Annotated in this window: 46 protein-coding genes (2 of these 46 cut by a window edge); 26 read left to right on the plus strand and 20 right to left on the minus strand. The window is 67.8% G+C overall.

Annotated elements, in window-relative coordinates:
- Positions 1-621, plus strand: the end of a protein-coding gene (locus tag ACFWVD_RS04300) for a serine/threonine-protein kinase (RefSeq protein ID WP_379240971.1). It extends 792 nt beyond the left edge of the window; the window shows 621 of its 1,413 coding nt (coding positions 793-1,413); its start codon lies beyond the left edge, outside the window; its stop codon occupies positions 619-621.
- A gap of 98 nt (positions 622-719) precedes the next feature.
- Here the strand turns inward: ACFWVD_RS04300 and ACFWVD_RS04305 are convergent, their stop codons facing one another.
- The gene (locus tag ACFWVD_RS04305; protein WP_379240495.1) at positions 720-1,574 is read right to left on the minus strand and encodes a LysR family transcriptional regulator; all 855 of its coding nucleotides are present in this window, start codon (positions 1,572-1,574) and stop codon (positions 720-722) included.
- A 145-nt stretch (positions 1,575-1,719) separates the two neighbouring features.
- Between ACFWVD_RS04305 and ACFWVD_RS04310 the strand changes: the two genes are divergently transcribed.
- The 5 genes from ACFWVD_RS04310 (at position 1,720) to ACFWVD_RS04330 (ending at position 12,569) form a co-directional block, all read left to right on the plus strand.
- Positions 1,720-3,009, plus strand: coding sequence for an NAD(P)/FAD-dependent oxidoreductase (locus tag ACFWVD_RS04310; protein ID WP_379240496.1), 1,290 nt, complete (start codon positions 1,720-1,722; stop codon positions 3,007-3,009).
- Positions 3,010-3,168: 159 nt separating this feature from the next.
- Entirely contained in the window at positions 3,169-4,047 is an 879-nt protein-coding gene (locus ACFWVD_RS04315; RefSeq protein WP_379240497.1) for an LGFP repeat-containing protein, read from the plus strand.
- Between the two features lie 212 nt (positions 4,048-4,259).
- A complete protein-coding gene (locus ACFWVD_RS04320; RefSeq protein ID WP_379240498.1) occupies positions 4,260-5,078 on the plus strand; it encodes a GNAT family N-acetyltransferase in 819 nt (272 codons plus the stop codon).
- A 46-nt stretch (positions 5,079-5,124) separates the two neighbouring features.
- Entirely contained in the window at positions 5,125-6,036 is a 912-nt protein-coding gene (locus ACFWVD_RS04325) for a lysophospholipid acyltransferase family protein (protein WP_379240499.1), read from the plus strand.
- A gap of 368 nt (positions 6,037-6,404) precedes the next feature.
- A complete protein-coding gene (locus ACFWVD_RS04330; protein WP_379240501.1) occupies positions 6,405-12,569 on the plus strand; it encodes an amino acid adenylation domain-containing protein in 6,165 nt (2,054 codons plus the stop codon).
- Positions 12,570-12,618: 49 nt separating this feature from the next.
- Here ACFWVD_RS04330 and ACFWVD_RS04335 read toward each other — a convergent pair whose 3' ends face one another.
- The 8 genes from ACFWVD_RS04335 to ACFWVD_RS04370 form a co-directional block, all read right to left on the minus strand.
- Entirely contained in the window at positions 12,619-13,470 is an 852-nt protein-coding gene (locus ACFWVD_RS04335) for a 3-hydroxybutyryl-CoA dehydrogenase (protein ID WP_379240502.1), read from the minus strand.
- A 148-nt stretch (positions 13,471-13,618) separates the two neighbouring features.
- A complete protein-coding gene (locus ACFWVD_RS04340; protein ID WP_379240503.1) occupies positions 13,619-13,852 on the minus strand; it encodes a hypothetical protein in 234 nt (77 codons plus the stop codon).
- 64 nt (positions 13,853-13,916) lie between these two features.
- On the minus strand, positions 13,917-14,753 hold the full coding sequence (locus tag ACFWVD_RS04345) for a helix-turn-helix domain-containing protein (protein WP_379240504.1): 837 nt from the start codon (positions 14,751-14,753) through the stop codon (positions 13,917-13,919).
- Between the two features lie 109 nt (positions 14,754-14,862).
- Positions 14,863-16,353 (minus strand): amino acid permease, encoded by a 1,491-nt coding sequence (locus tag ACFWVD_RS04350; protein WP_379240506.1) that lies wholly within the window; start codon positions 16,351-16,353, stop codon positions 14,863-14,865.
- 28 nt (positions 16,354-16,381) lie between these two features.
- Complete coding sequence (locus ACFWVD_RS04355) at positions 16,382-17,461, minus strand: Glu/Leu/Phe/Val dehydrogenase dimerization domain-containing protein (RefSeq protein ID WP_379240507.1); 1,080 nt, start codon at positions 17,459-17,461, stop codon at positions 16,382-16,384.
- Between the two features lie 78 nt (positions 17,462-17,539).
- Positions 17,540-20,992: an indolepyruvate ferredoxin oxidoreductase family protein gene (locus ACFWVD_RS04360; protein WP_379240508.1), complete on the minus strand. Its 3,453-nt coding sequence runs from the start codon at positions 20,990-20,992 to the stop codon at positions 17,540-17,542.
- Between the two features lie 188 nt (positions 20,993-21,180).
- Positions 21,181-21,666, minus strand: a complete 486-nt coding sequence (locus tag ACFWVD_RS04365; RefSeq protein WP_379240509.1) for an Lrp/AsnC family transcriptional regulator — start codon at positions 21,664-21,666, stop codon at positions 21,181-21,183.
- Between the two features lie 84 nt (positions 21,667-21,750).
- Positions 21,751-23,085, minus strand: a complete 1,335-nt coding sequence (locus ACFWVD_RS04370) for an FAD-binding oxidoreductase (protein ID WP_379240510.1) — start codon at positions 23,083-23,085, stop codon at positions 21,751-21,753.
- A 188-nt stretch (positions 23,086-23,273) separates the two neighbouring features.
- On the opposite strand from ACFWVD_RS04370, the gene ACFWVD_RS04375 reads away from it, so the two are divergent.
- From ACFWVD_RS04375 to ACFWVD_RS04390, 4 genes are all read left to right on the plus strand, one after another.
- On the plus strand, positions 23,274-24,497 hold the full coding sequence (locus tag ACFWVD_RS04375; RefSeq protein ID WP_379240511.1) for a cysteine desulfurase family protein: 1,224 nt from the start codon (positions 23,274-23,276) through the stop codon (positions 24,495-24,497).
- The gene (gene mnmA / locus ACFWVD_RS04380; protein WP_379240512.1) at positions 24,494-25,600 is read left to right on the plus strand and encodes a tRNA 2-thiouridine(34) synthase MnmA; all 1,107 of its coding nucleotides are present in this window, start codon (positions 24,494-24,496) and stop codon (positions 25,598-25,600) included. Before ACFWVD_RS04375 ends, mnmA begins: the two co-directional genes overlap by 4 nt.
- Positions 25,601-25,670: 70 nt before the next feature.
- Positions 25,671-26,744, plus strand: a complete 1,074-nt coding sequence (locus ACFWVD_RS04385) for a methionine synthase (protein WP_379240513.1) — start codon at positions 25,671-25,673, stop codon at positions 26,742-26,744.
- 228 nt (positions 26,745-26,972) lie between these two features.
- Positions 26,973-28,706: a protein kinase gene (locus ACFWVD_RS04390; RefSeq protein ID WP_379240514.1), complete on the plus strand. Its 1,734-nt coding sequence runs from the start codon at positions 26,973-26,975 to the stop codon at positions 28,704-28,706.
- A gap of 15 nt (positions 28,707-28,721) precedes the next feature.
- Here ACFWVD_RS04390 and ACFWVD_RS04395 read toward each other — a convergent pair whose 3' ends face one another.
- The gene (locus ACFWVD_RS04395) at positions 28,722-29,075 is read right to left on the minus strand and encodes a hypothetical protein (protein WP_379240515.1); all 354 of its coding nucleotides are present in this window, start codon (positions 29,073-29,075) and stop codon (positions 28,722-28,724) included.
- A gap of 203 nt (positions 29,076-29,278) precedes the next feature.
- Between ACFWVD_RS04395 and ACFWVD_RS04400 the strand changes: the two genes are divergently transcribed.
- The 3 genes from ACFWVD_RS04400 (at position 29,279) to ACFWVD_RS04410 (ending at position 31,520) form a co-directional block, all read left to right on the plus strand.
- The gene (locus tag ACFWVD_RS04400; RefSeq protein WP_379240516.1) at positions 29,279-30,478 is read left to right on the plus strand and encodes an ATP/GTP-binding protein; all 1,200 of its coding nucleotides are present in this window, start codon (positions 29,279-29,281) and stop codon (positions 30,476-30,478) included.
- Positions 30,479-30,572: 94 nt separating this feature from the next.
- The gene (locus ACFWVD_RS04405; RefSeq protein WP_379240517.1) at positions 30,573-30,917 is read left to right on the plus strand and encodes a hypothetical protein; all 345 of its coding nucleotides are present in this window, start codon (positions 30,573-30,575) and stop codon (positions 30,915-30,917) included.
- Between the two features lie 90 nt (positions 30,918-31,007).
- A complete protein-coding gene (locus tag ACFWVD_RS04410; protein WP_379240519.1) occupies positions 31,008-31,520 on the plus strand; it encodes a GNAT family N-acetyltransferase in 513 nt (170 codons plus the stop codon).
- A gap of 27 nt (positions 31,521-31,547) precedes the next feature.
- Here ACFWVD_RS04410 and ACFWVD_RS04415 read toward each other — a convergent pair whose 3' ends face one another.
- The gene (locus tag ACFWVD_RS04415) at positions 31,548-32,198 is read right to left on the minus strand and encodes an amino acid-binding protein (protein WP_379240520.1); all 651 of its coding nucleotides are present in this window, start codon (positions 32,196-32,198) and stop codon (positions 31,548-31,550) included.
- Between the two features lie 234 nt (positions 32,199-32,432).
- Between ACFWVD_RS04415 and gatC the strand changes: the two genes are divergently transcribed.
- The gene (gatC, locus tag ACFWVD_RS04420; RefSeq protein WP_266291832.1) at positions 32,433-32,729 is read left to right on the plus strand and encodes an Asp-tRNA(Asn)/Glu-tRNA(Gln) amidotransferase subunit GatC; all 297 of its coding nucleotides are present in this window, start codon (positions 32,433-32,435) and stop codon (positions 32,727-32,729) included.
- The gene (gene gatA / locus ACFWVD_RS04425) at positions 32,726-34,213 is read left to right on the plus strand and encodes an Asp-tRNA(Asn)/Glu-tRNA(Gln) amidotransferase subunit GatA (protein WP_379240521.1); all 1,488 of its coding nucleotides are present in this window, start codon (positions 32,726-32,728) and stop codon (positions 34,211-34,213) included. The genes gatC and gatA overlap by 4 nt, the downstream gene beginning before the upstream one ends.
- A gap of 291 nt (positions 34,214-34,504) precedes the next feature.
- Here gatA and ACFWVD_RS04430 read toward each other — a convergent pair whose 3' ends face one another.
- Entirely contained in the window at positions 34,505-34,936 is a 432-nt protein-coding gene (locus ACFWVD_RS04430; RefSeq protein ID WP_379240522.1) for an SRPBCC family protein, read from the minus strand.
- 39 nt (positions 34,937-34,975) lie between these two features.
- Positions 34,976-35,719, minus strand: a complete 744-nt coding sequence (locus ACFWVD_RS04435) for a hypothetical protein (protein ID WP_379240523.1) — start codon at positions 35,717-35,719, stop codon at positions 34,976-34,978.
- Positions 35,720-35,886: 167 nt separating this feature from the next.
- On the opposite strand from ACFWVD_RS04435, the gene ACFWVD_RS04440 reads away from it, so the two are divergent.
- Both ACFWVD_RS04440 and ACFWVD_RS04445 read left to right on the plus strand, forming a co-directional pair.
- A complete protein-coding gene (locus tag ACFWVD_RS04440; RefSeq protein WP_379240524.1) occupies positions 35,887-37,050 on the plus strand; it encodes a histidine kinase in 1,164 nt (387 codons plus the stop codon).
- A gap of 191 nt (positions 37,051-37,241) precedes the next feature.
- Positions 37,242-37,907, plus strand: coding sequence for a response regulator (locus ACFWVD_RS04445; protein WP_379240525.1), 666 nt, complete (start codon positions 37,242-37,244; stop codon positions 37,905-37,907).
- A gap of 10 nt (positions 37,908-37,917) precedes the next feature.
- Here ACFWVD_RS04445 and ACFWVD_RS04450 read toward each other — a convergent pair whose 3' ends face one another.
- Positions 37,918-38,814 (minus strand): hypothetical protein, encoded by an 897-nt coding sequence (locus ACFWVD_RS04450; protein WP_379240526.1) that lies wholly within the window; start codon positions 38,812-38,814, stop codon positions 37,918-37,920.
- Between the two features lie 154 nt (positions 38,815-38,968).
- On the opposite strand from ACFWVD_RS04450, the gene ACFWVD_RS04455 reads away from it, so the two are divergent.
- On the plus strand, positions 38,969-41,164 hold the full coding sequence (locus tag ACFWVD_RS04455) for a protein kinase (RefSeq protein ID WP_379240527.1): 2,196 nt from the start codon (positions 38,969-38,971) through the stop codon (positions 41,162-41,164).
- Between the two features lie 15 nt (positions 41,165-41,179).
- Here ACFWVD_RS04455 and ACFWVD_RS04460 read toward each other — a convergent pair whose 3' ends face one another.
- From ACFWVD_RS04460 to ACFWVD_RS04470, 3 genes are read right to left on the minus strand one after another with little or no spacing between them, the layout of a single operon-like run.
- Positions 41,180-43,669, minus strand: a complete 2,490-nt coding sequence (locus ACFWVD_RS04460) for an ABC transporter permease (RefSeq protein ID WP_379240528.1) — start codon at positions 43,667-43,669, stop codon at positions 41,180-41,182.
- Positions 43,666-44,379 carry an ABC transporter ATP-binding protein gene (locus tag ACFWVD_RS04465; RefSeq protein WP_379240530.1) on the minus strand — a complete coding sequence of 238 codons (714 nt, stop codon included), beginning with the start codon at positions 44,377-44,379 and terminating at the stop codon, positions 43,666-43,668. The genes ACFWVD_RS04460 and ACFWVD_RS04465 overlap by 4 nt, the downstream gene beginning before the upstream one ends.
- Positions 44,380-44,406: 27 nt before the next feature.
- On the minus strand, positions 44,407-44,730 hold the full coding sequence (locus ACFWVD_RS04470; RefSeq protein ID WP_379240531.1) for a hypothetical protein: 324 nt from the start codon (positions 44,728-44,730) through the stop codon (positions 44,407-44,409).
- 156 nt (positions 44,731-44,886) lie between these two features.
- Between ACFWVD_RS04470 and ACFWVD_RS04475 the strand changes: the two genes are divergently transcribed.
- Genes ACFWVD_RS04475 through ACFWVD_RS04485 form a run of 3 tightly spaced genes read left to right on the plus strand, consistent with a single transcriptional unit; the run spans position 44,887 to position 49,921 of the window.
- A complete protein-coding gene (locus ACFWVD_RS04475) occupies positions 44,887-46,200 on the plus strand; it encodes a sensor histidine kinase (RefSeq protein ID WP_379240532.1) in 1,314 nt (437 codons plus the stop codon).
- A complete protein-coding gene (locus tag ACFWVD_RS04480) occupies positions 46,197-46,886 on the plus strand; it encodes a response regulator (RefSeq protein ID WP_379240533.1) in 690 nt (229 codons plus the stop codon). The genes ACFWVD_RS04475 and ACFWVD_RS04480 overlap by 4 nt, the downstream gene beginning before the upstream one ends.
- A 44-nt stretch (positions 46,887-46,930) precedes the next feature.
- Complete coding sequence (locus ACFWVD_RS04485) at positions 46,931-49,921, plus strand: protein kinase (RefSeq protein WP_379240534.1); 2,991 nt, start codon at positions 46,931-46,933, stop codon at positions 49,919-49,921.
- A 49-nt stretch (positions 49,922-49,970) separates the two neighbouring features.
- On the opposite strand, the gene ACFWVD_RS04490 is transcribed toward ACFWVD_RS04485, so the two are convergent.
- Genes ACFWVD_RS04490 through ACFWVD_RS04500 form a run of 3 tightly spaced genes read right to left on the minus strand, consistent with a single transcriptional unit; the run spans position 49,971 to position 53,496 of the window.
- On the minus strand, positions 49,971-50,471 hold the full coding sequence (locus tag ACFWVD_RS04490; RefSeq protein ID WP_379240535.1) for an NADPH-dependent FMN reductase: 501 nt from the start codon (positions 50,469-50,471) through the stop codon (positions 49,971-49,973).
- 12 nt (positions 50,472-50,483) lie between these two features.
- A complete protein-coding gene (locus ACFWVD_RS04495) occupies positions 50,484-51,149 on the minus strand; it encodes a hypothetical protein (protein WP_379240536.1) in 666 nt (221 codons plus the stop codon).
- A 22-nt stretch (positions 51,150-51,171) separates the two neighbouring features.
- Positions 51,172-53,496 carry an FdhF/YdeP family oxidoreductase gene (locus tag ACFWVD_RS04500; RefSeq protein WP_379240537.1) on the minus strand — a complete coding sequence of 775 codons (2,325 nt, stop codon included), beginning with the start codon at positions 53,494-53,496 and terminating at the stop codon, positions 51,172-51,174.
- Between the two features lie 297 nt (positions 53,497-53,793).
- On the opposite strand from ACFWVD_RS04500, the gene ACFWVD_RS04505 reads away from it, so the two are divergent.
- The 5 genes from ACFWVD_RS04505 to ACFWVD_RS04525 form a co-directional block, all read left to right on the plus strand.
- Positions 53,794-55,035, plus strand: coding sequence for an FUSC family protein (locus ACFWVD_RS04505; protein ID WP_379240538.1), 1,242 nt, complete (start codon positions 53,794-53,796; stop codon positions 55,033-55,035).
- An 11-nt stretch (positions 55,036-55,046) separates the two neighbouring features.
- On the plus strand, positions 55,047-55,958 hold the full coding sequence (locus ACFWVD_RS04510) for a LysR family transcriptional regulator (protein WP_379240539.1): 912 nt from the start codon (positions 55,047-55,049) through the stop codon (positions 55,956-55,958).
- Positions 55,959-56,004: 46 nt separating this feature from the next.
- Positions 56,005-56,640: a DUF1345 domain-containing protein gene (locus ACFWVD_RS04515; protein WP_379240540.1), complete on the plus strand. Its 636-nt coding sequence runs from the start codon at positions 56,005-56,007 to the stop codon at positions 56,638-56,640.
- A 76-nt stretch (positions 56,641-56,716) separates the two neighbouring features.
- The gene (fdhD, locus tag ACFWVD_RS04520) at positions 56,717-57,526 is read left to right on the plus strand and encodes a formate dehydrogenase accessory sulfurtransferase FdhD (RefSeq protein ID WP_379240541.1); all 810 of its coding nucleotides are present in this window, start codon (positions 56,717-56,719) and stop codon (positions 57,524-57,526) included.
- Positions 57,527-57,665: 139 nt separating this feature from the next.
- A protein-coding gene (locus tag ACFWVD_RS04525; RefSeq protein ID WP_379240542.1) for a hypothetical protein crosses the window boundary here: on the plus strand, positions 57,666-57,671 show its beginning. 852 nt of this gene lie beyond the right edge of the window; the window shows 6 of its 858 coding nt (coding positions 1-6); it begins with the start codon at positions 57,666-57,668; the stop codon falls past the right edge of the window.

Below are 57,671 nucleotides of genomic sequence, written 5' to 3' on the forward strand. Positions count from 1 at the left end.
CGTCAGCCGTGGACCGATCCTGCGCAGCAGTGGCACGGGTCCGGCGGGCAGATGCGGCCGCCTGGCGCGGCGCAATGGCCTGAACGGCCTGTCGGGGGGATATGGCATCAGCAGGGACCCGTTGCCGCGGCCGATCCGCGATTCGCGGCCGCCCCGTTCGCGCAGCCGTGGCAGCAGGCCGCGTCGACGGGCTCGATTCCTTCGCGTGGCACCGCGGTGACGGCAGGCATGGGTGGGCTGCTGGTCGGTGTGGTGTTGTTGGGAATCGCCATCTTCGCGACTTACTTGACGAATCAGGCCAGCAACCAAGGGCTGAATACGGATGGCAACGCCATCGCGATCGCTCTGTTCGCCTGTGGCGCCGTTTTCGGATGCGTTGCCGGCGCACTGATGCTGCAGGGCAGGAAATCAGGTCAGGTGATGACGATGATTTTGATGGCTCCGGTTGTTCTATTGGCACTGGGGGCCACGCTGGCCGCCACCGTTGAGGGGGTCTACCCGGTTACCGCCGCGGCATCAGCGGGGGTGTTGATCGCGACAGGTGTGATCGCCTGTGCTGCAGCGCCGTCGACCGGTCGTTGGATTCGCTATCGCAAGGCCCTGCGCACGAATCGCTGGTGATCGCGCTGCTGACCGAGGTCGCTTGTGGTTCACAGCTGGCGTGGGTTTGAACACGACGGTCGCGGCGACCGATCACTGTCGCGTAGGAACTTACCTACTCAGCGTTCGTGCAGTGCATCCAGCAGGGTCTGCACGATCGGGTTTTCGCGAGCGTCCTCGCGCAGCACCGCTGATACCGGGATTCGTAGACGGTGGTCGGTGAGGTCGAGGGTGAGCAAACCTTTGGTGGGTCCCTCGTAGAGGATCGTCCAGGATTCTGGGCGGTTGAGCAGTTCCATGGTGGCGGTGTGGTCAGGGGGGATCGGGGGGCCGAAGGTGGGGCCGGTGGGGAGGTCGGCGAAGGCTGTGCGGATGAGTGTGTGCAACAACACCTGCTCTTGTTCGGGCGGGAGCAGTAGGGGGTACGGGCTCAGGTCGGCGAGGGTGACGGCGCCTCGTTCGGCCAGGGGGTGGTTGCTGGAGATGGCGATTACGAGGTCTTCGACCCACAGCTGTTCTACCGCCAGGCCGGGTTGGTTGACGCTGCCGCGGATCAGGGCCAGATCGCAGTCGCCGTCGGCTACCGCGGTGATGCGTTGGCGGAACGGTTTGATCACGTATTCGATCTCGGCGTCGGGGTGGGCGGCGCGGGCGGTGGCGATCGCCGACAGTGACGGTGCGGCGAAAGACATGTTGGCGGCCAAGCGAATTCGTGGTCCTGTGGTGCGCACGGCGGCGCGGATCGCGGATTCGAGACTGAGCATCTGCTTGGCCAGGGGCAGCAGGCGCAGGGTGGCTTCGGTGGGGACCACGGCGCGGGTGGTGCGTTCGAACAGTTGCGCGCCGAGGTCGCGTTCCAGGCGTGCGATCTGGTGGCTGATCGCGGATTGGGAGATGAAGCAGCGGTTGGCCGCGCGGCTGAAACTGAGCTCCTCGCACACCGCTACGAAGTAGGCCATCTGTCGAAGTTCCACCAGGTATCTCCCATTGATTAGTTATACAGATAAGAGTCATCTTCATTATGCGCCCAGGCAGTGGAAACATCTACGTTCCGCATCGCGTTTACTCATAGGAAAGGATTCATTACCGATCTAGAACGCGATCTTGGAGTCAGCGATCATGGAACACACAGATGTCGTCATCGTCGGTTCGGGCTTCGGTGGCCTGGCGGCCGCCAAGCAACTGGCCAAGTCCCACGTGCGTGTCGTGCTGATCTCGAGCACGCCCGAGCATCTGTTCCAGCCGCTGCTCTACCAGGTGGCCACCGGCGTGCTCGCCCCCGAGGAGATCGCGCCGCCGATCAAGAACGTCCTGCGCCGCCACCCCGAGATCGACGTGCGCCTGGGCAAGGTCACCGGCATCGACGCCGCCAACGCCGTGCTCACCTACGAGACCACCGACGGCCCCCGCGAGATCGCCTACGCCTCGCTGATCGCCGCCACCGGCGCCAGCCAGAGCTACTTCGGCCGCGACGACTTCGCCGAGAAGACCTTTTCGCTCAAGACCATCGACGACGCCCAGCGCCTGCGCGACCAGATCGCGCACGTGTTCGCCCTGGCCTCCAACGCCGACGAGGTGACCAGGCACAAGCTCCTCAGCTTCGTAGTGGTCGGCGCGGGCGCCACCGGTGTCGAGGTCGCGGGCCAGATCAAGGAACTCGCGAAAAGGCACTTCCACCAGCAGGTTTCGGTGACGCTGGTCGAGGGTGCGAACGCGGTGCTGCCGCCCTTCGGCGGTGGGCTGTCGGAATACGCGAAGAACTCGCTCACCGACAGCGGGGTGGAGGTGCTGCTGGGCACCTTCGTCACCGATATCGAAGAGGGCAAGGTGACGGTCAAGGATTCCGACGGCATCGAGCGTCGGATCGCCGCGGAGACCGTGGTGTGGTCGGCGGGTGTGCAGGTCGGCGGCTTCGCGACGCTGCTGGCGCAGGCCACCGGTGCGGAGACCGATCGCGCGGGCCGCATCCTGATCAACCCCGACCTGACCGTGGGCGGGCATGCCGACATCTACGCCATCGGCGACATGACCTCGCTCAACGGCTACCCCGGCCAGTCGCCGGTGGCCATGCAGGAGGGCCGCCACGCCGCCGATATCATCCGTCGGAAGAAGGCCGCGGGCACGCCGTTCGTGTACTGGGACAAGGGCAGCATGGCGGTGATCAGCCGGTTCAGCGCGGTGGTGAAGCTCAACGACCGCATCACGTTCCAGGGCACGATCGCCTGGGGGATGTGGTTGGCGGTGCACCTGATGTACCTGGTCGGGTTCCGCAATCGCTTTGCCGCGGTGGCGGGGTGGTTGGTCGCGTTCATCGGTACCGCGCGTCCGGGCTTCGATGAAGCCGCAGAGCACGTTGCCGCGGACGTACCGCCGGTCACGGAGAAGCCGCGCACACCAGTCTCGGTCTGAGGCAACGAGGACGCCCGCCGCGATCGGCGGCGGGCGAGAAGCGCAGTGTGTCAAGGCGATAACAACCCCCTGACCTGGTAACGATTGCGCAGGAACGGTAACGTGCCGTCGGCTGCTCGGCGAACTGGGATGAACAATATTCCAGCTGGGGAGCACACCATGCGGCACAACATCTTCCAACACTCCTTCCGTCGAATCGGCGCCGGCGTCGGCATCGTCTCGGTGCTAGCAGCCGGGCTGCTGCCCCTGTCGACCGGCACGGCATCGGCCCAATACGGGTGGCCCCGATGCGCGGTGACGTCCTCACCGCACACCTTCGCCGCCGGTTCGGCCATCGACGACCGGTACGCCAGTGACCAAGCGCTGCGCAATCTGCTCGGCGCCCCGACCGGCCCCGAACGCGAAAGCGAGGAGGGCGGGGTGTTCCTGCGCAACTACGCGGGCCCGCCGGAAGGACCGGGAATCCTGTACTCGCGCGGCGACACCGGTGTGTACGAGGTGCACGGGCTGATCAAGCAGACGATGTGGAACGCGGGCGGGCACCGCGCGACCGGCGTCCCGATCACCGACGAGTGCCCCACCGCCGGATTCGGTGGTCGCTACAACCATTTCAGCCGCGGCGGCACCACCCCCGAATCCTCGATCTACTGGCGGCCGGGACAGTGGGCCTACTGGGTGCACGACTACGGGCAGGGCGGCTACGGCATCCACCGCAAGTGGGCCGAATCCGGTTGGGAGAACGGCCGTTACGGCTGGCCGACCACGAACACGATGGGCCTGGAGAGCGGGTGGTACAGCCACTTCGCCGGCGACGACTGGCAGGGCGCGTCGATCTACTGGAGCCCGCAGACCGGCCCGCACGGCGTGAACGGCCGGATCCGTGACCGGTGGGCGTCGCTGGGTTGGGAGCGTTCGTACCTGGGCTACCCGGTCTCCGACGAGTACGACATCCCCGGCGGCAAGCGCAGCGATTTCGTCGGCGGCTGCGTCACGTGGGACCGCGCCACCGGGGTGGTCACCGATTCGGGCGGCTGCTGACACCGGCATTTCGCAACGCTCGAAATACCCGACCGTGAACCGGGTTCTCCGCCGGAAATCGGTCGTGTTCGGCTAGAAACCCGCAGGTGGGCGAACGATGGGCAGCGGATCGGTGAACGTGCGGTGTGACCCCCATCTCGTTCACCGAGCTGGCATCGACACGACACTGACGCGTCGCTCCGATGCCAGCTCGGTCAGGCTTCATCAGCAGTATGACTATTACGTCCGTGTTGACCGCCCCGGCGCCGGACTCCGGGGTGGGGAAATCTCGGTACTCCTTGGTCGTCGCCTCCGACGCGCAGCACCGGGAAGCCGCCCAGCGCCTGCGCTACCAGGTGTTCGCCTCCGAGCCCGGTTTCCAGATGCCGGAGAACGCCACCGGCCTGGACGCCGACAAGTTCGACGAGCACTGCGACCACCTGCTGGTGCGCGACGAGTTCTCCGAACAGTTCGTCGGCTGCTACCGCATGCTGCCGCCGGACAAGGTCGACGCGGCGGGCGGCTACTACACCGCCACCGAGTTCGACCTGACTCAGCTCGACCCCCGAGGTAACCGGATCGTCGAAATGGGCCGGGCGTGCGTGGTGCCCGATCACCGCAACGGCTCGGTGCTCACCCTGATGTGGGCGGGCATCCTGCACTACATCCAGCTCACCGGCTACGACTGGGTGATGGGGTGTGTGTCGGTGCCGATGCAGGACTCGCCCGAAGATCCCGCCGGGGTGAACGTGCGCGGCGTGCGCGACCAGCTGCTGGGCCGGCACGCGTGCGACCCCGAACGTCGCGTGCACCCGTACAACCCGGTTGTCGTCGACGGACTCACCCTCGACCAGATGACCCCGCCCAGCCGTCCCAAGATGCCGCCGCTGATGCGCGGATACCTGCGCCTGGGTGCCGAGATCTGTGGCGAACCCGCCCACGACCCCGATTTCGCCGTCGCCGACTTCGTCGCGCTGCTCGGCATGGAAACCATCAACACCCGGTACCTGGAGCGGCTGCAGAGCGCGGCCGCCAATTTCGACGGGAAGTAAAACCATGGTGTTCGACGCGCCGTTAGCCACTCACTCACACTCGTGGATGCCGTGCAGCCCTTGCGGTTCCGGCTGCATCGAGCCGATCGACGAGGTCGGCACCGCAACGATGATCGCCCGCCTGGCAGGTATCGCCGGGCTGGTCCTGAGCTTTCCGGTCGTGACCGTGGCGACCCCGAAGTCGCGGCGCGAACAGGTGCAGCGTCGTTACGCCAGGGCGGCGCTGAGCTGCCTCGGAATGCGGTTGCGCATCATCGACAACCGCACGCCCGCACAGGCTTCCGACGAGGGCTTCGCCGATACGGGTAGCCCGGTGATGATCGTGGCCGGGCACATCGGCTGGGCGGATGTGGTGGCCTTGGCCGCGGTGCAGCCGGTCAGTTTCGTGGCACGCGCGGACATGGTGCAGTGGCCGCTGCTGGGCAAGTTGGCGCAGCTCACGCGGGTCATTCCGATCGAGCGGGCGCGGCTGCGTGAGTTGCCGGGCGTCGTCGGGCAGGTGGCGGAGCGCTTGGCTTCGGGTAATCGGATCGTGGTCTTCCCGGAGGGCACCACGTGGTGTGGCCGGGCCTACGGTTCGATGCGGCCCGCGATGTTCCAGGCGGCCATCGACACCGTGACGCCGGTGCAGCCGGTGCGCCTGCGGTACCTCGACAGCGACGGAATGCCTTGTACCGTGCCGGGTTTCGTCGGCAACGACACGTTCGCTGATTCCGCGAAGCGGGTGCTGCGCAGTAAGGGCATGGTCGCGGAGATCGTGCTCGAACCGCTGGAACGTCCGGGGCTGGATCGCCGCGATCTGGCTCGGCGCTGTGAGACCGCGGTGCGTGGCACGGATCGTTCGCGGCACGGCGTGGCGGACACGCAGTGGATCGAAGCGGGCAATACCCGCGTGCAGGATCCCTCGATGGGGGAGCAGGAGCAGATTCGTCGACCGGCCGGAGCTACTGTCCGGTAACTCTTTCTCGGAGAACCGTTTTAGAACCGGAGGCCGCATTCAAGGCCTCCGGTTCTTTCGTCTGTGTGGGCGCGAATTGTCACGGACCTGCCGGGCGCACGTAACGGGACACCGTGAAAACTCGCGGTCCGGTCAGCTGCTGTTTGCCGGACGTATGACCGGTGTTTGGGCTGCGTAATGAACTGGACGTATGTCCTTACCCCCTCGACTGTGATCTGAAACCACCAAATTGCCACGGGGACAAACTGGTGAGATATTTTCGATACCGTCACGCGGGATCTTTTCGATACCCCTTGTAACCGAGGGTCCAGGCGACGTCGACAAGCGCGATCGCGTGGGTGATCCATGGTGAAGGGAACCGTATTACGGTGATTGAGCAAGCTTCTGGCGTCCGTGATCGCACTGCGCGCCGAACCCGTCGCGTGCCCGCCTGCACCACGCTGCCTCGGCTGCTGCTGGCCGCCGTCGAACGTGACCCCGCGGCGCCCGCGCTGTGCTTCGACGGCACCGAACTCACCTACGCCGAACTCGACCGGCAGTCCTCACGATTGGCCAGGGTGCTGATCGACCGTGGTGTCGGACCGGGTGCGCGGGTGGTGCTCGCGTTGCCCCGATCGATCGAGGCGATGGTCGCGCTGTGGGCGGTGGCCAAATCGGGTGCGACGTTCGTGCCGGTCGATCCACGCTATCCGGCGCAACGTCTGGCGCACATGCTCGCCGACTGCGGCGCCGGTTTCGGCATCGCGGGCAGTGCCGACGCGGCGCGACTCGGTGCCGGATTGCAGTGGCTCACACTGGATTCGGTCGAATTGCGAGCCGAATTGGCCGCTGCCTCCAGCGACCCGGTGGTGGCGGCCGATCGCACCCGCAGGTTGTTCGGCGACGATGTCGCCTACCTCATCTACACCTCCGGTTCGACCGGCGTCCCGAAAGGTGTGGCCGTCACCCACGCGGGTCTGGCCGGGCTGTGTGACGAGCTGATCCGGCGCTTCGCCATCACCGGTTCCGCACGCACGCTGCACTTCTCCTCGCCCAGCTTCGACGCCAGTGTCCTGGAATTGCTGCTGGCCGTCGGCGCCGGTTCGACGATGGTCATCGCGCCGCCCGACATCTACGGCGGTGCCGAGCTCACCGATCTGCTGCGCGCACAGCGGGTGACCCACGCGTTCATCACGCCCGCCGCGCTCGCGGGTCTGGACGAGTCGGGGTTGCCCGACCTGGCCGCGGTCCTGGTCGGTGGCGAGGCCTGTCCGCCGGAGTTGGTGTCGCGGTGGTCGGTACCCGGTCGCGCGTTCTTCAACCTCTACGGACCCACCGAGATCACCGTCGCCGCGTCCATCAGCGATGCCCTGATCCCGGGCGAACCGATCAGCATCGGCGCCCCGATTCCCGGAATGCGCGCGCTGGTCCTGGATTCCCGTCTGCATCGGGTGCCCGACCGGGTGCGCGGCGAACTGTATCTGGCCGGTGCGGGGCTGGCGCGTGGTTACCACGGTCGCGCGGGACTCACCGCGACCCGTTTCGTCGCCGACCCGCTCACCGGCGGTCGGCTCTACCGCACCGGTGACCTGGTGAAATGGGAACCCGACGCGGACGGGGTGCCCCGGTTGGTGTTCCTGGGTCGCACCGACGCGCAGGTCAAGTTGCGCGGCTTCCGCATCGAGCTCGGCGAGATCGACGCGGTGCTGACCAGCGACCCGTCGGTGCGCTCCGCGACCACCCTGCTGCGGACCCTGCCCACCGGCGACGCACTGGTGGCCTATGTGATCGCGCAGCCGGGCGCCACCGTCGACCCGATCGCGTTGACCAGGCTTGCCGCACAGCGACTTCCGCGGCACGCGGTGCCCACCGCGATCGTGCCGATCCAGCGGCTGCCGCTGACCCCGGTCGGCAAGCTCGACTACCGGGCGTTGCCGCAGCCGCAGCTGACCGTGCGCGGGTTCGAAGCGCCGCGCACCGACACCGAGGCGGCGGTCGCGGCGGTTTTCGCCGAATTGCTCGGTGCGAAGCAGGTGGGCCGCGATGACGACTTCTTCGCGCTGGGTGGCAATTCCCTGCTCGCCACGCAGTTGGTCGGGCGGCTCGGTGCCGGCGCCGGGGTGCGGGTGCCCGCGCGCCTTGTCTTCGAAGCGAGCACGGTCGCGGACCTGGCCGACGCGCTGGACGCGCTGGTCATCGACGCGAGGGCGCGGATCCCGCTGACCCGGCGTGACCGCGGCGAGCAGGTGCCGCTGTCGTTGGCGCAGCAGCGCATGTGGTTCATGGCGCGACTTGACCCCGACTCCAGCGCGTACAACATCCCTGTCGCACTGCGTCTTTCGGGCCCGTTGGACATCGCGGCACTGACCGCGGCGCTGGACGACGTGCTCGAGCGGCACGAAGTGCTGCGCACGGTGTACCCCGAGCGCGACGGCCAGGGTGTCCAGTGCGTGCTGCCGGTCGCCGTAGCACGCCTGGACCTGACTGTCACCGCGATCACCGAGGACGCGCTGGCAGCGGAGCTCACCCGGTGCACGGTCGGCGGCTTCGACGTCTGCGACCGAGTTCCACTGCGCGCCAGCCTGTTCCAGATCGGCGCGACGGATCATGTGCTGGCAATGGTGGTGCACCACATCGCCACCGACGGCTTCTCACTCGGTCCGCTCACCCGCGACCTGATGACGGCCTACGCCGCCAGGGCGAACAACATCGCACCGAACTGGGCGCCGCTGCCGGTCCAGTACGCCGACTACACCCTGTGGCAACAGGAAATGCTCGGTGCCGCACAGGATTCCGGCTCGCTGCTGGCCGAACAGCTCGACTACTGGCGCACCGCACTCGCGGGTGCGCCCGCACTGCTGGAACTGCCCACCGATCGCCCACGGCCGCCGGTGGCGAGCAGTCGTGGCGCCACCCATCACTTCACACTCGATGCCGCACTGCACCAGGCGTTGGAAAGCCTTGCGCGCCAACACAGCGCGTCGCTGTTCATGGTGGTGCGGACCGCACTGTCGGTGCTGCTGGCCCGGGTGGCAGGCACCGACGACGTCACCCTCGGTGCGCCGGTGGCCGGGCGTGGTGAGCCCGAACTCGACGACCTGGTCGGCATGTTCGTCAACACCGTGGTGTTGCGCACCCGCATCGACGCGGCCGAAACCTTTGCCGCACTGCTGGATCGGGTTCGGCGCGACGACCTGGCGGCCTTCGCCAACGCCGAGGTGCCGTTCGAACGTCTTGTCGCGGAACTGGATCCGCCGCGCACCCAGGCCCACCACCCGCTGTATCAGGTGGCCCTGTCGTTCCAGAATCTCGGGCAGGCTCGCTTGGACCTACCCGATCTGGTGGTGACCTCGGTGGATCTGGGCGAGCCGACCGCCACCGTCGACCTGCAACTGACCGTCGTCCCGGAGACGGATGCCAGCGGAATGCGCTGCTCGTGGCGCTACGCAGCGGACCTGTTCGACGAGTCGACCATGGCTGCCCTGGGTACGCGGCTGACCGGGCTGCTCACCGCGGCCGTGGCGGACTCTTCCCGGTCGGTGGGTGACCTGCCCTTGCTGACCGAGGACGAACGCAGCGAACCGTCCGGCGAGGTGCGGGCGGTCACGGATCCGACCGTGCTCGACGAATTCCAGGCGCAGGCGCTGCGGCGGCCCGACGCACCGGCGGTCACCTTCGCCGAGTCGACGCTGAGTTACCGCGAATTGGCAAGTCGGGTCAATCGTTTGGCCCGGCTGCTCGTCGCGGGCGGCGTCGGGCCCGGTGCCACGGTCGCGGTCGCGATCCGGCCCTGCGTCGACCTCGTCGTCGCCATGTACGCGGTGTTCGCCGCGGGCGGGGCGTATGTGCCGATCGATCCGGACTCCCCGGTCGAGCGGCGAGCCGACATCATGTCGGTGGCCGATCCGGTGTGCGTGCTGACCACCGGCGCCGACACTGTCGACAGCACCGACGTGCCGGTGGTCTCGGTCGACCTGGTCACCGATTCCGGTGTGCTGTCGGTGTTTTCGGATCATCCGGTCACCGATCTCGATCGACGGGCGCCGCTGCGATCGGCGGATCTGGCGTACGTGATCTTCACGTCCGGGTCCACCGGTAAGCCAAAGGGTGTCGGGGTACCGCACGCGGCGCTGGTCAACCAGGCCGCGTTCATGGTCGGCGAGTACGCGATATCACCCGAAGATGTGGTGCTGCAATCGATTCCGTTCACCTTCGATGCGTCGATGATCGGTTTCGCCGCTCCGCTGCGCGCCGGCGCCCACATGGTCGTGGCCGCTGCTTCCGGACTCACCGACCCGGCGTACCTGGCCGACGTGATCAGCAGGCACCGGGTCGCCGGCACCACGATCGTGCCCTCGGTGCTGCAGATGCTGCTCGAGCTCGCGCCCGCGGGTTCGCTGCGTTCGATTCGCGCGGTGTGGTGCGGTGGCGAGGCGCTGCCCACTGCCACCATCGCCCGCTTCACCACCGCCACCGCGGGCCGACTGCACAACATGTACGGGCCCACCGAGGCGACCGTGTCCATCACCAGCGCCGACGTCACCGAGATCGGCGACGGCACGGTCTCGATCGGCAAGCCGCACTGGAACTCTCGCGCTTACGTGTTGGATCACCGGCTGCGTCCGGTGCCGCTTGGCACCCCCGGCGAGCTGTATCTGGCCGGTGCGCAGCTGGCCCGCGGTTATCTGGGCAGCCCCGGCAAGACGACCGAACGTTTCGTCGCCGACCCTTATGGGCCGGTCGGTGCGCGGATGTACCGCACCGGTGACCTGGTGCGCCGGTTGGCCTGCGGTGACCTGACCTATCTGGGCCGCACCGATGTTCAGCTGAAACTGCACGGCTTGCGCATCGAACCCGGCGAGATCGAGGCCGCGTTGCGCACGCATCCGGCCGTCGCCGGTGCCGCGGTGACCGTGCACCACGACCAGCTGGTCGGCTACGTCACCGCGGCCGCCGAGCAGACCGTGGACACCGCCGACGTCGCGGCCACGATCCGAACCCTGTTGCCGCCATACATGATTCCGCAGCGGCTCCTGGTGCTGGAACAGTTCCCGCTCGGCGCGACCGGCAAGCTCGATCGCAAGGCGCTGCCCGCACCCCCGGCAGCGATCCGCGAATACGTGGCGCCGGTGACCGCCGACGAGCAGGTCGTGGCCGACGTACTCGAACGGGTGCTGGGACTGGACCGGGTCGGGCGCACCGACGACTTCTTCGTTCTCGGCGGCACGTCGCTGTCGGCCATCCGGGTGCGCGCCGCACTGGCGCAGCAGCTCGGAATCGACGTGCCGTTGCGGCTGCTGTTCAGCTATCCGCTGGTCAGCGACCTGGCGTTGGCCGTGCGCGACGAGGCCGCGGCGAGCGCGACAGGCCCGGATCCGGCCGCCGACATCGTCCTCGACCCCACCGTTGACCTCACCGATTGCGCGCCCAGCCGCGGCGGTGAACCGGCCACCATCCTGCTGACCGGCGCGACCGGTTTCCTGGGCAGCTTCCTGCTGCGTGAACTGCTCGAGCAGACCAGCGCGACGATCTACTGCCTGGTCCGCGCCACCGACGACGCGAACGCGGTGGACCGCATCGTGTCCACCGCCGCGGGATACCACCTCGACCTGACCCCCTTCCTGCACCGAATCGTCGGTGTCCCAGGCGATCTCGCGAAGCCCCGCCTCGGGATCGACCCGGTCCGCTACGCCGAACTGGCCGCCGGGATCGACGCGATCTACCACAACGGCGCGCTGATCAACCATCTCGAGCCCTACGCCCGGATGCGCGACGCCAATGTCGGTGGCACCACCGAGGTGCTGCGGCTGGCGACGACCACCCGACTGACTCCCATCCACTACGTGTCGACACTGTCGGTGCTGGCGGGCATCCCGCAGGACAGCGGCGTCCCCGGCGGCATGCTCGGATACGCGATGACCAAATGGGTGGCCGAACAGCTCGTGCACGCCGCGATCGCGCGCGGGATACCGGTGGCCATCTACCGTCCCGGCCTGATCACCGGGGATTCCCGCACCGGCGTCGCGCCCGCCGAGGACGCGTGGTGGACCATGTTGCGTGCGATGTTGGTGCTCGGTGTCGCGGTCGACGTGCGCGCGATCGGGGTCGAGATGGCACCGGTGGACCACGTGGCGGCCGGCATCGTGCGGCAGTCCAGGCAGCCGGAGTCGATCGGCAGCATCTACCGCGCGTCGGGGGTGGAAGTGTCGCTGCACGCGGTGCACGCGGAGATCATCCGTCGGGGGTACCGGTTCGACTTCATCGATCCGATGGCATTCGGTGTCGCGTTGACCACCGCCGCCGAACAGGTCGGCGCCGACCCGATCCTGGCGCGCGCGTCGGCGCTGAGCGGCAACTACGCGGCGGCGGTCGGTGCGGCCACGCCCGCCACGGTGCTGAGCGGGGTCGAGTCAGCGCCCGCCGCGGCTCCGTTCCGCGGGATCCCGCTCGAGTTCCCCGCGGTCGACACCGTGGTGTTGGGTCGATACTTCGACCACTACATCGACATCGGTTTCTTCCCGGCGCCGCAGGCTCAGAATCTGATGCCGGCCTGAGGTCCGCCCGATGTCCCGCGGGAGCGCAGGCTCCCGCGGGACACAGGTGTCACTTCGCGTAGTCGTAGAACCCGCGGCCGGTCTTGCGGCCCAGTCGACCCGCGTCGACCATGCGGCGCAGCAGGGCGGGCGGGGCCAGGTGCGGCTCGGCGAACTCGGCGTACAGGGACTCCGACGCGGCCAGGGCGATGTCCAGGCCGACGGTGTCGAGCAGGGTGAGCGGGCCCATCGGGTAGCCGCAGCCGCCCTTCATGGCCGCGTCGATGTCCTCGGCGGTGGCGTAGCCCGACTCGAGCATCCGGATCGCCGAACACAGGTACGGGATGAGCAGCGCGTTGACGATGAACCCGGAGCGGTCACCGGCCTGCACGGCCATCTTGCCCAGGGTGTTCTTCACGTAGTCGGTGACGGCCTCGGCAGCTTCGGGCGCGGTGACCAGGGTCGAGATGATCTCGACCAGCGGCATCACCGGCACGGGGTTGAAGAAGTGCACGCCGACCACGCGCTCGGGACGCTGCGTGGCACCGGCCACCTTGATCACGGGGATCGAGGAGGTGTTGGTGGCCAGGATGCCCTCGGGCTTGACGATCTTGTCCAGCTTGCCGAAGATCTCGTACTTCAGCGACTCGATCTCCGGGGCGGCCTCGATCACCAGGTCACGATCGGCGAACTCGTCCATGTCCAGGGTCACGCGCACCCGCGCGAGCACCGCGTCGGCCTCGTCCTGGGTGATCTTGCCCTTGGTGACGGCCCGGCCGATCGAGGTGGCGATCCGCTTCTGCGCGGCCTCCGCGAACTCCGGCTTGGTCTCGAGCACGAGCACCGAACTGCCCGCCTTCGCGCACACCTCCGCGATCCCCGCGCCCATCGTGCCGCCACCGATTACACCGATCAACTCCACTGGAGTACTCCCAACATCGCATTTTCCCTGGTTGTCTCCGGCGATTATTTCACCTGAGCTGGCACGCAGTGCCACAGGCTGTCGGAACGTGGGCTATCGCACCGGGGAGTGGGGCGGCGGCGGGCATCACCTCGGCGAAGCCGCCGGTTCAGAATGTGCAGTCGCCGGGACGGCCTGCCCAGCCGCCCTTCAGGAAAGCCAGGACCGCGCAGAAGATGTCGGCGGAGGTCGAGCCCACCACCGGCGTCGCGACGGGAGCTGCCGACGCGACGGTGATCGACGGCGAAACACGGTGCCCCGGCACGGTGTGCGTGTGCACCATCGGTGACAGCACGACACCGGCCGACAGCGCGCACAGGGTGAGGCGGGTGACCATGGACATGCCATAACAGTGCGGTCCCGGATCGCGTCGGCCCAGGCCACAGAATTGGCTAGCCAAAAATTGGTCAGTCAGCGCGTGCTGCCGCGTGGTTTCGCAGCGCGGTCTCGGTCGGTGAACCGGGCTCGACAACCAAGACCGTGAAAGTTTGGTCCAGACTCTCGCCGGGTTGCATCGTTTCGATCGCGACCTCGAGTGGACCCAGTTCGGGGTGTTCCAGTCGCACCCGGCGTGGCGGCCAGATGCCGACCTCGTGCTCGTCCCACAGTGCGCGAAACTCCGCGCTGTGCTCGCATAACCAGGCCAGATGGGTGGCCAGCGCCGGGTCCCCTGGATGGCGACTCCAGGCGACCCGGATGAAGGCCACTTGCGAGCGCGCGATCTCGAGCCAGTCGGCCGCGGAGAACATGGCGCGAAACGGCGAATCGAGAAAGATCAGGTGCGTCCAGGTGCGCAGGGCGGGCGGTACGGCGGCGAAGTCGTGCAGCACGGTCGTGGTCATCGCGTTCCACGTGAGCAGATTTCCGTACCGGCCGGTGATATACGCGGGCGCGCAGTTGATCGAATTCACCAGGTGCGCCAGTGCCGGCCGCACTTCCGTTGGCCCCGAACACAACTCGCTCTGCGGCGGATGGACCAGATTCCCCAGGTAATGACGCTCGACATCGGTGAGCCCCAACGCCGCGGCCACCGCGTCCAACACCTCACCGGAAATATTGCGACTACGCCCCTGCTCGAGGCGCACATAATGCGTGACACTCACCCCGGCCAACTGCGCGACCTCCTCCCGCCGCAACCCCGGCACCCGCCGCCGATCCCCATAGGAAGTCAGCCCCACCTCCTCCGGCCGCAACCGTGCCCGGCGCGACATGAGGAAGCTGGTCAACTCCGAACGCCCGTCCATCCCGCGATCCTAACCAGCGAATTCCCCTGGTAAACCATAGATTTCGCTACGGTTCACGCGCCAGGACCGGCGGTCCGTGGGAGCGCCGGTCCTGGTGGGGTGTGGTGGGTTAGCGGGCGGGTGTCAGCTCGGGGTCGGTGGGGTGTTGCGCGCGGCCGAGTAGGGAGTGTCGGCGGCCGTAGGCGAAGTAGACGATGACGCCCAGGGCCATCCAGATGAGGAAGCGCAGCCAGGTTTCGATCGAGAGGTTGACCATCAGCCACAGGCAGGCCAGGGCGCCGAGGATGGGGACTACCGGGACGAAGGGGACGCGGAAGCCGCGGGGTAGGTCGGGGCGGGTGCGGCGCAGGACCAGGACGCCGAGGGAGACCAGGACGAAGGCGACCAGGGTGCCGATGTTGACCATTTCCTCCAGGGTGCCGAAGTCGACGAAGCCTGCCAGCAGGGCGCAGACCACGCCGACGAGCACGGTCAGGCGGACGGGGGTGCCCTTCTTGCCGGTTTTGGCCAGGCTGCGGGGGAGCAGGCCGTCGCGGGCCATGGCGAACAGCACGCGGGTCTGGCCGAGGAACATCACCATGACCACGGTGGACAGGCCGGCCAGCGCGCCGATGGAGATGATGTTCTTCACCCAGGTGTCGCCGTGGATGGCGAAAGCTGTTGCCAGCGTGGCATTTCCGTCGGCGAGTTCGGTGTAGGAGACCATGCCGGTGAGGACCACCGACACGGCGATGTAGAGCACCGTGACGATCGCCAGCGAACCGAGGATGCCGCGCGGGATGTCGCGTTGGGGGTTGCGGGTCTCCTCGGCGGTGGTGGCCACCACGTCGAAGCCGATGAAGGCGAAGAACACCAGGCTGGCCGCGGCGAGCAGGCCGTACCAGCCGTAACTGGTGCCGCCGGAGCCGGTGACGAAGGCGAACAGCGACTGGTGCATGCCCTCGGCCTTCTCCGAGGGTTGCGCGGGTGGGATGTAGGGCGTCAGGTTCGACGGCTTGAAGTAGGTCGCGCCGACCACCAGTACCAGCGCGATCACACCCAGTTTGATCGCGACGGCGATGGCCGAGATCCGCGACGACAACTTGGTTCCGGTGGCCAACAGCACGCCGACGACCGCGATGATCAGCACCGCGCCCCAGTCGAAAGTCACCGACCCGAAGTGCACCACCGGCGCCGACGATCCGAGCACTTCGCCGAGGTATTGCGACCAGCCCTTGGCCACCACCGACACCGCGAGCGCGAACTCGAGGATCAGATCCCAGCCGATGATCCAGGCGATCACCTCACCGAAGGTGGCGTAGGCGAAGGTGTACGCGCTGCCCGCCACCGGCACGGTCGAGGCGAATTCCGCGTAACACAGGGCCGTGAGCCCGCACGCGATCGCGGCGAACACGAAGGCCAGCGAGACCGCCGGTCCGGCGACGGTGCCCGCGGTGCGTGCGGTGAGGGTGAAGATGCCCGCGCCGATCACCACGGCGACGCCGAAGATCGTCAGGTCTTTGGCCGTGAGGTCCTTGCGGAGCTTGGCATCGGGATCGTCGGTGTCGCGGATGGACTGTTCAACGGATTTCGTGCGGAACAAGCCGCTCTTGATCGCCACTGTGTGGTGTCCTGTTCGAAGCTGGGGCTCAGAGCGAGCGGGGGATGGCGTCGAGGCGGCGCTCGGCGAATCGGTTTGCGGCAGCGCCGGTTCCGATGCCGGCGGTGACGGCGGCGGCGATGATCTCGCGGCAGCGCGGGTAGATGTCGGCCACCTCGGCTTCGACTTCGGCCGGGGTGGCGGTGCGCAGTTCACCGGCGACTTGGATGAGGCCGCCTGCGTTGGCGACGAAGTCGGGCACCCAGGTGATTCCGCGATCGGTAAGGGCCCGTTCGGTTTCGGGGGTGGCGAGTTGGTTGTTGGCTGCGCCGCAGATCAGTTTCGCCTCGATCGTGGCGGCGCTGGCCGCGGTGAGGGTGGCGCCCATCGCGCAGGGGGCGTAAACGTCGACCGGTGCGGTGGAAACCGCCGACAGCAGTCGGACGGCGGGGTGTTCCGCGGAGATACGGTGCAGCGCTGCGTCGTTCACATCGGTGACGCACACGTCGGCGCCGTCGGCCAGTAGCAGGGCGGTGAGCTCGCGGCCCACCTTGCCGACACCCTCGACGCCGACCGTGCGACCGGCCAGTGTCGGTGCGCCCCAGACAGATTCGGCACCGGCACGCATCGCGTGGAAGACGCCGAGCGCGGTCAGTCGGGCACTGTCGCCGCTGCCGCCCGCGCCGATGCTGCGGCCGGTGACGTGGCGGGTGTGCTTGCCGATCACATCGAGATCGTCGGTGTTGGTGCCCACGTCACCGGCGGTGATGTAGCGCCCACCCAGGGTTTCGACGAAACGCGCGTAGGCGGCGAGCAGTTCCTCGCTCTTCAACGTCGCCGGATCGCCGATGATCACCGCCTTGCCGCCGCCGAGGTCGACGCCTGCCGCGGCGGCCTTGTACGTCATGCCCCACGACAGTCGCAGCACGTCCTGCAGGGCGGCGGATTCGTCGGCGTACGGGTAGAAGCGGGTGCCGCCGAGAGCCGGGCCGAGTGCGGTGGAGTGGATGGCGATGATCGCCTTCAGCCCGGACCTGTCGTCCTCGCAGAACACGACCTGCTCGTGGGCGCGGGCGCTGAGCTCGTGCGATCGGCCGAAGACTCCAGCCTCGGGGTGCGCAACGGTCACTGTCGATTCCTTTCCGATTCCGCGCACCAGGGTTGTGCCCTGGACTTGCGGTGAAGTGGTGCCGCGGGTGTGCGGCGGTCAGTAGTCGATGCCGAGTTCGCGCAGTCCGGCGCGGTACAGCTCGACATTGGCGAGTTTGATGTCCTCGTAGCCGCGCACCACGTCGGGCAGGGCGGCGGCCGCGGTGGCGGTGTCGTAGTTCTCGGTGGTCAGGTCGTCGGCCAGGCGGTGCACCATGTCGGTGTAGTGGGCCAGCAGTTCGCGTTCGACCTTGCGAACATGGGCGTAGCCGAAGGGGTCGAGCTTGGTGCCGCGCAGGAACTTGGCCTTGGCCAGAACCTTCAGCGCCACATGCGATTTCGGCCTGAGTCCGATCTTCTTGTCGCGACCCATCGCGCGCAGCACCGGCGGATGCAGCTTGTAGGTGAGCTTTTCGCCGCCTGGTACCTGGGCTCGCACCTCGTCGAGGAATGCCGGGTCGACCAGAAGCCGGGCCACTTCGTATTCGTCCTTGTAGGCGGTGAACTTGAACAGGCCACGTGCGACCGCCTCGCTGAAGTCGGTGCGCTCGGTAACGGAACGTTCTGCGGCCCAGGCGCATTCGACAGTGTCGATGTACCGGCGGGCTACCGCGGCGTTCTGATAGCCGATCAGTTGGCCTGCTCGCAGTTCCACGAGGCGGCGTACTTCGCCCTCGAAGTTGGTGTGCGCCAGCAGTTCTGTGGGCGCTACGGGGGTACGCCGCGTGGGCTTGTCGACCGCCGCAGCGAACGCCGCCGGATCGGCGATGGCGACACGTCCCCAGCGGAAGGCCGCGATGGTGGCGTCCACCGCGACGCCGTTGATCCCGATGGCTTCCTCGATCGCCGCGACGGGCAGTCGCAGCCCGCCGGTCTGGACTGCGGCGCCGACGATCAGGAAGTTGGCTGCGGCGGTATTGCCGAACAGGGTCTTGGCGGCCTCTAGCGCGTCGAAGTGATTGATCGAATTCGTCGCTGACGCAAGGAGATCCAGCAGTGCTTCCGTCGCGGGGTAGGCGACAGACTTGTCGTAGACCATGTCACCGGTCGGGGTCTGGCTCGTAGACGCCACGGCCACGGTGCTGTTCGCATCGCCGAACTGCAGGTACTTGGGATCGGTGGCGGTGAGCAGGTCGACGGCCAGCAGGCAGTCCGCGCTGCCGGGGGTGAGCCGGTTGGCGGGCTCCAATTGTGTTGCGGCGAAACGCAGGTGGGACAGCACCGGACCGGCCTTCTGGCTCAGACCGATCTGATCCAGACTCTCGACCTCGTAGCCGGCACGCAGCGCGGCGGTGGCCAGCACCTGGTTCACCGTCACGATGCCGGTGCCGCCGATGCCGGCGATCAGTACGTTCTGCGTGCGCAGTGGCACGTCCACGCCCGGATCGGCCACGGCGGGCGGCTCGATCACCGTGCGGCGCTTGGCCTTTGCCGGGTCTACCTCCACCGTCACGAACGAGGGGCAGTCGCCGTCCAGGCAGCTGTAATCGGTATTGCACGAGGTCTGATCGATGCGGGTCTTGCGCCCGAACTCGGTGTCGACGGGCTGTACCGACAGGCAGTTCGACTTGGCACCGCAGTCACCGCAGCCCTCGCAGACCGCCTCGTTGATCACGACCCGCGTGTTGCGGACCGGCAGCGTGCCGCGCTTGCGCTGCCTGCGGGCGTCGGCCGCGCAGTGCTGGTCGTAGATCAGCACGGTCACGCCCTCGACGTCACGCAGCAGTTTTTGGGCCTCGTCGAGCCGGTCGCGATGCCACAGCACCGTGCCCTTGGCCAGCGCTCGCTTGCTGTGCCGCTTCGGTTCATCGGCGCAGATGATGATCTTTCGGACACCCTCGGTGGTGAGCTTGTGGGTCAGTTGCGCGACGGTGAGCCCGCCCTCCACATCCTGGGCACCGGTCATCGCGACGACTTCGTTCCACAGCAGCTTGTAGGTGATGTTCACCCCGGCCGCGACGCACGCCTGGATGGCCAGCTGTCCGGAATGGAAGAACGTGCCGTCGCCGATGTTCTGGAACAGGTGCGGCACATCGGTGAACGGCGCCTGCCCGATCCACTGACTGCCCTCACCGCCCATCTGGGTGAGCCCGGTGACCGCACTGTCGGCGCGCCCGGACAGGGTGACCAGGGTGTGGCAGCCGATGCCGCCGCCGCCGATCGAGCCCTCGGGCAGGGCGGTGGAGCGGTTGTGCGGGCAGCCGCTGCAGAAGTAGGGGGTTCGCTTGGCGGAAAGCACTTCCAGCGAAAGGGCGGGTGGCGCTGCTCTTTTCAGTTCGACATGCTCGCGCAGCACCCGGCGCAACGGCGCCAGCAGGCGGCCCGCGGTGAGTTCGCCGTCGACCGGCATCAGTCGCGCGCCGCGCTCGTCCAGCTTGCCGAGCACGCGCGGCGCATCCGGTGTGCCATAAAGGATCTCGCGGACCTGGGTTTCGATGAACGCGGTCTTGTCTTCGACCACGATCAATTGCTCGAGTCCACGCGCGAACTCGGTGAGCGCGGTGGAACCGAGGGGATACGGCATCCCGATGCGCAGCAAGCGGATTCCGGCCCGGTGCATGGCGGCTTCGTCGACGCCGAGGTCCAGCAAGGCCTGGCTGACCGCATCGAAAGTGGTTCCGGTTGCGGCGATTCCGACCTTCGCCTCGGCCGGATCTACTTCGATCACGTCGAGGGCGTTGGCCGCGCCGTAAGCGTGCACCGTCGCCCAGCGCGGCCCGTACAGGTCCGCCTCGGCGAGCACGCTGTCGGTCGGCGCCGCCATCGGACGCTGCCGGTAGACGAAAGGCTTTCCCTCCCACTGGACTTCGGGCACGGTGACAGTCAGGTCGGCCACACCCGCGCCGATCGTCCAAGCCCCGTCGGCCACATCGGCGACGATCTTCAACGCCACCACGCAACCCGACGCCCGCGACATCGCGATGCCCTGCATACCCAGTGTGATGATCTCCTCGGCATTGCGCGGGAACAGCACCGGCACCCCCATCGCGGCCAGCGAACGTTCACTCACCGCGGGCACCGTCGACGACTTCGACGCCGGATCGTCGCCCACCAGCAGCAGCACTCCGCCGCGCGGATTCACGCCATACATATTGGCGTGCCGGATCGCGTCGGTCGCGCGGTCGACGCCGGGACCCTTGCCGTACCAAACCCCGATCACGCCGTCGTGCGTCGGCTGCCCGGCAGGCAGATCGGCCTGGCTGCCCCAGACCGAGGTGGCGGCCAGCTCTTCGTTGAATCCGGGCACGAAGGTGATGTCGTGCTCACTGAGCACCGCCGGCATGCCGAGCAACATCTTGTCGACGCCGCCCAGCGGGCTGCCCTGGTACCCGGAGACGAACGTCGCGACGCGGCGACCGGCGCGGATATCGCGCACATGCTGTTCCACGAGCAACCGGGCGATGGCCTGGACGCCGGTGAGCAGAACGGGGCCCGCTCCGGATCGATAGCGGTCGGCGAGGTCATAAGGGGCGGCCGGCTGTTGGGTAGTCGGACAAGCGACGGTGGTCATGTCGTATCACCACACTTTCCACAACCCAGGTCGTGAGCTGCGCAACGAAGGAAACTTGCTATCGGTGCTGCGCAATGTCTCGTGAAATGGTGATCTGTGTCAACAGTCAGCCGAAAAGTTGATCAGACTGCTCAAAAGTGACCTACGCCACTGACCTAAAGGTGGCAATCTGCTCGATTCTCAGAGACCTACGTCACATCACGAGGCCTGGTCAGGTGATCGACCAACGGCAGGCTGCGGTAGCCGATCGGCGTGGCCAACGCGAGCATCGTCTCGGTGTGTTTCACGCCCTCGATGGCGTGCACCCGCTGGATGATCTCCAAAAGATCCTGCTGCGACTGCGCCGCGATCCGCACCAACAGATCAGCGCGCCCGGTGGTCGCGTGCACCTCGAGCACATGCGGAAACCCACGCAACGTCTCGATGATCGGATCCATCTTGTTCTGATCCAGCTCGATCCCCAGAAACGCGTGCACCGCGAACCCGATCGCCTGCACATCGATATCAGGCGGATACCCCCGCACCGCCCCCGACGCTTCGAGCCGCTTCATCCGCGCCTGCACCGTATTGCGCGCCACCCCGAGCCGCTGCGCCAACTCGAGAATCGGCGCCCGCGGGTCGCGAGCCAACTCGGCGAGCAACGCCGCATCGAGCGCATCGAACTTGATGGTCATGAATGGATCTTGACACGCCGCCATCGCGGTCTGGCTGCACGAAGTCCTCGGGACCGCCTGCGGCGCGCGATGAGCCGTGCGGGGTCAAGACGGTGGAATGTTGAAGTTGATCCGGAACATGTTGGTGGGGTCGTAGCGGGCCTTGAGTTCCCGCAATCGTTCGAAGTCGGCCTCGCCGTAAGCGGTTCGCACACGGGTGAGCGCAGTGTCTTCGACACCGGCGAAGTTGAGGTTGATCGCGCCTGTGCCGTGGGGTCGCAGCCGGGTGAGCAGATCGTCGCGCCGTCGCAGGATTTCGGGTCGGGGGTCGGCGCCGGTGAACAGGGAGAAGGCCGCGTCGCGACCGCCGACACAATTGGGCACTGCGGGCGGTCGGGCATAGGCGCCGCCGAAATGGCGCAGTTCGGTGACGAATGCCGTGTCGATCGGCTGTTCGGCGAGCGCGACGATGGCGTCGACCGCGTCGGCTGTGAGTTCGCGCAGCAGCATGTTGCGGTCGTAGGCGACGAACGGCGCGGAGGTCGGTTCGTGGTGAATCGACCCGACGTCGGCGTAGGGCATGTCGCGCACGGTGTCGAGCAAGGGCGTGCCCAGGTCGCGCAATGGTCGGAGGAGATGCGCGCCCTGGCCGTCGGTGCCGCTGTAGGCGATGCGCACATGGGTCACGAACCGACCCCGCAACGGCGCGGGCACTTCCGGTATGTCGGGGTTGTGCGCCAGCAGCACCGACGACGCCATGTCCTCGGGCACGTGCCGGGTCCATTCGGCGTAGGCGCGCATCACCTCGTCGGTGGACTCACCGGCGAAATACAGTCCGCCGCCGTACAGTCGCGAGACGGGAAACAGCTCGATCTCCATCCCGACGACCACACCGAAATTGTCATTGCCGCCGCGCACGGCCCAGAACAAATCGGGATCGGACTCGGCCGTCACCTCCCGCAGCCTGCCGTCGGCGGTCACCATGCGTAGCCGCCGCACATGATCAGCCGCGAACCCGAAACGCCGCCCGAGCAGACCCGCGCCCCCGCCCACCAGATACCCCACCGCGCCGACGTTGGGGCTCGAGCCGTTGAGCGGGGCCAGTCCGTGCCCGGTGGTGCTTTCGAGCACCTGCCTCCACCGAGCACCCGCCTCGACCCACGCGGTCCCTCGTTCGGCATCGACCTCGACATTGCTCATCCGTCGCGTGTTGACCAGCACCGCGTCCTGCGCGGGCACCGTGGGTCCGTGCCCGGTGGCCAACACCCCCAGCGGCCGCCCCTGCGCTGTCGCCAGCTGCACCGCCGCCACCACATCGCGCTCGTCGACCGCAGCCACCACCGCCGCGGGCTGGGCAGCCGCGGCGCGATTGAGCCCCATGCTCTCCTCGTCGAACCCCTGCTCACCCGGGCGGAAGATCCGATCGACACTTGTGGCCATACCGGTCAACCTAGAACAGGTGGTGGCCTGGGTCTTGAACGAATCGGACACACAGCCGATCCGCCTCGTCACGGTCCGTCGCGGGGGTTTCGGGAATACCTGGCAGCCGCAGTCGGGTTGAGGATCGTAGAAAGCCGGGGCATACCCCGAAGATGTGCAGGTCAACGGTGGGATAGGCTCTATCGGTCATGAAGTCGGCTAATTCGGGTCCGGTCAACGGTGCACCCAAGACGGTCTACCTCGATCACGCGGCGACCACTCCGATGTTGCCTGCCGCGGTCGAGGCGATGACGGCTGCCCTCGGGGCGGTCGGCAATGCCTCGTCACTGCACGGGTCGGGGCGGGCGGCGCGGCGGTCTCTGGAGGAGGCGCGCGAGTCGATCGCGGCTGATCTGGGGGCGCGGCCGTCGGAAGTGATCTTCACTTCCGGGGGGACCGAGAGCGACAATCTGGCGGTCAAGGGGATCTTCTGGGGGCGGCGCGCGGTTGATCCGCGGCGCACCAGGATTGTCACCAGCGCGGTCGAGCATCATGCGGTGCTGGATGCGGTCGAGTGGCTCGAGAAGCACGAGGGCGCGCAGGTCAGCTGGTTGCCGGTCGACGAGGCGGGCGTGGTTTCGCCGCAGGTGCTGCGCGCGGAGCTCGCCGCGCACGGTGACGAGGTCGCGCTGGTCAGTGTGATGTGGGCCAACAACGAGGTCGGCACCATCGAGCCGATCGTCGAATTGGCCGCTGTGGCACAGGAATTCGAGATTCCGATGCACAGTGACGCCATTCAGGCCGTGACGCAGGTTCCCCTCGATTTCGCCGCGAGTGGACTGGCCGCGCTCAGCGTGGCCGGGCACAAGGTCGGCGGTCCGCACGGGATCGGTGTGCTGCTGTTGGGTCGGCAGGTGCCGTGTGTGCCGCTGGTGCACGGTGGCGGACACGAGCGTGATCTGCGATCGGGGACGTCGGATGTGGCCGCGGCGATCGGCTTGGCCGCTGCCTTGCGCGACGCGGTCAGTGAGCTGCCCGCGCGTGCGCAGCAGTTGAGTGTGCTGCGCGATCAGCTGATCGCCGGTGTGTTGGCCGCGGTGCCCGACGCGGTGCTCAACGGTCCTGCGGATCGACTGCCCGGCAACGCCCACTTCACGTTCCCCGGTTGCGAGGGCGATTCGCTGCTGATGCTGCTCGACGCGGCCGGTATCGAATGCTCCACCGGTTCGGCCTGCAACGCGGGTGTCGCCTCGCCCAGCCATGTGCTGATCGCGATGGGTGTGCAACCGTGGCAGGCGCGCAGTTCGCTGCGCTTCACGCTCGGTCATACGTCGACCGAGTCCGATGTCGAAACATTGTTGACCGTGCTCCCGCAGGTCATCGATCGGGCCAGGGCCGCTGGCCTGGCCGGCGCTAGAGGAGGTGCCCGATGAGAGTTCTCGCCGCGATGAGTGGTGGTGTCGATTCCGCGGTGGCCGCGGCGCGGGCCGTGGACGCCGGTCACGAGGTGGTCGGGGTGCATTTGGCGCTGTCGGCCAACCCCGGAACCTTGCGTACCGGGTCGCGTGGTTGCTGCTCCAAGGAGGACGCCGGTGACGCGCGTCGCGCCGCCGATGTGCTCGGAATCCCGTTCTACGTCTGGGATTTCGCGGATCGGTTCAAGGAAGACGTGATCGACGATTTCGTCGCCGCGTACGCCGCGGGGGAGACGCCGAACCCGTGCCTGCGCTGCAACGAGAAGATCAAGTTCTCGGCGCTGGCCGATCGTGCCGCGGCACTGGGCTTCGACGCGGTCGTCACCGGGCACTACGCCCGACTCGACGACGGTGTGCTGCGTCGTGCCGTCGACGCCGACAAGGACCAGTCCTACGTGCTGGCGGTGCTCACCGCCGAGCAGCTCGCGCGGGCGATGTTCCCGGTCGGTGACACCCCGAAGCCGCGCATCCGCGAAGAAGCGGCCGAGCGTGGGCTGGCCGTGGCGAACAAGCCCGACAGCCACGACATCTGCTTCATTCCCTCCGGCGATACGCGCGCGTTCCTCGGCGCCAAGATCGGCATCCGTCCGGGCGCGTTGGTCGATTCCGACGGCACGGTGCTCGGCAAGCACGAGGGTGTGCACGGATTCACCGTCGGCCAGCGCAAGGGTCTCGGCCTGAGCCACACCGCCGCCGACGGCAAGCCGCGCTACGTGACCGGGATCGACCCCGATTCGGGGACGGTCAAGGTGGGTTCGGTCGAGGATCTGCAGGTCGACACGATTTCCGCCGACCGGGCGATCTGGACTTCCGGCGTCCGGCCGACCGGGTCTGTCGAGTGCGTGGTGCAGGTTCGCGCGCACGGCGGCACCGCGCCCGCAATGGTCGAGCCGCAGGGTGACGGGTTCGTCGCCCGCCTGGGCGAGCCGCTCACCGGTGTCGCGAAGGGGCAGGCCATCGTGCTGTATCTCCCCGATGCCGAGGGTGGCGACACGGTGATCGGCAGTGGCACGATCAACGGCACCGACCGCGCCGAACTCGCCGCCGACGTTTCGGCCTGATCACCTGCCGGATCAGCCCGCACCGACTTGGTGTGGGCTGACGTTCGATGAATCGAAAGGTGTTGAGCGCGTGACACTCTGGCGAAGCGAGCATTCCCAGGAGACCGCGGCACCGGAGCCGGTCGAGCTGCTCGTCGGCGGCATCGCCACCGGCGTCGGCTCGTGGCCCGGCACCGACCCGCTCGAGGCCGCCACCACGATCATCGGCGAACTGCCCGCCCTTCCGCACCTGGTCGAACTGCCCGAGCGAGGCATCGGCGCCGACATGATCGGTCGCGTCTCGGCCCTGCTGGTCGACCTGCGTTTCGATTCCACGACCCGCGGCTACCGGCTGGCCGACCGCCGCACCAACGTCTCACGCCGCGCCCGCGACTTCCTGCAGGCCGACCTCGATGCACTCGAAGAGGCGTGGGAGACAGCGGGTTTGGCCGGGACCGGCCACGTGATCAAGATCCAGTCGGCAGGGCCACTCACCCTCGCCGCGGAAGTCGAGCTCCCCGGCGGCCACCGGATCCTGACCGATCACGGTGCGGTGCGCGATCTTTCGGAATCCCTCGCCGAAGGACTGTCCCGGCACGCCGCCGAAATCCGCAAGCGATTGGGCGCCGAGGTGATCATCCAGCTCGACGAACCCCAGCTCGACACCGTCCTCGAGGGCGCGCTGCAGGGCCCGAGCATCCTGAACACCATCCGCGCCCTCCCGGAACCGGATGCCTTGCACATCCTCGACACCGTCATCAACGCCCAGTCGGCCCCGGTCCTGTTGCACACCTGCGCATCTCGCCCCCGACTCACCACGCTGGGTCGCACGGCGGCGGCCGCGATCTCCTTCGACGCTTCGACGATCACCACCGCCGACCTCGACGCTCTCGGCGAGATCATCGACTCGGGCAAGAAGATCGCCCTCGGCCTCACCCCGGCCGAACCGCCCACCGCTCCCATCACCTGGCGTGACGTCGCCGAGCCAGCCGCCCGCCTCATCGACCGCCTCGGCTTCCCCCGGACCACCCTGTCCACCCAAATCCTGGTCACACCGGCCTGCGGCCTCGCCGCGGCACCGCTTCCGTGGGCCCGCAAAGCTCTCGCCCTCAGCGCCGACGTCGCCCGCGCCTTCACCGAAGACCCGGAATGGTCGCCGCAGTAGCGTCGCGCTGAGCGGTCGCTGGCACGAAAGCCGCCGAGGCGGAATAACTCGGCGTGCAGATCCTCGACGGGGACGGCTTCCGGCTACTGCTCGACACGGGACCGCTGGCCGTGCGCCCGGATTCGGCCCAGCGACAGTAGCGCCGTTGAATCAGGAACGCGGACAGCGGAATCGGCCCGTCTGACTACACTGGCCGTAGACCTGTTCGAGGAAAGGCATGGGGGCGGAGTGGTTCAGCTCGTAGAGGGCCAGACCTTCGCCGACTACACCATCGAGGGAACGCTCGGCAAGGGCGGCATGGGCAGTGTCTACCTGGCCCGACATCCCCGGCTCGAGCGTCGGATCGCGCTCAAACTGCTCGCTCCCGAGGTGTCGTCCGATGCCGACCTACGACGGCGATTCGAGCAGGAAGCACAGGCGATCGCGCGCCTGGACCATCCGAGCATCGTCGGTATCCACGATCGCGGGATGCACGACGGGCAACTGTGGATCGCCATGCAATACGTGCAGGGCACCGACGCCTCGGCGCTCGATCCACGAGATGTCGGGTTGCGGCGGGCGTTGCGGATCGTCGCCGAGACGGCGTCCGCGCTCGACTACGCCCACAGTCGCGCGGTGCTGCATCGCGACGTGAAACCCGCCAACATCCTGCTGTCCGCGCCTGACACCGGCCGTGACGAGCGCGCGGTGCTCACCGATTTCGGCATCGCCCGCCTGCTCGATGCCACCACCGAACTCACCGCCACCGGAATGGTCACCGCCACTGTGGCTTTCGCGTCCCCCGAACAGCTCGGCGGTACCCCGGTCGATCACCGTGCCGACCAATACTCGCTGGCCTGCACACTGTTCGCGTTGCTCACCGGACGGCCCCCGTTCGCCGGGCGCGGCCCCGGCGAGATCGTCGCCGCCCACTTGGGGCAGCCGTTGCCCGCGCTGAGTCGGCTCCGAAACGATGCCCCGGCACAACTCGACGAGGTGATCGCTCGCGCCACGGCCAAACGCCGCGAGGACCGTTTCGCCAACTGCACGGAATTCTCGGCCGCGGCCATCGCGGCAGTCGACGGGGCATCGATGGACGCGCGGCGGGCACCCACGCGGGTCGCGCCCCACGAGCAGGTGACGGCGTCCGCCCGGTCGGTGCCGCGCGAATCGCCCGGGCCACGGGAACAGTCCGCGGCGATGGCGCGACCCGCACCGCCCGCGATGCGCGGCCCGCGGCCTGCCCACCCGGCGTCGTTCCCACTGCCGCAGGACAGGGTCGCGTCAGGGGGCCGATCCGCGAGGCAACCGTCCGCGCCACGCACCCCGCCTCGGGAACGGCCGGACGAACGGGTGCGGTCCGACCAACAGACGCGATCGGATGAACGGGTGCGGTCGGACGAGCGGGAGCGGCCGGATCGGTCGGTGGCACGCTCCGCTTCGGTGTCCCGGGATTCGCGCGCGCCGCGTCAGGCCGGCTCCGAACTTGCCCAGCGAAACCCGGTCCGCCGCTCGACGCGGTCAAGTCGGGTGGTCATCGCACTGAGTTGCGTCGCGCTCGCCGGTGGCCTGTACGCGGCTTTCGGGGCGTACCGACTGTGGGCGCAGATCCGCGCGAGGGACGAAGGTGGGCCTTCGTATCAGATGACCGGTGGGTACGGTCCGCTGCCGGTCGAAGATCTCGCTGTGCTGACCGTGGGGGTGGCCGCCGTCGCGGTCCTGTTGTCGATCGGCGCGGCCGGACTGCTGGCCAGGAAGGGATTCGGCCGGTGGGCGGTTGCCCTCGGCAGCGCCGGTCTGGTCGGGATCACGATCTTGCAGTCGCTGCAACTGTACTCGTGGGACCTGAAGTACAAGATCCTGCGGGACACCACCATCGATCCGTACGTCCCCGACGTGCCCGGCGCCGTGGTCTACAGCATCGTGGCGATCACCGCCGTGACAACAGGATTGATGGCGCTGTGGCGGCACCCGGGCCGGTGACCGGCCGCGCGACGGTCAGTTGGCGGTGACGGTGACCGTGTTGCCGATCTGGGTCTTCATGTCGAAGGACGCGCACTGGCCGTTGCTCAGTTCCTGGGTGCGCAGGGGGCGCTTCTTGATGTTGGTGCGGATCTCGACTGTCACGTCGGTGCCCGACATCGAGCAGACCTTCGACACGGGGGCGTCGGTGTAGGACACCGAGCCGGCGCCCTGGCACGAATTGGTCGAGTTCCCCAGGAACACGCGGGCGGTGCCGGTCGGGCACGGGTCGGCCATTGCGCTGGGTGCGGTCAACAGGGCGGCGGGAACCAGTGTTCCAGCCGTCGCCGCCGCAACGATCACTCCGCGAACCATCATCCGAACCGCCATCACGCGCACCTGTCCTCATCGCCGAACGTCCACACCGCGACATGCCAGCCGCAGTGCCCAGCACCTTAGTCCTTCCGGCCGTGTCCCGCCCGACCATCGCCACATCCGGCACCGTGCGCTGACCTCGCCACGCCCGACCGCCTGCCGCGTCGGTAAGTCCTACCGTCCCTTAGTCTTGCCAAGAATCTCGGAGAGGCGGACCCTTGCTGCGCAGTTTTCAGGTGACCAACCATGGATCGTTGGCGCAGGCTCAGCAGTTGCGGCTGACGAAGGGGGCCGGGCCGCTGGCGGTGCCGGTCACGGCCGTGCACGGGGTGGCGGCCTCGGGGAAGACGAGCTTGATCGACGCGCTCGGGCAGATGCGCGACGCGGTGTTGCACTCGGTGAGCGGATGGGATCCGTACGCGGGGCCGGTGCGGCGACCGCATCTCGGGTTCGCCGATCAGCCAACGGAATTCGTGGCCGGGTTCGTCGCGGAGGGCGTGCCCTACACCTATGGGTTCCGGCTCGACAACGCCGATGTGGTCGCGGAGTGGTTGCATACGCATCCGCGGTCGCGCAAGCGGATCGTGTTCGAGCGTGAAGGCGACGAGGTGAAGATCGGGCCGATGTTCGAAGCGGCCCGGTACGGGGTGGCGGCGTTGGTGCCGTTGTTGCGGCCCAGCGCGTTGCTGTTGAGTTTGGCGGGGCAGATGTACGCGGAGGCGTTGGTGCCCGCGTATCGGTGGTTCGCGGCGAATCTGGTTGTGCAGCAGGGTGATATCGACAGCGATGCGCTCGCCCATGATCTCGGCAGTCACATCTCGCGTTCGCCCGACAATGCCGTGCGGCTGCTGATGCTGTTGCGCACGGCCGATCTGGGGATCGAGGATCTGCTTGTCGCCGAACACGATCCGATGTACGCCGATTACCTGCGTGACCTCGATGCCGAAATCGGTGCGTTGGCAGGTCATCTCGATCGTGGTGATGTCGATCAGATTCTGGTGGAGCGTGAGCTCAGTACGTTGCGTGCGGCGCGTGACGCGCTGTACCGGCGGATGGTGGATCGTCGCGGTGCGGGGCTGAGTCTGGTGCACGAGGGCATCGACGTGCCGTTCGAACTGGCCGACGAATCCACCGCCACCCGCTCGCTGCTGCGTGTGCTGCCCGCCATGCTGGAAGCTCTCGACACCGGTCAGGTCCTCGCGGTCGACGATCTCGGTGCGGGTCTGCCGGTGGAGGAGACCGATCGCCTGGTCCAACTGTTCCAGAACCCCGAGACCAATGCCCGTGGCGCACAACTGATCTACACCACCGCCAACCGCACCCTGATCGACCGCGGCAACGGGCGCTCGCAGCGCACCCGCACCGCGGTGTGGCAGGTGCGTCGGGAGTTGGGTGTCAGCGAGCTCACGCCGCTGTAGACCGGCGTAATCGACCAATCGGCCGTCCGCTACCCCCGATTTTCGACCCAACGGCGACGAAGTGGACGAAAATGCCGGGGCATAGCATGAACGCATGCTCGAAGTGGTGATGGCGGTCGCGATGGTGACGATGCTGGCGGTGACGATCGGTGCCGTTGTCGCCGGACGGTCCGGCCGGCCGAGGGCGAGCCTGGAACACGGCTCGCTGTACATCACCGGCGTCAGCCCGCTGCCCGAGATGACCGGCGAGCACTACGTGACGATCACCGGCACCATCACCGGCCCCACGATCACCGGCAAGGTCGTCTACCGCCGCTTCGTGTGGGACGCCGCGCACTGGCCCGCCATCGGCGACCACCTCACCATCGCCTACCCACCCCACAACCCCGACAACTGGCACGCCGACCACCCAGGACTTCGCCCCTACCTGGGCTCCTGAATCGGGCCTGGCGGGGTCTACCGTCGCATTCGTAGCGAGTTAGTCCGGGTGCGGTCGGGGTCACATTTGTTCGGGTGCGATCATGCCTGGATGCATGGCAACCACGACCAAGCCGGACTGTTGATCCGTTCCGCTCATCCTGACGAGTACGACGCGATCGCCGCGCTGACCGTTGAGGTGTATGTGGGGGACGGGTACGTCACCGATGGGGACGACTATGTGCGCGAACTCGCTGATGTCGGGCATCGGGCGGCGGAGGCCGAGGTGCTTGTCGCCGTGCACGAGGGGCAGGTTGTCGGGTCGTTGACTGTGGCCAGGCCCGGTACGCCTTATGCGGAGATCGCTCGGCCGGGGGAGCTCGAGTTCCGGATGCTGGCTGTGTCGAAGCAGGCGCGGGGGCTCGGGGTTGGTACCGAGCTGGTGCGCGCTGTCATCGACGAGGCGAAAACGGGTGGGTACGAAGCGGTGGCGTTGACCACCATGTTCTCGATGGTCGACGCGCATCGCCTGTATGAGCGGCTGGGGTTTGTCGCTGTGCCGGAACGCAATTGGGCCACCCATGACGGGTTGCAGCTGTTCGTGATGCGACTTGCCTTGAGCTGACGGCTGACTCGCGGCGGCAGTCTTCGGTCAGTTCAGGACGGTCGCCACGATGCCCGCGAGGTAACCGAGTCGGGCTACCTCCGACGGGCGGAAGTCCGGCCCACCGGGTCGGCCGAGCAGCAGTGCCTTGCCCGTGCTGCCCAGCGGAGCGGCGGCGAGTTTGGTGTCCATGTCGCGCCAGATCTGCGGCACCCACTCGGCGTCACCGTCGAGCCACAGCGGCTTCTCGATCGGCATCCAGGGGGCTGAACCCGCTTGTGTCTCAGGCGCACTCGGGCTGCCGACGATTCGGTACGCGCCGGTGGGCCCCATGCCGATGATCGTGGACCAGCCCACGCGCAGCACGCGGGGGCAGCCGTCGACCAGGACCTGGAGGCGGTCGTCGCGGGCGCTGGCGACCTGGTCGATCAGCTCGAGCTCGCGGTGCGTGTCGAGTACGCCGGAGTACGGGCGGATCGAGTCCACGCTCACATCGCGCACGGATTCCGCGGCGGTGATCAGAGTGTCGGGCAGTGCGCCGGTGGGCACCTCCACGACCAGATCGTCGATGGCGAAACCGGCGCCGCGTTCCACGACGTCCAGCGAGAGAATGTCCGCGCCGACCCCGCCGAGGGCGAGTGCGAGGGAGCCGAGGCTTCCCGGTCGATCCGGAAGTTGCACGCGGAGCAGGTATGACACGTGCGTTCCTTTCCTTGCCGGCCGGGGCTGTTCGAGACGAATACCCGGTGAAGCAATACTTACACCCCTGAACGCGGGTTATCGACCCGAAGTATGACCCCATCGACGCGACATGCGCGAACTTTCGTGTGAGGCGGGTGCGTCCGACGTCTGGGACGGGCGCGTCAAAACCTGTCAGGGCAGCCAATTAGGCTGTACCGACTACTGCCCACCGAAGCCGAAAGGGGTCCCGCGGTGCCCGCAATCTCCCGTGACGAGGTCGCTCACCTCGCCCGGCTGTCCCGGCTGGCGTTGACCGACGCCGAACTCGACCAGTTCGCCGGTCAGCTGGATTCGATCCTCAGCCACGTGCAGACCATTACCGAGGTCGCCGCCGACGTCCCCGCCACCGCGTCGCCGAACCCGACGACGAACGTGACCAGGCCCGATGTGGTCATCCCCGGCCTGACCCCCGAGCAGGCGCTGGACCAGGCGCCCGCGGTGGAAGAACAGCGTTTCCTGGTCCCGCAGATTCTGGGAGAGGGCGAATGACTGATCTGACGCAGCTGTCGGCGGCGCAGCTGGCGAGCAAGATCCACGGCGGCGAGGTGTCCTCGACCGAGGTCACCCAGGCGCATCTGGACCGCATCGGCAAGGTCGACGGCGAACTGAACGCCTTCCTGCACGTGGCCGGTGACGAAGCTCTCGCCGCGGCTGCTCTGGTGGACGCGTCGCTGGCCGCGGGGGAGACGCCCGCCTCGTCGCTGGCGGGAGTTCCGTTGGCGCTCAAGGATGTTTTCACCACCACCGACATGCCGACCACGGCCGCCTCGAAGATCCTCGAAGGCTGGATGTCGCCGTACGACGCCACGGTCACCGCGCGGCTGCGCGCCGCGGGCATCCCGATTCTGGGCAAGACCAACATGGACGAGTTCGCGATGGGCTCCTCCACTGAGAACTCCGCCTACGGCCCGACCCGCAACCCGTGGGACACCACCCGCATCCCCGGTGGCTCCGGTGGCGGTTCGGCGGCCGCGCTGGCCTCGTTCCAGGCGCCCCTTGCCATCGGCACCGATACCGGTGGCTCGATTCGTCAGCCCGCCGCGGTCACCGCCACGGTCGGCGTCAAGCCCACCTACGGCACCGTGTCCCGGTACGGCCTGATCGCGTGCGCGTCGTCGCTGGACCAGGGTGGCCCGTGTGGTCGCACGGTGCTGGACACCGCGCTGCTGCACGAGGTGATCGCCGGGCACGACCCGCGTGACTCCACCTCGCGCGATGTGCCGGTCGCGCCGGTCGTGCAGGCCGCGCTGCAGGGCGCCAACGGTGACCTGACCGGTGTGCGGGTCGGTGTGGTGCGCGAATTGCATTCCGACAGTTACCAATCCGGCGTGCTGGCCTCCTTCGATGCCGCGGTCGCGGTGCTGAAGGAACTGGGCGCCGAGGTGATCGAGGTGTCGTGCCCGAGCTTCGAGTACGCGCTGTCCTCGTACTACCTGGTGATGCCGTCGGAGGTGTCGTCGAACCTGGCGCGCTTCGATGCCATGCGCTATGGCCTGCGCGTCGGCGACGACGGTAGCCACAGCGCCGACCAGGTGATGTCGGCGACCCGCGAGGCCGGTTTCGGCCCGGAGGTCAAGCGCCGCATCATGATCGGCACCTACGCGCTGTCGGCGGGCTACTACGACGCCTACTACGGTCAGGCGCTGAAGGTCCGCACGATGATCGCGCGCGACTTCGACGCGGCCTACGAGAAGGTCGACGTGCTCGTCTCGCCGACCAGCCCGTTCACGCCGTGGAAGCTGGGCGAGAAGGTCGACGATCCGCTGGCCATGTACCTGTCGGATCTGTGCACCCTGCCCACCAACCTGGCGGGGCATCCCGGCATGTCGGTGCCGTCGGGTCTGTCGGCCGACGACAACCTGCCGGTGGGTCTGCAGATCATGGCGCCCGCCCTGGCCGACGACCGCCTGTACCGGGTCGGTGCTGCCTACGAGGTGGCGCGCGGGGCGCTGCCGACGCCTGGGGCGGTCTGAGAAAAGCTGTTCCGAAGCGGGGCGTATCGGGCTGAAACAGCCTGGTGCGCCCCGCTTTTCGTGCACGGCTGCCGCAGTACAACGAAACGTGCATTCCAAAGGAGCGTCCGCCCCTGCACTACCTCCCGCGCATGAGCCGAGCGCTGTGTTACCCCCACAGCCGGACGGTTGCGCGCTCTGCCGGCGCGGTCCACTGGTGGGTCACCACGCTCAGCGCCCACTATTCGACGAAACGGTCGAAATCGGAACCGTTTGTGCCGATAGTGTCCGCTCAGCGTGGGTGCCGACGACTCAGGCGACAGCCCGATCGGCAACGCCCCGCGTCATCGCGCCGAACCCCGCGCGCAGGTGCTTGCCCAGCGCCAGGTTCACCACGGGGCTGAGCCAGCCGGCGAGGGTGAAGCGGGACTCGTAGCGGCAACGGTCAGGACCGAGGGGGACCACGGTGTGGGAGCGCAGGCTGTGCAGGGCGCCCAGCGGTACCGGCTTCATTGTGTAGCTGAACTCGACGCCGGGGGTGTGGGTGCGGATCCATTCGCGTTGGGGGCGGCGGTTGGCGCCCAGTTGGACCTTCATGTCGATGGTCGAGCCGGGTTCGAGGGTGCTCGCGGCCTCGTAGCAGAAGGTGTTCCACTCGCCGTAGCGGTCGAAATCGGTGAGCACCTCCCACACCTTCGCGGCGGGTGCGTCGATCTCGATCGTTTCGTCGATGACTAGAGACATGCGTGAAAACTAGGACATGTTCTAGTTTTCGGCAAGTGGTCAGACGAAGCGGCGACGCAGCTTGCGCAGCGCGTCGATGATCACGGCCGAGGCCGCGGTCACCGCGAACAAACCCAGTACCGTGCGGGCCAGCGGCCACAGGTTGGGGCGGTCGGCGGGGTCGGTCTGGGCGAAGACGTTCTCCACCACCGGTGCCGCGTACTCCTGGCGGCGCGAATTCACGTCGACGGCGGTGAACGCGATGTCGGCCATCACATTGCACCGGGCCCGGGAGAACTCGTCGTCGCGCAGTTCGCAGGCCGCGTGGATGCGCCGGTTCAGCGCCGCGTCCACCGAGCGGCGGGCCCACGGACCCAGCGGTTCGTCGAGGCGTTCGGCATAGCGCAGCATGTCGTAGCCCAGGTCGTGCGCCTTGCAGGCGGGCTCGAACTCGGCGGGCAGGGTCACCGGCGAGGAGCAGTCACCGTTCGGGTTCACCAGCAGACCGGCCTGGTCGGCGGGGTCGTAGCCGAACTTGTAGCCGAAGTCGCGCGGGATCAGCGAGGTGGCGTCGGGGCTGTCGTCGATCAGCGCGTGCACCGCGGCGGCGGCCACGGCGTTCTCGGTGTTCGGCGTGGTGCCACCCATGGCACCCGGTGCCGACATGACCACGGCGGCGGCCATGGCCAGCCCGGCCGTGCACAGGGCAACGCCACTGCGACGGCGGTGCTGCGCGGGAACGGAGGCGGAATCTGCGGTACGGGCGTCGGAAGAGGCGGGTACCTGGCGAAGCGGGGTGTTCATGGCCTCCGACGATAAAGAGCACGTCACGCGGTGGGCATCCCACTGCGGACTGGTTCAACGGGGCGCGCGGGTGGCAGACCCGGCGCCGGGGTCACACCAGGGTAGGGGGTCGCATTCGGTTCGTGGGTATGAGGTCCGCTGACCGGACGGTTCGTAGGCTTCGGAGTATGACCGCACCACAGCTGCCCGCCGCGCGCCGAATATCCCCGCAAACCTGGTTCGATTTCGCAACGGTGCTGGTCGCGTTGGTTTTGTACAGCATCGCCTGGCCGACGCTGTTCGTCACGCACGAGGTGTCGCCGGTCGCCGCGCCGTTGTTGGCGGGGTTGGCGGTGTTCCCGATTCTGTTCGTTCGGGTCAACCCGGCGATGGGGTGGGCGATCTCCGCGGGCGCGGCATTGCTGATCTCGGTGGGCCTGCAGCCGGGCGCGGACAACGATCTGCCGTTCCAGGTGGTGCACATCATCGTGCTGTTTGTGCTGCTGTTCGCGGTGGCACTGCGTGCCTCGGTGCCGATCGTGGTGATGGCGTGGGCGGCCACCTCGATGCTGTTCGCCACGACCATGCCCGGGTCCGCGGAGGGGCCGCTGTGGGGGTGGGCGATCGGGTTCGGGGCCCTGGCGCTGTTCGGGTATCTGGTGCGGATCCTGCTGGCGTCGCGGCGCAAGCTGGAACGTCAGGAAGAGGTGACCGAGCTCGAGCGGGCACGCCGGGCGATCCTCGAGGAGAAGGCGCGGATCGCGCGTGACCTGCACGATGTGGTCGCGCATCACATGTCGATGGTGGTGGTGCAGGCGCAGACCGCGCCGTATCGGATCGCCGATCTGGACCCGGCCGCGCGCGCGGAATTCGAATCCATCGGGGCCACGGCCCGCACCGCGCTCAACGAGATCCGGGGGCTGCTGGGGGTGTTGCGCAGCGATGGCCAGTTGCCCGAGCACGCACCGCAGCCGCGGGCGGCGGACGTGGTGGCGTTGTGTGAGTCGGCGTTGCGGGCGGGATTGCCGGTGCAGTGGTCGGTGAGCGGGGAGTTGACATCGGTGCCGGACACGACCGGGTTGGTGGTGTATCGGGTGGTGCAGGAGTCGATGGCCAACTGTGCGCGGCACGCGCCGGGGGCGGCGGTGCACGTGGAGTTGGCGGTCGAGCCGGGGATGGTGTCGGTGCGCGTGCGCAATGACGCGACGGCCACGGTGTCGCAGCCGGGTGCGGGCGGCGGGCACGGGATCGAGGGGATGCGCACGCGGGTGGTGGCGGTCGGCGGTGAGCTGCACGCGGGCTCTACTGCGGCCGGCGGATTCGAGGTCGCGGTGAAACTACCTATCTCGTAAGGCATTACGTGCACTGCGGCCGTGCGAAGAAGTACGTCGCGGCAGTGCCCACGAAACCTTCGTCGCTGCCGTGCGCGAAAGCCTTTGGGCCGCGTCCTGGCTGAGCCCATTATGCGAAACCCTCGCGTTGCCGCAGCCGTGCACGGAAGACGGGGGAACGCTCGGTGGCTGGGCGCATTAAGGTGGGCCGGGTGGCTATAACCGTGTTGATCGCCGACGACCAGGCGATGGTGCGCCAGGGTTTCGGTGCTCTGTTGGGTGCGCAGACCGATATCAGCGTCGTCGGCGACGCGCCCGACGGGAAAGTGGCGGTGGCCGAGGCCAAGCGGCTGCGGCCCGACGTGGTGCTCATGGATGTGCGGATGCCGCAGATGAACGGTCTCGACGCCGCGCGCGCGATCCTGTCCGCGAATTTCGATCCGCCGGTGCGGGTGCTGATGCTGACCACCTTCGACATCGACGACTACGTCTACGAGGCGTTGAGCATCGGCGCGAGCGGGTTCCTGCTCAAGGACGCGCCCGCCGAGGAGCTGGTGCGCGCGGTGCGGGTGGTCGCCGACGGGGAGGCGCTGCTGGCGCCGACCATCACGCGCAGGCTCATCGCCGACGTCACCCGCAGGCGCAACAGCGTGCGCACCGCCCCCTCGCCCGCGCTGGGCACGCTGACCCCGCGCGAACGCGAGGTGCTGGAGCTGGTGGCCAAGGGCCTGTCCAACACCGAGATTGCCACGGCGTTGTTCGTGGCCGAGCAGACCGTGAAAACCCATGTGTCCAAGGTGTTCTCGAAGCTGGGGTTGCGTGACCGCGCCCAGGCGGTGGTGCTGGCGTATGAATCGGGCCTGGTCGTTCCCGGCTGAGCCGGTGTGCTCAGCGCGGGCAGACCCCGCCGCGCAGGTTCGGCAGGTGCCGGGCCAGCAGCAGCGCCATGCGGTCCAGCAGGGCGGTGGTGTCGTCGAACGAGCCCGAATCCGCCTGCGCGGCAAGGGCTACCGCGAGCTGCCCGCTGCCGACGGGAATGAGGCCGAACTGGCGCACCGTGTAGACCCCGGTGACGTCGTCGGGACCCCAGCCGCCCTTGAACTCGGTGTTGTCGAGCAGGCCAAGACCCCAGCTCTGGTCCTCGCTGATCTCGCCCATCAGCGAGGTGACCACCTCGGCCTGCGGCAGGCACGGCAGCCGCGACGCGAACCGGACCTGGTTGGCCAGCGACCATTCGGTGCCGCCGAATGCGGTGTCGTCGAGCTCGGTGTGCGTGCCCGCCACGCCGGTGGGGGTGTCGCCGGCCTCGTCCAGGATCTGCTGCACGGCCTGCGCGGCTTCGGGTGCGTTACCCAGCGATTCCCACAGGCCGTAGGCGGCGTCGTTGTCCGACACCGTGATCGCGGCCTGCACCATCTCGAAGATCGACTGGTCCTGGTCGTGACGCAACGCGGCCACCGCCAGCGGGATCTTGATCGTGGACCAGGCGATGCCGGTGGACCAATCACCGTAGATGGTCATCCGGCCGCCGCCGACCGGCATCAACGCCATACCCACCTGCCCGGGCAGCCTGCCCTGCAACTGGGTGAACTCCGAGGCCAGCGAGTCGGGCTGCTTGATGGAAAGCCCAGGGTGCCAAGAGTTCTCGCTGTTGACGGTGACCGTGGGGGCGCTCATCGGGGTCGGGGTGCCCGACTGGGCGCACGAGGTGGACAGCGCGGCGGTCGCCAGCATCACACACAGCAGCAGCCTGCGACAGGCAGCCGCCTTTCCGGTCGACTTCACTACCGAATCCTCCCCACCACCCATCACGCGTGCTCCGGCGGTGCAAACTTCTCGTCGAGCGCGTCCGGAAACTCCCGGACGACTATCAGCAAGTTTCACCGATTTTCGGCGAGAATTCGAATGAACGTGGTCACACGGTCGGAAGGGGGTCGTGGTGCACGACATCGGTGAGGTGTTCGCCGGGTTCACCATCGAGGCGATGTTGGGCCAGGGCGGCATGGGGACGGTGTATCTGGCCCGGCATCCGCGCCTGGATCGACTGACCGCGCTGAAGCTGTTGAACCGGGATCTGTTCGCCGACGAGCGGGTTCGCGCCAGGTTCGAACGGGAGGCCGACCTCGCGGCGGGACTGGACCACCCCGGCATTGTCACGGTGTTCGATCGTGGGACCGAGGGGGAGCAGCTGTGGATCAGCATGCAGTACGTCGACGGGATCGACGCCGCCACTGTCGACCCGATGGCTTTGCCGCCCGAGCGTGCGGTACAGATCATCGAAGGTGTCGCTGACGCACTGGATTACGCGCATGGTCGGGGGGTGCTGCACCGAGATGTGAAGCCCGCCAACATCTTGCTGGCCCGCTCGAGTGGGGGGCAGGGGGAGCGGGTGTTTCTCACCGACTTCGGCATCGCCCGTCTGCGCGCGGACTCCACGCACCTGACGCAGCAGGGAATGTTCACCGCCACACTGGCTTACGCGTCTCCCGAGCAGATGACGGGTTCGGAACTGGATCACCGGTCGGATCAGTATTCGTTGGCTTGTTCGCTGTACTGGTTGTTCACCGGGATCGCGCCGTTCGATTCGGTGGATCCGAACGAGATCATCCGCGGGACGCTGTACGGTCCGCCACCGCCCCTCGCGTTGCGGCGGGCTGGGCTGCCGCCGAGCATGGATGCGGTGCTCGCTGCCGCGATGGCGAAACATCCTGCGGCGCGGTTCGATTCGTGCGTGGCGTTTGCCAAGGCGGCTCGTCAGGCGCTGACTTCCACGACGCCGCCTGTTTTGCCGCGGCCACCGGCGAATCCTGCGGCTGGGTACTACCCTCCTGCGGGCGGGCCCGCGCCGTTCCCGCAGCCGGGGATGGCGCCTCCGGGCTATCAGGGGTCGCCGATGCAGCCTGCGCCACAACCTAATTGGCAGCCTCCGCGCCCGCCCGCTGCTGTCCCACCGCCGGCGGCCCCGGCTCAGGCTTCTGCACCGCCGCCAGTCGTGCCGGCTGCCGCGGTCGCGTCGCCTGCTGCAGCACCGCCTGTTGAGGTTGCGCCTTCCGGGCCGAGCGGCGACGCCGCGGCGATGTCCACGCCACCATCTCTGGAGAAAAAGCCGAAGTCGGACGCGAAGACATCCGGTACCGCAGAAGAGGTATCTGCCACGGCGGCAACGGATGTCCTGGCGACGCCTGGTGCCGGTGATGTGGACGCGGCGAACGCGGCGGCCTTGACCACAGTGACGTCGCTCGCGGGCCCGTCAGAGGCGGCTCCCGCGGGCATTGTGCCGAAGCTGGGTCAGCCGGGCCTGGTGAACCAGGTGGGTCAGCAGGTCGGTCCACCACAGGTGAGCGGTTCGGGGCAACCCGGCGGGCCCCTGCCGCTCGGAACTGCGGGCGGGCCAGTACCTGGGGGTCCTGTGCGGGGGGCGTGGGTTGGTCCGCATCGGGGGCATTGGCCGGTGCCACGGCGGGTTTCGGGGATGCGGCGGTTCGGGTGGGTGTTGTTGGTGGCGCTTGTTGTGGTGTTGGTGGCGTTGGCCGGGATCGTGGTGGTGGCGTTTCTCGGCGATGACGACGGTGACTTCGAGTCGAGTGCGGGTGCGCACGGGCCGTCGAGTTCGGTGGTGGCCGTGGGGGATTCGTTCGCGGGTAGTCGGCGGGTGTTTCCGACCCTGGTGCCGCAGGGGCAGATGAGCGATGGGATGGGGTATCAGGGGGCGCGGTGTGTGGGGGTGCGGCATGTCAGCGAGTTGGAGTGGAAAGAGACTGCGCTGCAATGGAGTCCGATCACGGTCGGGTGGCAGTGCAGGGGAGCCGAGGGTCAGCCGGGTGCGGTGAGCTATCTCGTTCTGGAGTACGCCGACGCCGGGCAGGCGCGATCGGTGGCGGAGGCCATGCCGGGGCCGATTCGCAGCGAGGGGGACAAGGATGGGGTGCCGTTCTCGTTGCGGCGGTGGGTCATTCAAGACCCGGCCAATCCCCGCACCCAGACCGCGCACCAGGTGCTGAGCTTCCCCGAGGACTCCGACCGCGCCAATTATGTTGTCGTGGTGAGTCGTCGGGGAAGCAGCGGTGCGGCAGGTGCCCCGCGCCCCACCGCACAGGACGACGTCATCGCGTGGTGGAACGACGTCGACCTGTGATCGCGACGTGAAACCTCAGTCCACCGCCAGCGCCGCCACGATCGGCATCCTGGCGGCTCGCAGGGCGGGCGGAATCGACCCCAGCAGTGCGAGGCCGAGTGCGACCGCCCCGTAGACCGCGATCATCGGGCTCGGGCGGTAGATGATGTCGATGGTCATCGCGTGCCCGATCGCCACCGTGGCCAGGTATTGCACCGCGATGCCGACGACGAGTCCGATTGCGGCGCCGATGATTCCGATGCCCGCCGCTTCGGCCAGCACCGAGCGCAGCAGGAACTTGCGGTTGGTGCCCATCGCGCGCAGCACCCCCAGTTCCCTGCGGCGTTCCAGTACCGACAGCATCAGGGTGTTCAGCAGTGCCACCGTGGCCACCAGCACCACGATCCACAGGATCATGTTGCTCATCGCCGCACCCTGCTCGATGCCCGAGGTGATCCCGCTCAGCATCTCGTCGCCGGAATCGACATGGATGTCCGCGGGGACTGCCGCGCGCACGGCGGCACGGACCTGCTCGGGGTCGGCGCCGTCGGCGAAGCGGACCGACAGGGTCGTTTCGCCGGGCCGCTGATACCACTCCCGCATCTGGTCCAGGTTCATCATCACCACACCGGACACGGCGGTGAAGTACGGAATCACCTGCAGCACAGTGGTTGTCTGCGCACCGGCGGGTGTGGGCATGGTGATCCGGTCACCAGCCGACAGCGACAACGACCGTGCCACATCGCGGGTGATTACCACGCCTTCGCGCCGTTCCATCTGATCGATCACCGCCGGATCGACCGCCCCGAGCCGGGCATTGGAGGGGCTGGGCGGGTACCCCTGCAACATGACCCGACCGCTGCCGATGGTCGCGAACGCCATCTGGGCGGGATATACCTTCGCCACGCCCGGCACCGCCGCGACCCGGTCGGCCAGCCCGGCGGGCAGCACAGGTCCGGTGGGGAACTCCTCGATGGGGGTAGGACTCACGTAAAGGTCTGTGTCAGCAAGGCTTTGGAACGAGTCGGTCGCCGACTTCACCATGTTGCCCGCCGCCCCACCCAGCGCGACCACCGCCGCGACGCCGATCATCACCGTCATCGCCGTCGCCCACACCCGCCGCGGCGCCCGCTCGAGCGTGGTCGCGCCGAGCGCACCCGGCGCTCCGAACCAGCGGGCGATCGCCGCGGACCCGCGCACGATCGGCCCGGTGGCGGCGAAACACAGCAACACCGTCGCGGTGAACGACATCGTGATCGAGGCCAACGACAACCGGCCGAGATCGAGGAAGGCGACCACGACGGCCCCCGCACCCAGCAGCAGCCCGAGCGCCAGCGCCACCCAGCGCAACGCGGAACTGGTGGCCGCGACATCACTGGACTCCACCGGCGCGAGTGCCTCGACCGGCGCGACCTTGTAGACCTGCCGAGCAGCCACCGATGCGGCGAGCACCGTCGCCACCACGCACGCCAGAATCGCCAGGGGGATAGCGTAATTCGGCACCTGGAACTCGGTCCGCGCCTCGACCGACTGCACGATCGCCGCAGGCAACCTGTCGATCGCGAACCGCCCCATCAACGCCCCGATCCCGGCACCGATCGCCCCACCGACCAGCCCGAGCAACGCCGCTTCCACGACCAGATCGCGCACCATCGGCCCCCGCTTGCCGCCGATCGCGCGCAACAGCGACAGCGTCGGCCTGCGTTGTGCCACAGCCATACTCATCGCGTTGTAGATCAGGAACGCCGACACGATCAACGCCGCCGCCGAGGACATCAGCGTGGAGTACCGCACGATCTGAATCGCCCCGCCCGCCTGCACGGTGCGCAGACTCGGCTCGGCCACCACCGCCCGCCCGTCCACCGCGTCGGTGAGCGCGGTCCGCAACGTGGCGATGTCGGTGCCGGGTGTCACCACGATCTGCACCGAGTCGAGCTTGCCGACCCGGTTGGTGAGGAACTGGGCCAGCGGCAGCGGCGCGGCGACCAGGTGGCCGCCGTTGAGCCGGTTGCTCGCCTCGGAGTCCAGGACCGCGGCCACCGTGGCCGTGCCGGACCCGATCGGCACCGGGTCGCCCTCGAGCAGACCCATCGCGGCCCCGACCAGCACGCCACGCGGCGTGCTGAGCAGTTTGGACGTGTACTGCGACATCGGCCCGGTCAGATCGCTACCCAGTGCGGCGATGGTCTGATCGGCGCCGATCAGCAGGGCCCGATCCGGCCCCGTGCCCAGGGTGCTGCGCAGCATCGGCACCGCCGTCGCGACCCCGGGTGTCGCGGCGATCCGGGGCAGCAGCGACTGTTCGAAACCGGCGTCGGTGATCCCGGTGATCTCGAGCTCGGCGGTGCCGGCCAGTCCCTTGGTGAGCTTGTCGACCGACCCGGTGACCGAACCGGAAATGCTCAGCACCGCCACGATCAACGCCGCCGACACCCCCATCACCGCGCCGGACAAGAACGTTCGGCCGGGATGACGCAGCAGTTCACCGAAGTTGAACAGCCACAACCGATTCCAGGCGGCGATCACGCGTCCACCCGCGATCCGATGCGTTCGTCCGCGCCGATCTGCCCGTCGCGCAACGTGATCACCCGGTCGCAGTAGTCGACCGAACTCATGTCGTGCGTGACCATCACCACCGAATTGCCCTGCGCCGTAATGTCACCCAGCAGCGAGAGAATCGCGGCACCGGTTTTGGAGTCGAGGTTGCCGGTCGGCTCGTCGGCCAGGATCAGCGGCGGATCCATGATCAAGGCCCGCGCCACCGCCACCCGCTGCATCTGCCCACCCGACAGTTCCGCGGGCCGGTGGTCGGCCCGATCACCGAGGCCCACCAGCTCCAGCAGTTCCAACGCGCGCGGCTTGGCCTTGCGTAAACCGGTGCCGTCCAACAGTTTCGGCACCGCGACGTTCTCCCACGCCGACAACGTGGGCAGCAGATTGAAGAACTGGAACACGAACCCCACCTGCTGCAGCCGGAACGCGGCCTGCGCGTCCTCGCCCAGATCGCCGATCTCGGTGCCGCGGAACCGAATCGACCCCTCGTCGGGTCGGTCCAGCGCGCCGAGTAGGTGCAGCAGGGTGCTCTTGCCGGAACCGGAAGGGCCGATGATCGAGGTGAACCGGCCCGCGTCGATGCGCATGCTCACCCCGTCGAGTGCGCGTACTTCCTGGTCGCCGACGCGGTACTGCTTGACCACCCGCGTCAGCTCCAGCATCGGCAGTTCGAGTTCCGGCATAGCTTGTCCCCCTGGGGAGTTCGAGTGTCAGCGAGCGAGTGCGCGGTCGCGGAAGTGCTGCGCGACCGGCGAACGTGCGTCGAGTAGAGCACGCAGTGCGGGTTGTTCGGCGGCCAATTCGAGATAGGCCTCGAGCGGTGTGCGACCATCGATTTCGGCCAGTTCCAGTTTGACGCGCAGGTGGTTGTCCCAGCGGTTGGCCAGGGCCAGCAGCAGGCCGTCGATGCCGCCGAACAGGCGATCCAGGTCGGCGATGTCGTCGAACAGCGCGGGATCGTTCGGATCGATCGCGGCCCTGGCGAGCACGGTGTGCGTGATCTCGGTGCGGTGGTGCAGGTCGGTCCAGGTCATGGGCTTCACCTTCCGTGGGCTGGTGAGTCAAACGCTACGGTCGGCGAAACGGTGAAACGTCGTGCCGGGGACCCGACTTCTTCTCCTACCCCGGTAGGAGATCGGCCCCGTTCCCGGGACGATGCCCGGCCGGTAGACGGCGACTAGCCTTACATCATGGATGTGAGCCACGCCATCCCGGCGGAGGCGCCGGAGCGGGAGAGTCGCCGGCAGCGGCTGCTCGCCTGGTCGGGGCTGTCGCGGGTGTTCGCCGACGCGCGCGAGCGCATGGAGTCGCTGCCCTACGACTACCCGCCCGCGGTGGTTCTCGGTGCCGACCTCGCGTTGCTGATGGTGACCACCGCGGCGGTGATCCAACGACACACCTACTTCCCGAGCCTGCTGCCGTGGTTGGCGATGGCCGCGGTGTTCCTTCCGGTGCCGCTGTTCGTGTTCTTCCGCGTGAACCCGCACCCGATGCTGTTGGGTTCCAGTGCGCTGCTGTCTTGTGCCCTTTTCCTGTTGCAGCCGGTCAGCGGCGATTTCGCGCCGTTCGTGTTGGTGATCGTCGTCGGCGAAGTGGCGGCGGTGGGCTCGCGCCGGATGGGGGTGGGGTTCGCGCTGGTCGCGCTGCTGGAATTGGTCGCGTTCGACGTGGTCGGGCACCTGCAGTGGGGTGAGACCGGGCGGCGGCTGGAAGGGCTGCCGATGTACGTCATCGGCGTGATTCTCGGCATGATGGTCGGAGTGCTGCTGCAGTACCAGCGCCGGTTCCTCTACCAGGAACGCGAGACCCAAGCGATTCGCTCCAGCCACGCCGCCGACGAGGAACGTCGCCGGATCGCCCGCGAGGTCCACGATGTGATCGCGCATTCGCTGTCGATCACCCTGCTGCACCTGACCGCCGCCCGCCGCGCGTTGCAGACCGACGACGACCCGGCCGAGGCCACCGAGGCATTGGTCGAAGCCGAACGACTCGGCCGTCAGGCCATGGCCGATATCCGGCGCACCGTCGGGATGCTGGACGCGGGCCCCGCGCAAACCGCCCCCGAGCCCAGCGCCGCCGATATCGACGAGCTCGTCGGCGACTTCCGCCGCGCGGGCCTGACCGTCGACTACGCCCGCACCGGCGAACTCGCTGCCGTCAGCGGTGCCATCGGCCACGCGCTGTACCGGATCGGCCAGGAATCGCTGGCCAATGTCACCAAACACGCGCCGGGCGCCGTGGCCACCGTGCGTTTGGACGTCACGCCCGACGCGGCCACGCTGCTCGTATCGAACCCACTCCCGCCCGGACCCGCGCCCCGCCGCGACACCGGCATGGGACTGCGCGGGATGCGCAAACGCACCGAACTGCTCGGCGGGGCGATCAGCGCGGGAAATGGTGACGACGGCTGGACCGTGCGCGCCGGATTCCCCCTGAAATCGGGCTCGTGTCTGTCGAGCGTGCTGCCGGGCCTGCTCCGCACCAAACCCCAGGAGGACGCGTGACCACCGCTTCACCGATCGAGCAGCTGGTGACCGTGCTCGTGGTCGACGACCAGGAACTCGTGCGGGGCGGACTGCGCCGCATCCTGCGCCGACGCGACGGCTTCACCATCGACGAATGCGCCGACGGCGACGAGGTGGTGGCAGCGGTCGCCGCGCAACGCCCCGATGTGGTGCTGATGGACCTGCGGATGAAACGGGTCGGCGGCATCGATGCGACCAGGTTGCTGCGCGCGCGCCCGGACGCCCCGCCGGTACTGGTGCTGACCACGTTCGACGACGACCAACTGCTGTCGGGCGCGTTGCGCGCGGGCGCGGCGGGCTTCCTGCTCAAGGACTCACCCGCCGAAGACCTGATTCGCGCGGTCCGCACGGTCGCCGCCGGTGGGGCGTGGCTGGACCCGTCGGTGACCGGACGGGTGCTGTCGGCCTACCGAACAGTGAAACCGGTCGGTACGCGCACCGACCGGCGACTGGGCGAACTGACCGCCCGCGAGTACGAAGTGCTCGAATTGATGGGTTCCGGCCGGGTCAACAGCGAGATCGCCGCCGAACTCGGGATCTCCGAAGTGACGGTGAAAAGCCACGTCGGACACATATTCGGCAAGCTGGATCTGCGCGATCGAGCCGCCGCGATCGTGTTCGCGTTTGACCACGGCGTAGTCACACCGGGAGAATCTTCCTACTGAGAAGCAGGTCCGGCGGACCTGCCAGAAGTGGGAGGCGGACGCTGGTGCACGCACCTGGGTCACGGGCGGGGACCAGATTCGGCCCGTACGAGTTACGGTCGATGCTGGGCAAAGGCGGGATGGGCGAGGTCTACGAGGCCTACGACACCGGCAAAGACCGCGTGGTCGCCCTGAAGTTGCTGGCGCCCGAACTCGCCCAGGACCCGGCCTACCAGGTCCGTTTCCGCCGCGAATCCCAAGCTGCGGCCAAGCTGGCCGAACCGCACGTCATCCCCATCCACGACTGGGGCGTGATCGACGGGGTCCTGTTCATCGACATGCGGCTGGTCCCCGGCGACGACCTGCGCACCGTGCTGCGCGCGAGCGGGCCGATGAGCCCCGAGCGCGCGGTGGCCGTGGTCGAGCAGATCGCCGCCGCCCTGGACGCCGCGCACACCGGTGGGCTGGTGCACCGCGACGTGAAACCCGCCAACATCCTGGTCACCCCCGCCGACTTCGCCTACCTCGCCGACTTCGGCATCGCGCACACCGAAGGTGACAGCGCGATGACCCAGGCCGGAATGGCGGTCGGCTCCTACATCTACATGGCGCCCGAACGTTTCGACGTCGGCCCGATCTCACACCGCGCCGACATCTACTCCCTGGCCTGTGTACTCCACGAATGCCTCACCGGCGCTTCACCTTTCCCCGCCGCGAGCATGAGCGTGCTGGTGCGCGCGCACCTGTCGGAGGCACCGCCGCGACCCAGTGAACTGCTGCACGGGATACCTGCCGGGCTCGACGACGTCATCGCGACCGGCATGGCCAAGGATCCGGCTGACCGCTACGCGACCGCCGGTGAACTGGCCGTCGCCGCCCGTCGCGCGTTGGCCTCGGCTGTACCGGGCGGGGGCGCGTTCGCAGCGAACCCTTCGGCGATGCAGGGCGGGGGCGCGTTCGCCGCGAACCCCTCGGCCGCGCAGGGCGGGGGCGCGTTCGCCGCCAACCCCTCGGCCACGCAGGGCGGGGGCGCGTTCGCTGCCAACCCTGGGGCCGCACCGGCCCTCCCACGTCGTGATGTGAACTCCGGTTCTGCTGAGGGTGCGCCGTACCGTGCCCCCGCTCGCCCGACATCCGCACCCGGCCCCCTGCCCGCCGCAGGGCGCGGATTCGCCGCCGCGGCCGGTTTCGCCGCCGGGGCGGGACGCACTCGTCAGACTGGCCCTGACTCGGATGAGTCGGGGAAGGAGCAGCCGCCGACGCCGACGGGGGAGTTCCGGGTGATCGGGGCGGTGACCGCTACCGGTGGTGTGGAGACTTCGCGCAGTCAGTCGACCGCGACCGGTGCGCAGCCGACGTTGATCATCCGGCCGCCCGAGTCGCGGCCCGGTGGCCCGGATACGACCGGTTTCCGTCGGGTGCCGACTGAGGGCACCGGTGAGATCTCCGCGGTGATCCAGCCGACCGGCCCCGCCGAGATCCGCCCCGCCGACACCTACTTCGCCCCGCTCCCGACCACCGAGGAACCGGAAGCCCCCCAGCCGCCCCCTGCCTACACTCCCGACCAGGGCCTGCCGCGGATGCGACCCTTCCCAGACGCACACCTCTACGACGGGGGCGCCCAGCCCGGCGAAACCTCCGCGCCGCTGCTGCAGCCACAGCGCCCCACCGCGGCCACCCCCTACCCGGCGCCCACCGGTCCCCACGGCCTCCCGCCCCAGAACCGAGCGGCCCCCACCCAGCGCTACTCCGCCGAACACCCCATCCCGGCCCCCTTCACCCCGCCGACGGAGCAGTACAACCCTCCGGCGTCGAACCCGAACCCGCGTTTCCCGTCGCCTGCAACGCAATTCGGTGATGACCGCACCGAGGCGTCCGCGTTCACTCCGCCGACGGAGCAATACAACCCCCTGGCGTCGAACCCGAACCCGCGCTTCCAGTCGCCCGCACCGCAATTCGGTGACGATCGCGCCGACCCGCCTGCGCTCACCCCGCCCACAGAGCAGTACTCCGCTCCCGCAGCGCAATTCGATGACGACCGCACGCATCCGCCTGCCCGCCGCACGGATCCGACGCAGAATGCCGGCGGCGGCTTCGATGATCCGCGAGACCGCTTCGGTGGTCCAGCTGGTCAATTCGGTGGGCGCGACGAACCGCAGGACGGTATCGATCCCCAAAGATTCGCTGCCACACAGCATTACGGTGGCGCCCCCGAGGGGAACTTCGCCCCCGCGACCGAGCAGTTCGACCCCACCGATCAGCAGCGGTCCGCGCCGACCCAGCACTACGGCACCAACCCCGCCGACGAACCGGACCCGCGCCGTTCCCAGCCCACCCACCAATACCGTGGCGGCGCAGCACCGTTCGGCGCACACCAGGCCGAGGACCCGGCTCGGTCGGCCGACGCCCGGCCGTACGCGGGCCAGGAGAACGCGTACTCCAACTACGACGAACCCCCCAGCGCCTACGGCGACCACGCGTATCGCGATCCCGGCTACGGACCGGCCTACGGACCCGACCCCGCCTACGGACCGGATCCCGCGTATGGACCAGATCCCGCATGGGGACACCAGGATTCGGGCCGCAACCGCTCCTACCTGCTACCAGCCCTGGTCGGCTTCTTCGCCGTAGTCGTGCTCGTGATCGGTGGCGCGATCGGCTGGCGCATCATGTCCGCCGCGGAACCCGAACAAACCACCGCCGCCGCACCGACCTCACTGGTCACCGCGGGCTCGGGCAAACCCTCCACCCCGCGCGCGACCACCGCCGCACCGACCACCTCGGCAGGCCCCGTCACCCTGCCCGTGGGCGCGCAACCCTGCGAATCCGGCGCCGCCTCAGGCACTTTCAGCAAGGTCGCGGTCGGCAGTTCGGTCACCAGCTGCGGTTTCGCCGAAGCCGTTCGACAGGCCTACGCGGGCGGCGGCGCCAGCGGTGCGCGCCCGGTGGTGGCGACCAGCCCGGTCACCGGTCGCACCTACACGATGAACTGCGCCCCGGAAGGCAAACTCGTCACCTGCACCGGCGGCGAGAACGCCGTGGTCTACGTGTACTGACATAAAAAACGGCCGCGGCCTCGTGAAAGAGGCCGCGGCCGAACATCTCTCAACCCGCCGAAGCCACCGCCACCACGGTATCCCCGAGCCGGTTCAACGTGTCGGGATCACTCCACGACCCGGTGATCGACACCCCGTCGGCCACCACATCGGCGCCGGCCTTGCGCAACCGATCCGCCATGTCCTGATTGATCACCTCACCGGGCCCCACCGTGATCACCGCGACCGGTTTCCCGCCGATCGTGGGCGCGGGTTCGGGATTGGCCAGCCACGCGATCACACTGGCGGCCAACGGCGGCACCGAATCACCTTCGGCGGCGAACAGCAGCACCCCGTCGGCTTCGATGGTGGAGCGCCGCAACTGATTAGCGATCAGCGGCCGCCCGTCCTCGGTGTCGATGGCCGCACTGTAGGTGGGCAGGGTGTCGAGCTCGGCCAAGGTCACCACGTCGACATTGTTGCGAATCGCGACCCGCTGGGCCTCGGTCGCCAGCTGCGCCGAGGTGGAATTGTCGCCGGGTTCGGCGACCAGTGCGAGCAGATATGACATCCGTGGTCCTTTCTACTTCGCGTTCTTCATGATTTTCTGGGCCGCGGACTCGATGGCCGCGTCATTGGCCGCGCTGAGATCGATCACGCCGACCCCGGCGATCCGCTTCGCCAACGGCGGATTGATCTCCTTCAACCGCTTCACGAAATCGTCGGCCACATCGGAATTGCCGCGTCCGTGCCCGAGCAGCACGAAATCCTCGGTGCCGATCTCCTCGATCAACGCCACCGCGATATCGTCGAAATACTTCAGGAACACCTGCGGGTCGTCGTGCCCGGTGTGATGTTCGACGGTGCGAATGTGGTGCGCGACTTTGTCGTGATTGGTGACATCGTGTTCGGTGTCGGTCACGCCCGGAGTCGCGAGGTCGAAATGCAGGACCCGAGCCTTCTCGCTGTCCATCACCACCACGAACATGTCACCCGAACCCTTGAGTTCGGGATGGTCTTTGAGCAGTTGGCGCGCGTGTTCGATGTCGCCGATGGACACCCGCCCGTTGTGCTGACGGTGGAACACCTCGCGGTGCCCGTTCATCTTCACCGCCAGCCGGTCGCCGTGTTCCTGTTCGACCTCGTCGGCGATGTCCTCCCACATCGTGATGAACTGCGTCCATTCGATATCGGTGGGCGCGGGATGCCCCTTGATCGAAGCCAGGGTCTTGCGCGTGTGCTGGTTCATGCGGATCTCCTCAGCGAAGAATTCAGCTCGACGGTGTGACTGTCACTTTCACGCTCTTCATCAGTGGTTGGTCGCTTTCGGTGCTGTAATCGCCGATCGCGCACAGCACATTCATCTCCGGCATGTACCCGGCCGCGCACCCCACCGGAATGTCGTATTCGACGACCTTGTATTTGTACAGCGAGCGCTTCGACCCATCGCGGGCGGTGCTGGTGATATCGACGGGATCGAATTCCTTCAGGCCGCGCTCGTGCATATCGTGTTTGTTCATGAAGATCAGCGTGCGCAGGTTCTTCACCCCGCGGTAGCGATCGTTGTTGGTGTAGATGGTGGTGTTCCACTGATCCTGCGAACGCTGCGTGGCCAAGGTGAGCACGCCGGGCGGATTGGTGGTGTCGGGCAGTGTCACCGCGGAGAATTCGGCCTTGCTCGACGGCGTGAGGAAGATCAGTTCGCGCGCGGGCTGCCGAATGCGGAAACCCAGACCCAGGCGCACGCGGCGGTTGTAATCCTCGAACCCCTCGAGCACCTTCGACATGGTGTCGCGGATGCGGTCGTAGTCCTCGACGTAGTACTCCCAGCGCGTATTCGTCTCCGGCAGTGCGGCTTTGGCGATACCGGCCAGAATCGCGGGCTCCGACAGCAGGTGCGGCGAGGCAGGTTTGCGCATGCCACGCGACAGGTGTACCACGGCCATGCCGTTCTCCATCGAGATCACCTGCTTGCCGCTGCGCTGGTGGTCGTGTTCGGTGCGCGCGATGCAGGGCAGGATCAGCGCGCGTTTGCCGTGCACGACGTGGCTGCGGTTGAGCTTGGTGGACACGATCACGGTCATGTCGGTCTTCTGGAACGCCTCGAAGGTGTAGGCGCTGTCGGGCGCGGCCTGCACGAAGTTGCCGCCCATGCTCATGAAGAACTTGAGCTTGCCCTTCTGCATGGCCTCGATGGTGGCCACCACGTCGTACCCGTCGGCGCGCGGCACGTCGATCTCGCAGACCTTGGCCAGCCGGTCCAGGAATTCCGCGGGCGGGTTGTTGTCGATGCCGCAGGTGCGGTTGCCCTGCACGTTGCTGTGCCCGCGCACCGGCGAGGGGCCCGCGCCTTCGCGACCGAGGTTGCCGCGCATCAGCAGCAGGTTCACGATTTCGCGGATGGTCTCCACGCCGTGTTCGTGCTGGGTGATGCCCAGGCACCAGCTGATGATGCTGCGGTCGGCGTCGCAGTACACGCGTGCGGCCTTGCGCACCTCGGCTTCGCTCAGGCCCGACTGGGTTTGGATGTCGGCCCAGGTGGTGGCCTTGACTTCGTTGACGTAGTCGTCGAAGCCGACGGTGTAGCGCTCGATGAACTCGTGGTCCAGCGCCTTGGGGTTGGTCTCGGCTTCCTCGAGCACGGCCTTGGCCATGCCGCGGATCAGCGCGAAGTCACCGCCGATGCGCACCTGCAGGTTGAGCGTGCCGGTCTTGGTGGGGTGGAAGGTGGCCATGGCCACGAAGTTGTGCGGAATGATCGTGTCGCGCGCGCCCGCCTCGATCAGCGGGTTGACGTGCACCACCTGCGCGCCGCGCTTGTACGCCTTGGCAAGCGCGGTGAGCATGCGGGGCGCGTTGGACGCGGCGTTGATGCCCATGATGAACAGCGCGTCGGCCTTGTCCCAGTCCTCGAGATCGCAGGTGCCCTTGCCGGTGCCCAGCGACGCCTGCAGGCCGCGACCGCTGGCCTCGTGGCACATGTTGGAACAGTCGGGCAGGTTGTTGGTGCCGTATTCGCGCGCCATCAGCTGGTAGAGGAACGTGGCCTCGTTGGCCAGTCGACCCGAGGTGTAGAACGCGGCCTCGTTGGGATCGGGCAGCTCACGCATCGCCTTGCCGACCATCTCGAAGGCGTCGGGCCAGCTGATCGGCACGTAGTGGTCGGTCTCGGGGTCGTAGACCATCGGCTCGGTGAGCCTGCCCTGGTCCTCGAGATCGTAGGAACTCCAGGTGGCCAACTCGGTGACGGTGTGTTCGGCGAAGAACTCCGGGGTGCACCGCTTGTGCGTCATCTCCCAGGTCACGTGCTTGATGCCGTTCTCGCACACGTCCAGCACCAGGCCGTCGGTGGCGTCGGGCCACGCGCAACCGGGGCAGTCGAAGCCGTGCACCTGATGGTTCATCTTCAGGATGGCCTTGGTGCCGATGAACGGCTCGTGTTCCTTCAAGACCATGAACTTGCCGACCGCGATCGCCGCGCCCCAGCCGGCGGCCGGGTGACGGTAGGGGGGATCAGCTTTCGGCACCGCCGCCAGGTTGGCCGCTTCGCTCGGACCCTTGTCGGGATCCCATGTGGTGTACGGACCGTCAGCCATCAGAAAATCTTCCCTTCGCGTGAATGCGGATCGAGAAAGATAGAGCTCTGTGCAGTGTCTGTCTTGGATTGTCTACCGTCGAGATCACGGATGGGCGTAGGCCCACTGTCGGCCGTGTCGTGCGTGGGGTCCAAGACCGGTTTCCGACCGCCCGATAGGGCGCGCCTATCACCGCCGGACAGCGACCCGGCCGCCGAAGCGAGGCGGATCACCGCAGGTTGACGGTGTGCGCGCCGGTGCGGCACCCTTGATCATCGGCCCTACGGGCAGGCCCCGCGACCGACTTCGGAGGAACCCTTGCGCACCACGCAGACCTGGGCGCACCAGCTTCATCGACGGTTCATCACCGAGATCGATCATCTGCCCGCCGCCCGCGTGTTCATCGGCCTCGCGATCCCCGGCCTCGCCCTGATCGCGGTGGGCCGCACCGACCTGCTCATCTACGCGGTGTTCGGATCGTTCGTCGGCATGTACGGCTTCGCGGAATCGCCGCGGCAACGGCTGATCCATCAGAGCGAAGCGGCGGTGATGCTGGTCGGCGGGGTAGGGGCGGGCATTTTGCTCGCGAAACTGGAGGCCCATCCCGCGGTGTTGGTGTCGGCGGTGGCGGTGTTCGCGGCAGTGGCGTCACCGATCACCGACCGGCTCGGGCTGCGCCCCGAAGGGCCGTTCTTCGGGATCTTCGCGTTCGGCGCGATCGCCATGGTGGCCGGTATGCAGCCCGATCCGATCCTGGCGCTGCTGTTGTGCGCGGGCACCGCGGTGTTGTGCGTGGTGGTCGGCTATCTCGAGTCCTCGCGTCGGGTTCGCCGAGGTGGCGCGTGCGCGGACGGGGTGCGCATCGCCCCGCACCGGACCGGGCGGGTGTCGATGGCGCAGGCCGGTCGGTACGCGATGGCGATCTCGATCGCGGGCGGGATCGGGGTGCTGTTGGGTGTGGGCCATGCCAATTGGGCGATGGCGGGTGCGGCGGTGCCGTTGGCCGCGGCCAGTTCGCGCGACCGGATCACCCGCGGGATGCACCGGGTGGTGGGCACGTTCATCGGTCTCGTGGTCACCGCGCCGCTGCTGATTCCCGGTCCGAGCGCGGCCATGTTGGGGCTGGCGATCATCGCGCTGCTGTATCCCACCGAGCTGTTCATGGCCCGGCACTACGCGGTCGCGATGGGCTTCTTCACGCCGCTGATCATGTCGATGACCGAACTGGCCGACCCGACCGATCCGTGGACCATGCTCACCGAACGCGGGGTCGACACGGTGATCGGTGTCACGGTGGGAATCGCTGTCGCGCTGCTCATTCGCGAACCCGCTACCCCCGCGTTACCCGCACCCGAGACGCCGGTATGCGAAACGTTGCATACTGTCGATATGGCTGATGACAACGATTGGTACTACTGCCTCAAGCACCGCACCGTCGAGCAGGGCAAGGGCTGCTGGTACGCCGACCGGATGGGTCCCTACCCGGACAAGGCCACCGCGGAGAAGGCACTGGACATCGCGAAGGCGCGCAACAAGGCCGCCGACGACCAGGACGACTGACCAGCCCCTAGATGCTGTTCCGCCAACTCGAATACTTCGTCGCCCTCGCCCGGGAACGCCATTTCGCCCGGGCGGCGAAGGCCTGTTACGTCTCGCAGCCCGCGCTGTCGGAGGCGATCCGCAAACTCGAACACGAACTCGGCGTGCCGCTGGTGCGCCGAGCACGCACGTTCGAGGGACTCACGCCCGAAGGCGAGCGCCTTGTCCTGTGGGCCCGGCGGATCATCGCCGACCGGGAGGCGCTGGAACACGAGGTCCGCGCGCTGCAGACCGGTCTCACCGGCGAACTGCGGATCGGGGTGGTGCCCGCGGCGTCGAGCACGGTCGCGCTGCTCACCGACCCGTTCTGCACCGAACATCCGCTGATGCGGGTGCGGATCGAGACCAGTCTGCGGTCGCCCGACATCGTCGACCGGATCCGCCGGTTCGAACTCGACGCGGGCTTGGTCTACGTGCAGGGCGTCGACACGACCGGGCTCACGCTGACCCCGCTGTACCGCGAACGCCACGTCCTCGTCGCGGGCACCGCACTGGTCTCGGGTCGCACGTCGATCTCCTGGGCCGACGCGCTGGAACTGCCGATGTGCCTGCTGCCGCAGGGAATGCGCGGCCGCCAACTCATCGACGACGCGCTGGCCACCCTGGGCCTGACCGCGACCCCGCAGCTGGAAAGCGACTCCGTGGCCACCCTGCTCGAACACGCGCGCACCGGTCGGTGGGCGTGCATCGTGCCGCAGCCGTGGGTGTCGGCGCTGGGACCCACCGCCGACGTCCGGGTGTTCGAACTCGCCGAACCGATCGTCACCGCGCAGATCGTGTTGGTCACCGCGGCGGGGGAGCCGGGGTCGGTGCTCACCACCGCGCTGATCGAGACCGCGGCAGCCACCGACTTCGACCTGGCACCGCGCCCGATCACAGGGTGATCTAATTCAGCTATAACCGGGCAACCTTGGGTTACTGTGCGAAACCATGAGCAAACGGTTGCTGCTGTCAGCTGTTTTCCGACTCGTCGGATCGGTGATCGTCGGCGTGATCGTCGGGCTGGTGGTCGGGCTCGGACACGAAGCGCCGCTGGGCATTCTGGCCGGAATCGCTTCGGCGGCAACCGTTTTCGTCATCGCCGGATGGATCGTGCTGTGGCCGATGAGTCCGGAGGAGACCAAGAAGCTGGCCCGGCGCGAAGACTTCCAGCCCTTCATCGAAGAACTGTCGGTGGTCGCGGCGGCGCTGAGCGGGCTGGTCGGCATCGTGGTGGTGCTGGTGCTGCGGCATTCCAACGCGACCAATATCGCCGCGGCCGTCGCGCTGGGCGGGGTGTTCATGGCCTGGGGTTCGGTGCACCTGATGTATGCCGCGCGCTACGCCTACATCTACTACGAGGCGCCCACCGGCGGTATCGACTTCAACATCTCCGAAGATCCGGACTACCGCGACTTCTTCTATTTCAGCTACAACCTCGGCATGACCTACCAGGTCTCCGACACCAACGTGTCCAACGAGACCATCCGCGCGGTGGTCCTTCGACACTGCCTGCTGTCCTACATTTTCGGCACGGTCATCCTCGCCACCACGATCAATCTCGTGGCGGGCCTGGCCACCAACTGACGCGTGATCGAGCGCGCCGATCAACCGATCGGCAACCCGTGTTGATCGCAGCCCTCACAGTGAGCAGAGTCATGGGATGAGCAGAGTCACCGCACGGCGCAAGACGACCCGACTGTCGCCGACCGGGCGGATCCAGCGACCTGACACGCTCGCGGTCGAAGAGCCGCTCGAGATCCGGGTCGACGGGCAGTCGCTGTCGGTCACCATGCGCACTCCGGGCGACGACATCGACCTGGTGCACGGGTTCCTGTTCGGCGAGGACATCATCGGCAATGTCGACGACATCGTCAGCGCCCGGTACTGCGCGGGCACCGACGACCAGGGACGCAACACCTACAACGTCCTCGACATCGCGCGGCGAACCCCGGCCCCGATCCACACCCGCAACTTCCTCACCACCGGCGCGTGCGGACTGTGTGGCAAAACCGCTTTGGACGAAGTGCGCACCCACACCCGGTACCCGATCCCGCACGAGTCGGTGTGGATCAGCACCGACACCCTCGCCGACCTGCCCAAACAGTTGCGCGCCGGGCAGAAGCTGTTCGACGTCACCGGCGGGCTGCACGCGGCAGGCCTGTTCACCGCCGACGGCACCCTGCTCGCGCTGCGCGAGGACATCGGTCGGCACAACGCCGTGGACAAGGTGATCGGCTGGGCGGTGCGCGAAAACCGGGTTCCCGCACACGATCTGGTGCTGGTGGTGAGCAGTCGCGCGTCGTTCGAACTGGCGCAGAAGGCGGTGATGGCGGGGATCCCGATTCTGGCCGCGGTGTCGGCACCGAGCTCGCTGGCGGTGGACCTGGCGGCGGAGTCCGACCTCACCCTGGTGGGGTTCCTGCGCGGCGAAACGATGAATATCTATACCGGCGAACATCGTTTGACCTGAGGGTTCTGTGTGCGAAGTGGGCGTTGGAGCATATGTCGCAGTACGGTAACGGGACGGGCTGCCAGCGTCGAACGCCCGGGGGAGTTTACGAACAAAGATGCTTCACAAAACGAACATTGATCGACGCCACCGTGGCCGGGTGGCA

Origin of the sequence: Nocardia sp. NPDC058666 (assembly GCF_042714895.1) — a bacterium.
Taxonomy (GTDB): Bacteria; Actinomycetota; Actinomycetes; order Mycobacteriales; family Mycobacteriaceae; genus Nocardia.

What these genes read in the sequence shown, in the direction of transcription:
- ACFWVD_RS04310 (WP_379240496.1), top strand. Translation starts at nt 1,720, where the DNA reads ATGGAACACACAGATGTCGTCATCGTCGGTTCGGGCTTCGGTGGCCTG.
- ACFWVD_RS04315 (WP_379240497.1), top strand. Translation starts at nt 3,169, where the DNA reads ATGCGGCACAACATCTTCCAACACTCCTTCCGTCGAATCGGCGCCGGC.
- ACFWVD_RS04320 (WP_379240498.1), top strand. Translation starts at nt 4,260, where the DNA reads ATGACTATTACGTCCGTGTTGACCGCCCCGGCGCCGGACTCCGGGGTG.
- ACFWVD_RS04325 (WP_379240499.1), top strand. Translation starts at nt 5,125, where the DNA reads ATGCCGTGCAGCCCTTGCGGTTCCGGCTGCATCGAGCCGATCGACGAG.
- ACFWVD_RS04340 (WP_379240503.1), bottom strand. Translation starts at nt 13,852, where the DNA reads ATGTCCATGGTCACCCGCCTCACCCTGTGCGCGCTGTCGGCCGGTGTC.
- ACFWVD_RS04345 (WP_379240504.1), bottom strand. Translation starts at nt 14,753, where the DNA reads ATGGACGGGCGTTCGGAGTTGACCAGCTTCCTCATGTCGCGCCGGGCA.
- ACFWVD_RS04360 (WP_379240508.1), bottom strand. Translation starts at nt 20,992, where the DNA reads ATGACCACCGTCGCTTGTCCGACTACCCAACAGCCGGCCGCCCCTTAT.
- ACFWVD_RS04365 (WP_379240509.1), bottom strand. Translation starts at nt 21,666, where the DNA reads ATGACCATCAAGTTCGATGCGCTCGATGCGGCGTTGCTCGCCGAGTTG.
- ACFWVD_RS04370 (WP_379240510.1), bottom strand. Translation starts at nt 23,085, where the DNA reads ATGGCCACAAGTGTCGATCGGATCTTCCGCCCGGGTGAGCAGGGGTTC.
- ACFWVD_RS04375 (WP_379240511.1), top strand. Translation starts at nt 23,274, where the DNA reads ATGAAGTCGGCTAATTCGGGTCCGGTCAACGGTGCACCCAAGACGGTC.
- mnmA (WP_379240512.1), top strand. Translation starts at nt 24,494, where the DNA reads ATGAGAGTTCTCGCCGCGATGAGTGGTGGTGTCGATTCCGCGGTGGCC.
- ACFWVD_RS04395 (WP_379240515.1), bottom strand. Translation starts at nt 29,075, where the DNA reads ATGGCGGTTCGGATGATGGTTCGCGGAGTGATCGTTGCGGCGGCGACG.
- ACFWVD_RS04405 (WP_379240517.1), top strand. Translation starts at nt 30,573, where the DNA reads ATGCTCGAAGTGGTGATGGCGGTCGCGATGGTGACGATGCTGGCGGTG.
- ACFWVD_RS04410 (WP_379240519.1), top strand. Translation starts at nt 31,008, where the DNA reads ATGCATGGCAACCACGACCAAGCCGGACTGTTGATCCGTTCCGCTCAT.
- gatA (WP_379240521.1), top strand. Translation starts at nt 32,726, where the DNA reads ATGACTGATCTGACGCAGCTGTCGGCGGCGCAGCTGGCGAGCAAGATC.
- ACFWVD_RS04430 (WP_379240522.1), bottom strand. Translation starts at nt 34,936, where the DNA reads ATGTCTCTAGTCATCGACGAAACGATCGAGATCGACGCACCCGCCGCG.
- ACFWVD_RS04435 (WP_379240523.1), bottom strand. Translation starts at nt 35,719, where the DNA reads ATGAACACCCCGCTTCGCCAGGTACCCGCCTCTTCCGACGCCCGTACC.
- ACFWVD_RS04440 (WP_379240524.1), top strand. Translation starts at nt 35,887, where the DNA reads ATGACCGCACCACAGCTGCCCGCCGCGCGCCGAATATCCCCGCAAACC.
- ACFWVD_RS04465 (WP_379240530.1), bottom strand. Translation starts at nt 44,379, where the DNA reads ATGCCGGAACTCGAACTGCCGATGCTGGAGCTGACGCGGGTGGTCAAG.
- ACFWVD_RS04470 (WP_379240531.1), bottom strand. Translation starts at nt 44,730, where the DNA reads ATGACCTGGACCGACCTGCACCACCGCACCGAGATCACGCACACCGTG.
- ACFWVD_RS04475 (WP_379240532.1), top strand. Translation starts at nt 44,887, where the DNA reads ATGGATGTGAGCCACGCCATCCCGGCGGAGGCGCCGGAGCGGGAGAGT.
- ACFWVD_RS04490 (WP_379240535.1), bottom strand. Translation starts at nt 50,471, where the DNA reads ATGTCATATCTGCTCGCACTGGTCGCCGAACCCGGCGACAATTCCACC.
- ACFWVD_RS04495 (WP_379240536.1), bottom strand. Translation starts at nt 51,149, where the DNA reads ATGAACCAGCACACGCGCAAGACCCTGGCTTCGATCAAGGGGCATCCC.
- ACFWVD_RS04500 (WP_379240537.1), bottom strand. Translation starts at nt 53,496, where the DNA reads ATGGCTGACGGTCCGTACACCACATGGGATCCCGACAAGGGTCCGAGC.
- ACFWVD_RS04510 (WP_379240539.1), top strand. Translation starts at nt 55,047, where the DNA reads ATGCTGTTCCGCCAACTCGAATACTTCGTCGCCCTCGCCCGGGAACGC.
- ACFWVD_RS04515 (WP_379240540.1), top strand. Translation starts at nt 56,005, where the DNA reads ATGAGCAAACGGTTGCTGCTGTCAGCTGTTTTCCGACTCGTCGGATCG.
- fdhD (WP_379240541.1), top strand. Translation starts at nt 56,717, where the DNA reads ATGAGCAGAGTCACCGCACGGCGCAAGACGACCCGACTGTCGCCGACC.